This window comes from Bradyrhizobium sp. 155, from assembly GCF_023101105.1.
Taxonomy (GTDB): domain Bacteria; phylum Pseudomonadota; class Alphaproteobacteria; order Rhizobiales; family Xanthobacteraceae; genus Bradyrhizobium; species Bradyrhizobium canariense_D.
Map to the genome: position 1 here is coordinate 5,047,394 of NZ_CP064704.1, position 55,920 is coordinate 5,103,313.

Annotated in this window: 56 protein-coding genes (2 of these 56 only partly in view); 30 read left to right on the forward strand and 26 right to left on the reverse strand. The window is 63.8% G+C overall.

Going from position 1 to position 55,920, the window contains the following annotated elements; translation table 11 throughout:
* From ytfQ to IVA93_RS24635, 6 genes are all read right to left on the reverse strand, one after another.
* Positions 1–776: the 5' portion of a galactofuranose ABC transporter, galactofuranose-binding protein YtfQ gene (ytfQ, locus tag IVA93_RS24610; protein ID WP_247370847.1), read on the reverse strand. It extends 190 nt beyond the left edge of the window; only the first 776 of its 966 coding nucleotides appear in the window; the start codon lies at positions 774–776; its stop codon lies off the left edge, out of view.
* A gap of 420 nt (positions 777–1,196) precedes the next feature.
* Positions 1,197–2,369 (reverse strand): fumarylacetoacetate hydrolase family protein, encoded by a 1,173-nt coding sequence (locus IVA93_RS24615; protein WP_085362409.1) that lies wholly within the window; start codon positions 2,367–2,369, stop codon positions 1,197–1,199.
* 111 nt (positions 2,370–2,480) lie between these two features.
* On the reverse strand, positions 2,481–3,458 hold the full coding sequence (locus IVA93_RS24620) for a HEAT repeat domain-containing protein (protein WP_247541192.1): 978 nt from the start codon (positions 3,456–3,458) through the stop codon (positions 2,481–2,483).
* 2 nt (positions 3,459–3,460) lie between these two features.
* A complete protein-coding gene (locus IVA93_RS24625; protein ID WP_007593252.1) occupies positions 3,461–3,694 on the reverse strand; it encodes a 4Fe-4S dicluster domain-containing protein in 234 nt (77 codons plus the stop codon).
* Between the two features lie 28 nt (positions 3,695–3,722).
* On the reverse strand, positions 3,723–5,465 hold the full coding sequence (locus IVA93_RS24630) for a fumarate reductase/succinate dehydrogenase flavoprotein subunit (protein WP_026233620.1): 1,743 nt from the start codon (positions 5,463–5,465) through the stop codon (positions 3,723–3,725).
* A 104-nt stretch (positions 5,466–5,569) separates the two neighbouring features.
* Positions 5,570–6,343: a ferredoxin--NADP reductase gene (locus IVA93_RS24635; protein WP_085352335.1), complete on the reverse strand. Its 774-nt coding sequence runs from the start codon at positions 6,341–6,343 to the stop codon at positions 5,570–5,572.
* Between the two features lie 209 nt (positions 6,344–6,552).
* On the opposite strand from IVA93_RS24635, the gene IVA93_RS24640 reads away from it, so the two are divergent.
* From IVA93_RS24640 to IVA93_RS24660, 5 genes are all read left to right on the forward strand, one after another.
* Complete coding sequence (locus IVA93_RS24640) at positions 6,553–6,849, forward strand: gamma-butyrobetaine hydroxylase-like domain-containing protein (protein WP_018458611.1); 297 nt, start codon at positions 6,553–6,555, stop codon at positions 6,847–6,849.
* A gap of 192 nt (positions 6,850–7,041) precedes the next feature.
* Positions 7,042–7,821, forward strand: a complete 780-nt coding sequence (locus IVA93_RS24645) for a Crp/Fnr family transcriptional regulator (RefSeq protein ID WP_018458610.1) — start codon at positions 7,042–7,044, stop codon at positions 7,819–7,821.
* A gap of 180 nt (positions 7,822–8,001) precedes the next feature.
* Complete coding sequence (locus tag IVA93_RS24650) at positions 8,002–9,423, forward strand: ABC transporter substrate-binding protein (protein WP_018458609.1); 1,422 nt, start codon at positions 8,002–8,004, stop codon at positions 9,421–9,423.
* Positions 9,420–10,328, forward strand: coding sequence for an ABC transporter permease (locus tag IVA93_RS24655; RefSeq protein ID WP_026233619.1), 909 nt, complete (start codon positions 9,420–9,422; stop codon positions 10,326–10,328). Before IVA93_RS24650 ends, IVA93_RS24655 begins: the two co-directional genes overlap by 4 nt.
* Positions 10,325–11,197, forward strand: a complete 873-nt coding sequence (locus IVA93_RS24660; RefSeq protein ID WP_026233618.1) for an ABC transporter ATP-binding protein — start codon at positions 10,325–10,327, stop codon at positions 11,195–11,197. Before IVA93_RS24655 ends, IVA93_RS24660 begins: the two co-directional genes overlap by 4 nt.
* A gap of 74 nt (positions 11,198–11,271) precedes the next feature.
* Here the strand turns inward: IVA93_RS24660 and IVA93_RS24665 are convergent, their stop codons facing one another.
* Together IVA93_RS24665 and IVA93_RS24670 are read right to left on the reverse strand one after the other, a co-directional pair.
* Positions 11,272–12,330 carry a YeiH family protein gene (locus IVA93_RS24665; protein WP_018458606.1) on the reverse strand — a complete coding sequence of 353 codons (1,059 nt, stop codon included), beginning with the start codon at positions 12,328–12,330 and terminating at the stop codon, positions 11,272–11,274.
* 149 nt (positions 12,331–12,479) lie between these two features.
* Positions 12,480–12,698, reverse strand: a complete 219-nt coding sequence (locus IVA93_RS24670) for a hypothetical protein (RefSeq protein WP_007593267.1) — start codon at positions 12,696–12,698, stop codon at positions 12,480–12,482.
* Between the two features lie 201 nt (positions 12,699–12,899).
* Between IVA93_RS24670 and IVA93_RS24675 the strand changes: the two genes are divergently transcribed.
* Entirely contained in the window at positions 12,900–13,535 is a 636-nt protein-coding gene (locus IVA93_RS24675) for a 2-hydroxychromene-2-carboxylate isomerase (protein ID WP_247455125.1), read from the forward strand.
* Between the two features lie 9 nt (positions 13,536–13,544).
* On the opposite strand, the gene ald is transcribed toward IVA93_RS24675, so the two are convergent.
* Entirely contained in the window at positions 13,545–14,660 is a 1,116-nt protein-coding gene (gene ald, locus IVA93_RS24680; RefSeq protein WP_085362406.1) for an alanine dehydrogenase, read from the reverse strand.
* 134 nt (positions 14,661–14,794) lie between these two features.
* On the opposite strand from ald, the gene IVA93_RS24685 reads away from it, so the two are divergent.
* From IVA93_RS24685 to IVA93_RS24700, 4 genes are all read left to right on the forward strand, one after another.
* A complete protein-coding gene (locus tag IVA93_RS24685; protein ID WP_018458603.1) occupies positions 14,795–15,274 on the forward strand; it encodes an Lrp/AsnC family transcriptional regulator in 480 nt (159 codons plus the stop codon).
* Positions 15,275–15,413: 139 nt separating this feature from the next.
* Positions 15,414–15,905, forward strand: coding sequence for a (2Fe-2S)-binding protein (locus IVA93_RS24690; protein ID WP_018458602.1), 492 nt, complete (start codon positions 15,414–15,416; stop codon positions 15,903–15,905).
* Complete coding sequence (locus tag IVA93_RS24695) at positions 15,902–16,918, forward strand: FAD binding domain-containing protein (protein WP_018458601.1); 1,017 nt, start codon at positions 15,902–15,904, stop codon at positions 16,916–16,918. The genes IVA93_RS24690 and IVA93_RS24695 overlap by 4 nt, the downstream gene beginning before the upstream one ends.
* A gap of 7 nt (positions 16,919–16,925) precedes the next feature.
* A complete protein-coding gene (locus tag IVA93_RS24700; RefSeq protein WP_247370852.1) occupies positions 16,926–19,130 on the forward strand; it encodes a xanthine dehydrogenase family protein molybdopterin-binding subunit in 2,205 nt (734 codons plus the stop codon).
* Positions 19,131–19,188: 58 nt separating this feature from the next.
* Here the strand turns inward: IVA93_RS24700 and IVA93_RS24705 are convergent, their stop codons facing one another.
* Both IVA93_RS24705 and IVA93_RS24710 read right to left on the reverse strand, forming a co-directional pair.
* Positions 19,189–19,401: a hypothetical protein gene (locus IVA93_RS24705; protein WP_007608382.1), complete on the reverse strand. Its 213-nt coding sequence runs from the start codon at positions 19,399–19,401 to the stop codon at positions 19,189–19,191.
* Positions 19,402–19,583: 182 nt separating this feature from the next.
* Positions 19,584–20,633 carry a hydroxyacid dehydrogenase gene (locus IVA93_RS24710; RefSeq protein WP_247789255.1) on the reverse strand — a complete coding sequence of 350 codons (1,050 nt, stop codon included), beginning with the start codon at positions 20,631–20,633 and terminating at the stop codon, positions 19,584–19,586.
* A gap of 264 nt (positions 20,634–20,897) precedes the next feature.
* Between IVA93_RS24710 and IVA93_RS24715 the strand changes: the two genes are divergently transcribed.
* The 3 genes from IVA93_RS24715 (at position 20,898) to IVA93_RS24725 (ending at position 22,532) form a co-directional block, all read left to right on the forward strand.
* On the forward strand, positions 20,898–21,464 hold the full coding sequence (locus tag IVA93_RS24715) for a thiamine pyrophosphate-binding protein (protein ID WP_026233617.1): 567 nt from the start codon (positions 20,898–20,900) through the stop codon (positions 21,462–21,464).
* 11 nt (positions 21,465–21,475) lie between these two features.
* Positions 21,476–22,078, forward strand: a complete 603-nt coding sequence (locus IVA93_RS24720) for a thiamine pyrophosphate-dependent enzyme (RefSeq protein WP_085352325.1) — start codon at positions 21,476–21,478, stop codon at positions 22,076–22,078.
* 76 nt (positions 22,079–22,154) lie between these two features.
* A complete protein-coding gene (locus IVA93_RS24725; protein ID WP_018458595.1) occupies positions 22,155–22,532 on the forward strand; it encodes a VanZ family protein in 378 nt (125 codons plus the stop codon).
* 43 nt (positions 22,533–22,575) lie between these two features.
* On the opposite strand, the gene IVA93_RS24730 is transcribed toward IVA93_RS24725, so the two are convergent.
* The 11 genes from IVA93_RS24730 to IVA93_RS24780 all read right to left on the reverse strand — a co-directional run bounded on the left by IVA93_RS24730 (position 22,576) and on the right by IVA93_RS24780 (position 35,544).
* A complete protein-coding gene (locus IVA93_RS24730; protein ID WP_085352324.1) occupies positions 22,576–22,959 on the reverse strand; it encodes a DUF1236 domain-containing protein in 384 nt (127 codons plus the stop codon).
* Positions 22,960–23,074: 115 nt separating this feature from the next.
* Complete coding sequence (locus IVA93_RS24735) at positions 23,075–23,962, reverse strand: 2-hydroxy-3-oxopropionate reductase (protein WP_085352323.1); 888 nt, start codon at positions 23,960–23,962, stop codon at positions 23,075–23,077.
* A gap of 12 nt (positions 23,963–23,974) precedes the next feature.
* Positions 23,975–24,760 (reverse strand): hydroxypyruvate isomerase, encoded by a 786-nt coding sequence (gene hyi / locus IVA93_RS24740; protein WP_085352322.1) that lies wholly within the window; start codon positions 24,758–24,760, stop codon positions 23,975–23,977.
* A 12-nt stretch (positions 24,761–24,772) separates the two neighbouring features.
* Positions 24,773–26,563: a glyoxylate carboligase gene (gcl, locus tag IVA93_RS24745; RefSeq protein WP_247789256.1), complete on the reverse strand. Its 1,791-nt coding sequence runs from the start codon at positions 26,561–26,563 to the stop codon at positions 24,773–24,775.
* A 153-nt stretch (positions 26,564–26,716) separates the two neighbouring features.
* On the reverse strand, positions 26,717–28,519 hold the full coding sequence (locus tag IVA93_RS24750; RefSeq protein ID WP_247789257.1) for an adenine deaminase C-terminal domain-containing protein: 1,803 nt from the start codon (positions 28,517–28,519) through the stop codon (positions 26,717–26,719).
* Positions 28,520–28,604: 85 nt separating this feature from the next.
* On the reverse strand, positions 28,605–29,405 hold the full coding sequence (locus tag IVA93_RS24755) for an NYN domain-containing protein (protein WP_247370860.1): 801 nt from the start codon (positions 29,403–29,405) through the stop codon (positions 28,605–28,607).
* A 52-nt stretch (positions 29,406–29,457) separates the two neighbouring features.
* Positions 29,458–30,957 (reverse strand): tripartite tricarboxylate transporter permease, encoded by a 1,500-nt coding sequence (locus tag IVA93_RS24760; protein WP_018458588.1) that lies wholly within the window; start codon positions 30,955–30,957, stop codon positions 29,458–29,460.
* Positions 30,957–31,442 (reverse strand): tripartite tricarboxylate transporter TctB family protein, encoded by a 486-nt coding sequence (locus IVA93_RS24765; protein ID WP_247370863.1) that lies wholly within the window; start codon positions 31,440–31,442, stop codon positions 30,957–30,959. The genes IVA93_RS24760 and IVA93_RS24765 overlap by 1 nt, the downstream gene beginning before the upstream one ends.
* Positions 31,439–32,407 (reverse strand): Bug family tripartite tricarboxylate transporter substrate binding protein, encoded by a 969-nt coding sequence (locus tag IVA93_RS24770; protein WP_247789258.1) that lies wholly within the window; start codon positions 32,405–32,407, stop codon positions 31,439–31,441. The genes IVA93_RS24765 and IVA93_RS24770 overlap by 4 nt, the downstream gene beginning before the upstream one ends.
* A gap of 103 nt (positions 32,408–32,510) precedes the next feature.
* The gene (locus IVA93_RS24775; protein WP_247371105.1) at positions 32,511–33,353 is read right to left on the reverse strand and encodes an IclR family transcriptional regulator; all 843 of its coding nucleotides are present in this window, start codon (positions 33,351–33,353) and stop codon (positions 32,511–32,513) included.
* A 61-nt stretch (positions 33,354–33,414) separates the two neighbouring features.
* Positions 33,415–35,544: an acetate--CoA ligase family protein gene (locus IVA93_RS24780; RefSeq protein ID WP_204510723.1), complete on the reverse strand. Its 2,130-nt coding sequence runs from the start codon at positions 35,542–35,544 to the stop codon at positions 33,415–33,417.
* A gap of 345 nt (positions 35,545–35,889) precedes the next feature.
* Between IVA93_RS24780 and IVA93_RS24785 the strand changes: the two genes are divergently transcribed.
* The 4 genes from IVA93_RS24785 to IVA93_RS24800 all read left to right on the forward strand — a co-directional run bounded on the left by IVA93_RS24785 (position 35,890) and on the right by IVA93_RS24800 (position 40,292).
* Positions 35,890–36,582: a GntR family transcriptional regulator gene (locus IVA93_RS24785; protein WP_162496371.1), complete on the forward strand. Its 693-nt coding sequence runs from the start codon at positions 35,890–35,892 to the stop codon at positions 36,580–36,582.
* Positions 36,583–36,660: 78 nt separating this feature from the next.
* Entirely contained in the window at positions 36,661–38,394 is a 1,734-nt protein-coding gene (gene oxc, locus IVA93_RS24790) for an oxalyl-CoA decarboxylase (protein ID WP_247370866.1), read from the forward strand.
* Positions 38,395–38,458: 64 nt separating this feature from the next.
* Positions 38,459–39,736 carry a formyl-CoA transferase gene (gene frc / locus IVA93_RS24795; protein ID WP_018458582.1) on the forward strand — a complete coding sequence of 426 codons (1,278 nt, stop codon included), beginning with the start codon at positions 38,459–38,461 and terminating at the stop codon, positions 39,734–39,736.
* Positions 39,737–40,109: 373 nt separating this feature from the next.
* The gene (locus IVA93_RS24800; RefSeq protein ID WP_007608360.1) at positions 40,110–40,292 is read left to right on the forward strand and encodes a hypothetical protein; all 183 of its coding nucleotides are present in this window, start codon (positions 40,110–40,112) and stop codon (positions 40,290–40,292) included.
* 64 nt (positions 40,293–40,356) lie between these two features.
* Here the strand turns inward: IVA93_RS24800 and IVA93_RS24805 are convergent, their stop codons facing one another.
* The 3 genes from IVA93_RS24805 to IVA93_RS24815 form a co-directional block, all read right to left on the reverse strand.
* Positions 40,357–40,581, reverse strand: coding sequence for a hypothetical protein (locus tag IVA93_RS24805; RefSeq protein WP_026233616.1), 225 nt, complete (start codon positions 40,579–40,581; stop codon positions 40,357–40,359).
* 54 nt (positions 40,582–40,635) lie between these two features.
* Positions 40,636–40,878, reverse strand: coding sequence for a hypothetical protein (locus IVA93_RS24810; protein WP_026233615.1), 243 nt, complete (start codon positions 40,876–40,878; stop codon positions 40,636–40,638).
* Between the two features lie 97 nt (positions 40,879–40,975).
* On the reverse strand, positions 40,976–41,185 hold the full coding sequence (locus tag IVA93_RS24815) for a cold-shock protein (RefSeq protein WP_007593324.1): 210 nt from the start codon (positions 41,183–41,185) through the stop codon (positions 40,976–40,978).
* A gap of 397 nt (positions 41,186–41,582) precedes the next feature.
* Between IVA93_RS24815 and IVA93_RS24820 the strand changes: the two genes are divergently transcribed.
* Positions 41,583–42,026: an SRPBCC family protein gene (locus tag IVA93_RS24820; protein WP_026233614.1), complete on the forward strand. Its 444-nt coding sequence runs from the start codon at positions 41,583–41,585 to the stop codon at positions 42,024–42,026.
* Between the two features lie 39 nt (positions 42,027–42,065).
* Here the strand turns inward: IVA93_RS24820 and IVA93_RS24825 are convergent, their stop codons facing one another.
* Complete coding sequence (locus tag IVA93_RS24825; protein WP_018458577.1) at positions 42,066–43,397, reverse strand: Hsp70 family protein; 1,332 nt, start codon at positions 43,395–43,397, stop codon at positions 42,066–42,068.
* A gap of 278 nt (positions 43,398–43,675) precedes the next feature.
* On the opposite strand from IVA93_RS24825, the gene IVA93_RS24830 reads away from it, so the two are divergent.
* From IVA93_RS24830 to IVA93_RS24885, 12 genes are all read left to right on the forward strand, one after another.
* Positions 43,676–43,813 carry a hypothetical protein gene (locus IVA93_RS24830; RefSeq protein ID WP_018458576.1) on the forward strand — a complete coding sequence of 46 codons (138 nt, stop codon included), beginning with the start codon at positions 43,676–43,678 and terminating at the stop codon, positions 43,811–43,813.
* Positions 43,814–44,064: 251 nt separating this feature from the next.
* Positions 44,065–45,351, forward strand: coding sequence for an oxalate/formate MFS antiporter (gene oxlT / locus IVA93_RS24835; RefSeq protein WP_026233613.1), 1,287 nt, complete (start codon positions 44,065–44,067; stop codon positions 45,349–45,351).
* A gap of 255 nt (positions 45,352–45,606) precedes the next feature.
* A complete protein-coding gene (oxlT, locus tag IVA93_RS24840) occupies positions 45,607–46,929 on the forward strand; it encodes an oxalate/formate MFS antiporter (RefSeq protein WP_018458574.1) in 1,323 nt (440 codons plus the stop codon).
* Between the two features lie 174 nt (positions 46,930–47,103).
* On the forward strand, positions 47,104–47,529 hold the full coding sequence (locus tag IVA93_RS24845; RefSeq protein ID WP_247789259.1) for a CBS domain-containing protein: 426 nt from the start codon (positions 47,104–47,106) through the stop codon (positions 47,527–47,529).
* A 104-nt stretch (positions 47,530–47,633) separates the two neighbouring features.
* Positions 47,634–48,653, forward strand: coding sequence for a 2-dehydropantoate 2-reductase (locus IVA93_RS24850; RefSeq protein WP_247370869.1), 1,020 nt, complete (start codon positions 47,634–47,636; stop codon positions 48,651–48,653).
* Positions 48,653–49,438, forward strand: coding sequence for a fumarylacetoacetate hydrolase family protein (locus IVA93_RS24855; RefSeq protein WP_247789260.1), 786 nt, complete (start codon positions 48,653–48,655; stop codon positions 49,436–49,438). Before IVA93_RS24850 ends, IVA93_RS24855 begins: the two co-directional genes overlap by 1 nt.
* 274 nt (positions 49,439–49,712) lie before the next feature.
* Positions 49,713–51,119 carry a coiled-coil domain-containing protein gene (locus tag IVA93_RS24860; RefSeq protein WP_085385855.1) on the forward strand — a complete coding sequence of 469 codons (1,407 nt, stop codon included), beginning with the start codon at positions 49,713–49,715 and terminating at the stop codon, positions 51,117–51,119.
* A gap of 183 nt (positions 51,120–51,302) precedes the next feature.
* Positions 51,303–51,503, forward strand: coding sequence for a hypothetical protein (locus tag IVA93_RS24865; protein WP_007608336.1), 201 nt, complete (start codon positions 51,303–51,305; stop codon positions 51,501–51,503).
* Positions 51,504–51,573: 70 nt separating this feature from the next.
* Complete coding sequence (locus IVA93_RS24870; RefSeq protein ID WP_085352311.1) at positions 51,574–52,221, forward strand: hypothetical protein; 648 nt, start codon at positions 51,574–51,576, stop codon at positions 52,219–52,221.
* Between the two features lie 1,027 nt (positions 52,222–53,248).
* A complete protein-coding gene (locus tag IVA93_RS24875; protein ID WP_247370872.1) occupies positions 53,249–54,244 on the forward strand; it encodes an NAD(P)H-dependent flavin oxidoreductase in 996 nt (331 codons plus the stop codon).
* Positions 54,245–54,269: 25 nt separating this feature from the next.
* Positions 54,270–55,238 carry a zinc-binding dehydrogenase gene (locus IVA93_RS24880; RefSeq protein ID WP_247370875.1) on the forward strand — a complete coding sequence of 323 codons (969 nt, stop codon included), beginning with the start codon at positions 54,270–54,272 and terminating at the stop codon, positions 55,236–55,238.
* Positions 55,239–55,662: 424 nt separating this feature from the next.
* Positions 55,663–55,920, forward strand: partial view of an alpha/beta hydrolase family protein gene (locus tag IVA93_RS24885; RefSeq protein WP_240544104.1) — the start only. The gene runs 312 nt beyond the window's last position; 258 of the gene's 570 nt are visible here — the first part of the coding sequence; the start codon lies at positions 55,663–55,665; the stop codon falls past the right edge of the window.

Genomic DNA, 55,920 nt, shown 5'->3' on the forward strand with positions numbered 1-55,920 from the left:
ATCGCCTTGAAGATGTCGGGGACCGCATCGATCGAGACGGTGAGAATCTCCTTGCCCGGCTTGAGCCCGGCTTCCTTCATCGCCTGGATCGCGCCGACCATCATGTCGTCGTTGTGCGCATAGACCGCGCAGATCGACTTGCCGCCACCTTCGGCCTTGATGAAGCTTTCCATCACTTCCTTGCCCTTGGCGCGGGTGAAGTCGCCGGTCTGGCTGCGCACCACCTTCAGGTTGGCATGCTTGGCGATAGCAGTGTCAAAACCCTTCTTGCGGTTGGCGGCGACGCTCGCGCCGACCGTGCCCTGCAATTCGACGATGTTGCAGGCCTTGGCGCCGACGGTCTTCGCTAGCCAGTCGCCCGCGACCTCGCCTTCGTGAACGCTGTCGGAGGTCACGGCGGTGAGATAGAGCTCCTTGCCGGAGGGATCAATGTCGCGGTCGAGCAGCACGACCGGGATCTTGGCCTCCTTGGCTTCCTTCAGCACCGAGTCCCAGCCGGTCGAGACGACGGGCGCGAGGAAGATCGCATCGACGTTCTGCGCGATAAAGGAGCGGATCGCCTTGATCTGGTTCTCCTGCTTCTGCTGCGCGTCGGCGATCTTGAGATTGACCTTGCGCTTGGTGGCCTCCTGCTTGGAGACCGAGGTCTCGGCCGCGCGCCAGCCGGATTCCGATCCGATCTGCGAAAAACCGATGGTGAGTTCGGCGGCATGCGCCGGCAGCGCGAGTAGCAACGCGGCCGTGGCACTGGCCGCAAAGAGGGCTTTGAGGATCATCAGGCGTGTCTCCCAAAATGTTTTCCGGGGGCGCCGATTGGTAGCATCGCACCCGCAGGCCGACCTTTGAGGCGGCGGGAGGGACTATTTCACGGAAGTTTGGTTCCGACTAGTCATATTATTTGACTATTGCGGGCGAAAGCGCACGCGAACGGATGGACGACTTCTATGACACGCATAGCGCGATTTTGTTCCGGCGATGCAACGAAGAGATGAAGAAAATGATACGCCAGTTCGGACGAGGGCACTGAGGACGGTGACAGACAGACCCGCAACCTCTTCTCCCCGTCATTGTGGAGGAAACAGAGTTTTCGCGTCTATCGAGCAAAGCGACTTGTGAAGAGTCCCCTCACCCGGAATTCGCGCGTTGCGGGAATTCCGGCCACTCCCCGCCTGCGGGGAGAGGCGAAGGGCAGCGAGCTAGATCAGCTTCCGCTGCGCCAGATTCTTCATCAGCGCGCCGATGCCGAATGTCCAGGGCTCGCACTCGTCGCTGGTCCGCATGCGGTTGACGAGCTTGCCGAGCTGGGGCGCCGAGATCGTGACGATGTCGTCGCGCTTGTGGGTGAACCCCTGTCCCGGCGCGTCGCGATCCTTGACCGGCGCGAACATGGTCCCGAGGAACAGCACGAAGCCATCAGGATATTGGTGCACCTTGCCGATGGTCTGCTCGACCAGATCGGTCGGATCGCGGCTGATCATGCTGATCGAGGAATGGCCGTCGAGGACGAAACCGTCCTGCCCCTTGACGTTCAGGCTGATGTCGAGCTTGCGGGCGTCGTCGAGGGTAAAGCTGTCGTCGAACAGGCGCAGCAGCGGGCCGATGGAGCACGAGGCGTTGTTGTCTTTGGCCTTCGACAACAGCAGTGCCGAACGGCCCTCGAAGTCGCGCAGATTGACGTCGTTGCCGAGGGCGCCACCGACGATCGTGCCGCGGCTCGAGACGAACAGCACCAGCTCCGGCTCGGGGTTGTTCCAGGTCGACTTCGGATGCAGCCCCGCATCCATGCCGGTGCCGACCGACGACAAGGTCGGCGCCTTGGTGAAGACCTCGGCATCGGGGCCAATGCCGACCTCGAGATATTGGCTCCAGGCGTTCTGGTCGATCAGCACCTGCTTCAGGTGCATCGCCTTGTCCGAGCCCGGCTTGAGCTTCGACAGATCGTCGCCGATCAGCCGGGTCACTTCCTTCCGGATCGCTTCGGCCGAGGCCGGATTGCCCTTTGCCCGCTCCTCGATCACGCGCTCCAGCATCGAGATGGCAAAGGTGACGCCGGCCGCCTTCAGCGTCTGGAGATCGACGGGCGCAAGCAACCACGGCTTTTTCGGATCGCGCTGATCGGGAGGCGTGTTGGCGACGATGGCCTCGAGATCGCCGATGCGCTCGCCCTTGGTCGCGGCAAGCGCCTTCGCCGGATTGTCTTCCTCGCAGAGTGCGCTGACGGTCGGGAATTTTGCGGTGACGTCGAACACACCATCGCCGCGCACGGCGACCACGGCCGGGCCATTCGCCTGCGGCAGCCAGACGCGGCCGACGAGCGTTCCCCGCGTGCCGTCCTCGGGAAGAAGGTCCTTTACCGTCAATGTCGTCATGGGCGTATCCTCGCTCTTTTCGGATCGGCCTCGCTCGCGGAGGCCTATCACATTGGCGAAGACCAATAAACGTCTGGGACGGGAAGTCCAGCGCGGCAGCCCGCCGCGCTTCTATGCCCCCGCCCGCGCTTTTCGGGCCGCAATCTGCTGAAGCGCCCAGCGCGCGTTCTTGCGCACCTCGGGATCGGGATCGTCGGCGATGACGGCAAGGAACGCTTCGCCGTCGTGGTGGGCGATCTCGCCAAGCGCAGCCGCCGCCTCTTTCCGCAGATTAGCCTGCTCATGGTTCACGCAGTTGCCGATCGGGCGCACCGCGCGCTCGATCTTCATCCGGCCAAGGCTGCGGATTGCCTTCAGCCGCACCTGCCAGAACTCGTCACTGAGCGAAGCGATGAGCTGGTCGGCGGCAATCGATCCGTTGACGTTGAGGCCCAGCGTTTCCGCGGCCATCTCCCGCACCATCCAGTCCGAATCCTTCAACGCGCGCGTGATCATCTCGGCCGCGGGCTTCATCTGCGAGAAGGCGAGCGCGCTGACGGCGGCACGGCGCACATGCGCGTCGGGATCGTTGATCAGCGCGGTCAGCGCCGGAATTGATTCCTCCAGCTTGAGGAACCCGATCACGCCGATCGCCTGCACCCGCACGGCGGCATCGGAATCCTGGAGCGCTTCCAGCGCCGGTTTCAGTGTGTCCTTGCAGCGCAGCTCCTTCAGCGCACGCAACGCGCCCATGCGGACGAAGGCGTGGGCATGCTTGACCAGCGGCAGGATGATCTCGGCGCAAGCCGGATCCTTGAACTCCGCCATGCTGTCGGCCGCGGGGGACGCAACGATTCGTTCAGGATCGACGAGCAGCTTCACCAGCGCAGCCGCGGCCTCCGGCCCGTCGAACTCGCCGAGCGCCATCGCGACCTGCTGGCGGACGCCGGCATCAGGATCGGCGACCATTTTGGCGAGATGGCCGACGGCGGCGGGATCGCCGGAATGGCCGAGCGCGATGATCGCGACGCGGCGCTCCCCTGGATCGGCAGCCTGGAGCCGCTCGTCGGCGTCTTCGAGATCGTCGTAGGATTCGAACGGGCTCGACATGGCTACCTCAGGAGATAAGGAATGTTGACGGTGACGGCGCCGGTCGGGCAATCCGCCTCGCAGGGCATGCAGTACCAGCATTCGTCATAGGCCATGTAGGCCTTGTTGGTCATATCGCTGATACGCAGTACGTCGAGCGGACAGACGTCGACGCACACCGTGCAGCCCTTGTCCGCGATGCATTTGGCGTCATCGACGACCACCGGAACCGATGTCTGATAGGAAGCGAGAGGCATCGTATGTCTCCTGTATTTGTGCGGCGGGTCAGGCTGTCGCGCGGATGCGCTGCTTGTCGTAGAGATCCTTCTCATCGTCGGCGATCGGTACGATATAGGGCTCCACGGCACGCTTCTCGCTGGTCATCTTGCCGTCCTGCTTACTCAGCAGCGTGTGGCAGAACCAGTTTTCGTTGTCCTTCTCCGGGAAATCCGTCCGCCAGTGATAGAGGCCCCAACGGCTTTCTTCGCGGTAGAGCGAGGCATGCACAGCCATGTCCGCGCAATCCATGATCGACTGGACTTCGAGCGCGCGGAGCAGTTCGTGCGCATTGCGCGCGATCATGCGCTCCTGCATGTCTTCCCTCGCTTCAGCGAGCCGGCGCATGCCGAGCTCGTATTTGCGCGTGACTTTCGGCGGCTGGAGATAGTCATTGACGAGACGCCGCGTCTTGTACTCGATCTGGTTCGGCGGAATACCGTCCTCGCGTTTGGTCGGCGCCATGACGCGGTCACGTTCGCGGGCGACCTCAGCCGCGTCGAATTCCGCGAAGTCGTGATTGTCCGCAAACTCCATCGCGTCGACGCCGGCGACCGAACCGTTGGTGAAGGCCCCGAGCATGTAGTTGTGCGGCACGCTCGCCATGTCGCCGGCGGCATAGAGGCCCGGGACGGTGGTGCGCGCGTTGTCGTCGACGAACACGCCCGACGCGCTGTGACCGGAGCAGAAGCCGATCTCGGAGATGTGCATCTCGATCGACTCGCTGCGGTAGTCGACCCCGCGCCCCTGCTGGAACAGGCCGCGCGTGGGACGTTCGACCTTGTGCAGCGTCGATTCGATCTCCGAGATGGTGTCGGGGTGAAGATGCTTGAGCTGGAGAAACACCGGGCCCTTCCCGGACAACAGCTCGTTGTAGAACTCCAGCATCATCTGGCCGGACCAGTAATCGCATTCGATGAAGCGCGATCCCTCGTTGTTGGCGGTGAAGGCGCCGAAGGGACCGGCGACGTAGGCGCAGGCCGGGCCGTTATAGTCCTTGATTAGCGGATTGATCTGATAGCATTCGAGGTTCGCCAGTGCTGCACCGGCGTGATAGGCCATGGAATAGCCGTCGCCGGAATTGGCCGCGTTCTCGTAGGTGCCGAACATGTAGCCCGAGGTCGGCAGGCCGAGACGGCCGGCGGCGCCCATGCACAGGATGACGGCCTTGGCCTTGATCACCAGCATCTCGGCGGTGCGGGTATTGACGCTTATCGCGCCGGCAATGCGGCCGTCGGCGGATTTGAGCAGCCGCGTCGCCATGTAGCGGTTGGAGATCAGGATGCGGGCGCGGCGGAGCTGGCGATACAGCGCCTTCTTCACGGTCTCGCCGTTCGGCATCGGCAGTACGTAGGTGCCGATATGATGCACCTTCTTGACAGCGTAGTCGCCGTTCTCGTTCTTCAGGAAGCGGATGCCGAAACTGTCGAGCTCCTCGATGATCGAGTAGCAGTTCTGCGCGTATTTGTAGACCGCCTTCTGATCGACGATACCGTCATTGGCGATGGTGATTTCCTTGGTGTACTGCTCCGGCGTCGCGTAGCCGGGAATGACGGCGTTGTTCAAGCCGTCCATGCCCATCGAGATCGCTCCGGAGCGCTTGACGTTGGCCTTCTCGAGCAGCACGACATTGGCCTTCGGATTCTTCAGCTTCGCCTTTAACGCCGCCATCGGGCCCGCCGTGCCGCCGCCGATGACGAGCACGTCGCAGGAAACCTCCGAAAGTCCGTCGACGATCTGATCTAGTGACATCGCTTGCTCCTGGTTCGCCGGCAGGTCCGGCGCCTTTGCATCAGATTTGTTCAGCAGGCGTCCCGGCGATAGCAATTAGTTGTCGCGGGGCTGCGATTTGCGCCTCAGCGCTCGACAAAGGCCTTTTCGATCACGAAATGGCCGGGCCTGCTGTGATTGCCCTCGACAAACCCGCGCCCAGAGAGCATCGCGGGAAGTTCCTCCAGCATCGCCGGGCTGCCGCACAGCATGATGCGGTCGGTCTCGATATCGAGGCCTGACAGACCGATGTCTTCGAAGAGCTGGTTCGACGCGATCAGGTCGGTGATGCGTCCGCGGTTCCTGAACGGCTCGCGGGTGACTGTGGGATAGTAGACGAGCTTGTCGCCGATCAGCGGTCCAAAGAACTCGTGACTGCGCAGGCCTTCGACGAGGTGCTCACCATAGGAGAGTTCGGAGACCTGGCGGCAGCCATGGGCGAGCACGATGGTCTCGTAATTCTCGTAGACGTCGGGGTCCTTGATCAGGCTGGCGAACGGCGCGAGTCCCGTTCCGGTCGAGAGCAGCAACAGGCGTTTGCCGGGAATGAGATTGCCGGTGATCAGCGTGCCCGTGGCCTTGCGGCCGACCAGGATGACGTCGCCTTCCCTGATTTTCTGGAGGCGCGAGGTCAGCGGACCGTCCTGCACCTTGATCGAGAAGAACTCGAGCGCCTCCTCGTGATTGGCGCTCGCCATGCTGTAAGCTCGCAGCAACGGCTTGCCCTCGACTTCCAGCCCGATCATCGCGAACTGGCCGTTCTGGAAGCGGAAGCCCGGATCGCGCGTCGCGGTGAAGCTGAACAGGCTGTCGGTCCAGTGCCTGACCGACAAAACCGTTTCCTTCTGAAATGCGCTCATTGTCTCTCCTGATCTCGATTGCGCACAAGGTTTCGGAGAGACAGGAATCCGGCAACGCCGAACTGAAATTGCCGGTCGATTAGTTTCACATTTCGTGGGCGATGATCGAACAGCAGGCAGCGACGATCAGCGCCGCGCACCCTGCGCCTGGCAATTAGTTGCTATCGCGGCAGTGCTGCGGCAAGGTAGAGAAGGGTCGGAGACACGTCATGACCTTGGTGGGACCGACCGTGGCAGATTACGAAGCAAGCGCCGACCTCGCGACGCTCCGCGTCCGCACCGCTCAGGACGACACGCTGGACTTGGCGGCGGAAACGCTCCGCCTCTCCTGCAAATGCGCCCACTGCACCCGCGCCCGCTTCGACGGCCGCTTTCCCGAGCGGTTTCCAGGCATCGCGATCACCGAGATCGGCGATCTCGGTTACGGGCTGAACATCTCGTTTTCGGATGGGCACAATCGGGGGATTTACCCGAAGCCGTATTTGCTGAGCCTGGTGGGGCGGTAGACGCCACAGGTCGTCTTCCAAGCTTCGCTGTCATTCCCCGCGAAGGCGGGAATCCAGTACGCCGCGGCTTCTCGATAGCCCATTGACGTCTCTGGAATACTGGATCGCCCGGTCAAGCCGGGCGATGACAGCGGAGTGAATCTGGCACGGACATTGCTCCTCTTTAGAACGGTTTGAACGTTCCGGAGGCAGATGATGTTGCAGGCGGCGGCCAATGTGGTTCGCGGGACGGTTCCCGCAACGGTCCGGCCTACCGGCGGTTCCTCGCTGCTGCTCACCGAGAACCAGCAATGGATCGGCGGACCGCCGCCCTTGATGGACAAGCTCAGCCAGCGCGAGCGGGAGCTGGTGCTGAAGCAGGGCCGCCGAAAAGTGCTCAACCGTGGCCAGACGCTGTTCAGCCAGGGTGGCAAGCATGACGGTATCTGGCTGATCGAGAGCGGCCGGATCCGGGTGTTCTACACCTCTCCGCTCGGCCGCGAGATCACGCTGGCCTATTGGCATGTCGGCAATTTCGTCGGCGGGCCGGAAGTGTTCGAAGGCACCGTGCATCAATGGTCCGGCGTTGCATCCAGCAATTGCAGCGTGGTGCATCTGCCCGGAAAGGAGCTACGATCCCTTGCGGTCGAGATCCCGAACCTCGCGATCGGCCTGATCGAAGGCCTGACCTTCAAGGGCAAGTGCTATTCGGCGCTGGCCCAGATGTTGGGAACGCGCTCGATCACACAGCGCCTTGCGCATCTGTTGCTGCATCTCGTCGACCTCTATGGCGTCGATGACGCCGACGGCCGGGTGATCGCGGCCGCCTTCACCCATGCCGATATCGCCCACATGGTCGGTGCCACCAGGCAATGGGTCACGATCAGCCTGAAGCGCATGCAGGAAAAGGGAATCGTGCTGACCAAGCGCTCGCAGATCGTGGTCTGCCGGTCCGACGTGCTGGAAGAAATGCGAGGGCAGGCGGCCGACTGACCGAGCTTGCGACCAGGCCGGTGCCCATGCAAGCGGCTTAATAGTGCAGGACTGCCCAAGGAGTATGCAATCAACTTTTCCCGGCAACTAATCGACTGTGGCGCTCATTCCGGATTTGCCCTGCCCACGCCCTCACCCAATCATGGCAACCACAGCACATCCAACCGAATGAGGATGAGAATGGTCCGCCATCTTCCCACGCTCTCGATCGCGATGTCGGTGACGTCGCTGGCGCTTCTCCTCGCGCAGCCGGCCGCGGCGGAAACCGTCACGCTGGGCATCGGAACGCAGGACACCACGACCAACACGGTGACCGCCGGCGTCGTCATCCGCCAGCTCCATCTCCTCGAAAAATATCTGCCGAAGGACGGCAAATACGCCAACATCAAGTTCGAGCTGGAGTGGCAGAACTTCACCTCCGGCCCGCCCGTCACCAACGCGATGATGGCCAACAAGCTGCAGATCGGCATGATGGGCGACTATCCGCTGATCGTGAACGGCTTCACTTTCGACAGCAATCCCGAGAGCAAGAGCCGGCTGATCGGTATCGCCGCCTACAGCCTGTCGGGCTCCGGCAACGGCATCGTCGTTCACAAGGATTCGCCCTACTACGATCTCGCCGATCTCAAGGGCAAGCTCGTGAGCGTGCCGTTCGGCTCTGCCGCGCACGGCATGGTGTTGAAGGCGATGCAGGACCGCGGCTATGCATCTGATTTCTTCCAGCTGGTCAGCCAAAGCCCGGAGGTCGGCTCGACCAATCTCCAGGAGAAGAAGATCGACGCGCATGCCGACTTCGTTCCGTTCGCCGAGTTGCTGCCGTTCCGCGGTTTCGCGCGAAAGATCTTTGACGGCGTCGAGACCAATCTCCCGACTTTCCACGGCATCGTCGTGCGAACCGATTTCGCCGAGAAATACCCGGAAGTCGTCGTCGCCTACTTCAAGGCGGTGATCGCCGCCAATCAATGGCTGCGGGACGATCCCAAGCTCGCCGCCGAGAAGATCCAGGAATGGACCGGCATCAGCAAGGAGGTCGTCTACATCTTCCTCGGCCCCAGCGGCAACATGACCACCGATCCCTCGATCAAGCCGGCGCTGATCGACGCCGCCGCGGCTGACGTCAAGGTGCTGCAGAACCTCGGCCGGATGAAGGAGTTCGAGCCGAAGAAATGGGTCGACGACAGCTACATCCGTAAAGCTTATTCCGAGATGAAGCTCGACTACGACGCGCAGCTTGCGAGCACCAAGAATTACGAGATCTCCGGCGACGATTCCTTCTGCAAGAAGCCGATCGCCGATCCGCGCAAGGCCGGCGAGGTCTGGGTCGACGATTCAGGCATCGTGCCCTTCTCGTCAGCCAGCTGCACGCTCGGCGCCTATGCCGACTACAAGGCCAAGGGCAGGAAGATCAACGTCGCCTACGTCTTCGATACCACCCGCGGCATCAAGCTGTTCGCAGACCAGGCTTTCTTCGCGGTCGGCAATGGTGAGGTTGCGCCGTTCCTGCTGAAGAAGGACGCCGAAGCCTATGCCGCCAAGATCAGCGGCAAGGTGCTCGGCTTCGACGACGCGGTGAAGGCGGCGGTCGGCGGGGGCAAGACGTGAGCAGTCCCGCCCTCCTCAGACATTCCGAGGACAGCATGCCGGCAAGTGCAATCGCGGAGGCAAGCGCCATGCCCGCCTCCACGCCACCCGCGTCTCCACCCTCCTTCGGCACGCTCGCACTGCGCTGGTACCGGCTCAACCGGGGCGGGCTGCGCGCGACCGCGATCGGCATCATCTCGCTGCTCGCCTTCCTGCTGGTCTGGCATCTGCTGACAACCTATCGCGTCGTGTTTTTCGTGCGCTTCACCAACGTGCCCTCGCCGCTCGCGGTCTATGCGAGCTTCACCAAGGCGATCCACGATCCAAAATTCCTGCTGCACGTCCTCTTGAGCTGCCGCCGCATCTTCTTCGGTTTCTCGCTCGCGGCGATCGTCGCGGTGCCGCTCGGCCTGATCATGGGCCGCTTCAAGCCCGTCCACGAGATCATCTTTCCCGTGGCGGAGGTGCTGCGGCCGATCCCGGCGATCGCCTGGGTGCCGATGGCGATCATGCTGTGGCCGACCAACGAGCAGAGCATCGTCTACATCACGTTCCTCGGATCGTTCTTCCCGATCCTGGTCAACACGCTGCACGGCATGTCGCTGGTCGATCCCGTGCTGGTGCGTGCCGCGCAATGTCTCGGCGCGCGGGAGCGCTCGATCTTCCGCGATGTGTATTTTCCGGCCTCGCTCCCGCACATCTTCACCGGCCTCACCGTCGGCATGGGCGTGGCCTGGGTGTCGCTGATCGCTGCCGAGATGATCTCCGGACAGTACGGCATCGGCTATTTCACCTGGGAGGCCTATTCGCTGGTCCAGTATGCCGACATCGCGCTCGGCATGATCGCGATCGGCGTGCTTGGCCTCGGATCGAGCATGTTGATCCGAGGCGCCGGACAATTGGTGATGCCGTGGAGGTCAAGATGAGTGAGATCGTTGTCAAGGCACCGCAGGGCCATATCGAGGTCAAGAACTTCTCCCTCAGCTACGACAGCATCGAGGGGCCGGTCGAAGCCGTCGCCGATACGCAGATTCATGTGAAGCCTGGCGAGTTCGTCTCGATCGTCGGGCCCTCCGGCTGCGGAAAGTCGACGCTGCTCAACGCGGTTGCCGGCTTCCTCAAGCCGACCACGGGCATCGTCACCGTCGACGGCGAGAAGGTGAACGGCCCCAGCGCGGAGCGCGGCATGGTGTTTCAGCAATATTCGCTGTTTCCCTGGAAGACCGTGCGGGAGAACGTCGAGTTCGGCCTGAAGATGCGCGGCATGCCGCGCTCGCAGCGCGAGCGCGCCGCCCGCACGCTGCTGGGACTCGCGGGCCTCGAAGCCTTCGAAAAGCATTACCCCGAGAAACTCTCAGGTGGCATGAAGCAGCGCGTTGGCATCGTCCGCGCGCTCGCGACGGGACCCAAAGTGTTGCTGCTCGACGAACCCTTCGGCGCGCTCGACGCGCAGACCCGGGTCATCATGCAGCAGATCCTCACCAACATGTGGCAGCGGCTGAAGATCTCGGTGCTATTCGTCACCCACGACATCGACGAGGCGATCTTCCTGTCCGACCGTGTCTACTGCATGACCGCACGCCCCGGCTCGATCAAGGCGGAGATTCCGATCCCGCTGGAGCGGCCGCGGCAGCAGTCGATGATGATGTCGTCGGAATTCCTGGCATTGCGCCGCGGACTGATGTCGCTGATCCGCGAGGAGAGCATCAAGGCGATGGGCGGCGAGCTCAACGACATGGGCATGCAGGGGCTGAACATCGAGCTGCACGGGCATTCGCTCGCGGATGTGATTTAGGGATCTTCGACTTGCGCGCTGACTTCCTTCTCCCCTTGTGGGAGAAGGAAGTGGAGTATGCGCAGCAGCTTGCCTTACTTGAACCAGTGCACCAGCGCGATGCTAATGCCGAGCAGCAGCAGTAGCGACAAGGTCACGGCCGCCGTCACCCGTCCCCCGACATTGGCAAGCACCTTCACATCGACGCCGAGGCCAAGCGCGGCCATCGATACCACCGTGAGAAAACCCGTGATCCGCGTGATCGGGGCAATCACCGTGGACGGCACGATCTCGAGCGAGCGCAAGGTCGCCAGCGCAAGGAAGCCGAGGATGAACCACGGGACCAGGCGGAAGAAGCCGACATTGGTCTTCTTGGCATCGCTGTGCCAGCGCGACGCCGTCAGCGAGAGGCCGACGACCACCGGCCCGAGCATCAGCACGCGCATCAGCTTGACGAGCGTGCCGATCTGCGTCGAGACGAGTCCCGCCGGCACCGTCGCAGCCAGCACCTGCGGCACGGCATAGACAGTGAGGCCTGCAAGGATGCCGTATTGCGTAGCCGATAGCTGCAGCAGCGGAATCAGCAGCGGCAGCCCGAGCACCATCATCACGCCGAGGATCGCGGTGAAGGAGATGGAGGATGCGATCTCGTCATTGTTGGCGCCGATGATCGGCGCCACCGCTGCAATCGCCGAATTGCCGCAGATCGAGTTTCCGCAGGCGATCAGGATCGAGAGCCGCGTCGAGAGACCAAGCAGCCGGCTGATGCCGAAGGAAACGCAGAGCGCGACCACAACGACGGCCGCGATCGAGGCCAACAGCGCGACGCCGGACGCCGCGATAGCAGCGAAGCTGATCGAGGCCCCCAGCAGCATGACGGCGACTTCGAGCAGCTGCTTGGCGCTGAAGGCGATGCCGGACTGCCAGCGCGGCGCGGGCTTCCAAAAGCTGCGCACAGCCATGCCGAGCAAGATCGCCATCACCAGCGCCTCGACATAGGGATGTTGGAAGATGCCCAATTCCGCCCGTTCGAGCAGGGCCGAAACGCCGGCCACGGCGATGCAGAGGAGGATCCCGGGAATCAGCGCGACGATGCGGCTGATGGCCGTGGTCCGCTTGGCGTCGGCCGGGCTGGATGCTTGATTCTGCGACACAAATCTCTCCCCAAGGAGAAGGATTTATACGCAGCGCCATCCGATTGGGGAATAAGTTTTCGACATATCAGGGCCGAGGGAAGTTCTATCCTCAATCCGGAATAATCTGGCTCGGAAGATCAGGCGCCCGTTGGAAGATCAGGCGCGCCTTAGAAGATCAGGCTCTTGGCCAGCGAGGCGACTCGGCTGAAGCCGTCATAGACGCCGGGCTCGAAGAAGGCCGCGCGCGCCAGCACGATACCGGCGACCAGCGACCAGAACAGCCCGGTGCCGACCCGCAGCAGCAGCTTTGACCCGCGCGAGCGCGGCTGGGTGTCCGTTGCGGACACCAATTGCTCGCCGAAAGGTTCAAACCTGGTGCGTTCCATGGCAGTCAATCCATCAATTTCTCACGGAAATGTCGTCGTTTCGGCCCCAAACAGCAATGGAAGCGATTGGCTTTTTTGCCTGCCGGAGGGGAAACTCCTTTCGCCGGACGGTCCCGGAGCAATAGTTTTCTTCTTCCGGCCTATTTGGACACCGGCGCCACGGCGAGTAGGTAGCGCCGCGCGTATGAAAGGAATCTGCCAATGCCAAACCCCCGCGTGCGCGTCTACACCGACTACAAGAGCCCCTACGCGTTCGTGGCCAACAAGCGCCTATTCGAACTGCAGGAGACGCACGGCGTCGAGCTCGAATGGCTGCCCTATACGCTGCGCGTTGCCGAATTCATGGGGACCGTGGAACAGCGCACGCCGCATTTCTGGCGCAAGGTGCGCTACGCCTATATGGACGCCCGGCGCTATGCCAATGCGCAAGGGCTCATCATGAAAGGGCCCCGGCGGATCTACGACGCGTTCTATTCCAGCGTCGGCATGCTGTTCGCCCAACAGCACCGCTTCTTCCGTCCGTATCACGACACGGTGTTTCGTCGGTTCTGGAGCCATGAGTTCGAGATCGACGATCTCGCCGCAATCACGGACGTCATCACGTCCTGCGGTGGCTCGGCCAGTGAGTTCGAAGCCTACGTCCATGGCCCCGCCCGCGCCGAGCATGACCGTATCATCGACGAGGCCGAAGCGCTCGGCGTGTTCGGCGTGCCGACCATGGTGTTCAACGGCGAGTTGTTCTGGGGCGGCGACCGTATCGACATGCTGATCGAACGCATCGAGAAGCCTGAGACGATCGAAGCCGCGCTCGGCAGACGCCATCGCAAGCCAGCATGAGCAGCAACGCTACGCCGCCAGTCCGCTCCCCAGCGGAGCAAACTCCAGCCCGAGGCTCTCCGCCACCGCCTTGTTGGTGATACGGCCGCGATGCACATTCAGTCCGTTGCGCAGATGTGGATTTTCCAGCACAGCAGCAAACCCCTTGTTCGCGAGCATCAAGCCGAACGGCAGCGTCGCGTTGTTCAGCGCCTGGCTCGACGTCACCGGCACCGCGCCGGGCATATTGGCCACGCAATAATGCACGATGCCGTCGACAAGATAGGTCGGATCGGCATGCGTGGTCGGGTGCGAGGTCTCGAAGCAGCCGCCCTGATCGATCGCGACGTCGACCAGCACGGCGCCTGGGCGCATCGATGTCAGCATCGCACGCGTGACGAGCTTGGGCGCACTCGCGCCCGGCACCAGTACCGCGCCGATCACGACGTCGGCGGCGAACACCTCCTCCTCGACCGACTCGATGGTGGAGAAGCGGGTGCGCACGCGTCCGACAAAGAGATCATCAAGCTCCCGCAACCTTGGAATGGAGCGGTCGATCACGGTGACTTCGGCGCCAAGGCCCGCGGCCATGCGCGCGGCTTGCGTTCCCACCACGCCGCCGCCGAGCACGACGACCCGCGCCGGCTGCACGCCAGGGACACCGCCCAGCAGCAGCCCGCGACCGCCAGCGGAGCGCTTGAGCGCGGCGCCGGCGGCCTCGATAGCGAGGCGGCCGGCGACTTCGCTCATCGGCGCAAGCAGGGGGAGGTGACCGGCCGCGTCGGTGACGGTTTCATAGGCGATCGCAGTACAGCCGGAGGCGAGCAAACCCCTGGCCTGTTCGGGATCCGGCGCAAGATGAAGGTAAGTAAACAGGATCTGGCCTTCGCGGAGCTGGGGCCACTCGCTTGTCTGCGGCTCCTTCACCTTCACGATCATGTCGGACTTCGCGAAGATGTCGCGCGCGCTCTCGGCAATGGTGGCCCCTGCCCGCCGGTAGTCTTCGTCGGAGGCGCCGATGCCGCCGCCCGCACCGGTCTCGACCGTCACCTCGTGCCCCGCGGCGACATATTCGCGGACCGCACCCGGGGTGAGCCCGACGCGATATTCCTGCACTTTGATTTCCTTGGGCACACCGACGCGCATCCCGGGCCTCCTTGTGATTCACCTCATGATCGTAGCGACGTGCCCTGTTTGGTTTCGTGCAAATATCCGCTAGCTTTGGCCTCCCTGCGCCGGTTTCCGGCGCGCAAACGCCCTTTCACGCTGGAAACGAAACCTTGGCCCTCGACAGGAAAGATCTCGCCATCCTCGCGGAGCTCACGACCAACGCGCGGGCCAGTCACACCGAGCTCGCGCACAAGGTCGGGCTATCAAGCACCGCGCTCGCGCGGCGGCAGAAGGCGCTGCAAGACGACGGCTATATCCAGGGCTATCAGGCCACGCTCGACCTCGCGCAGTTCGGCCTCACCACCACGGTGCTGGTCCGTATCGCGCTGGAAAGCCAGAGCGATGAGGCGCTGAAGGCGTTCGAGGCGGAGGTGGTGAAATGCCCGTCCGTCGTGCGCTGCTTCCTGATGTCGGGGACCGACGACTACATCCTGATCGTGCTCGCCCGCGATATCCAGGATTTCGAGCGCATCCACCGCATGGAGCTGTCGCGCCTGCCGCGCGTCGCGAGGGTACAATCGAGCTTCGCGCTGCGCGAAGTTGTCGACCGCGCCGTGCCGAATGTGGTGTTCGGCGAAGCAAAGCGCTGACCGCAACCTCTCGGAAAGGCGAACTGCTGGCAAGGAACCAACCGGTCGGTGGTCCGTTGGGCGCTATTGGCCGGCGGAGGCGTGCCCCCGCGTCAACACGGCTGACGTCCGGCACGGTCGCCGTCGCAGGGAGCAGGACATGGGCGATGTCACGCATCAGATTTCCGAACGCATTCCGATCCATCTTGTCGTCAACGGCGTCAGTCACACGCTCGATCTCGTGCCATGGACCACGTTGCTCGATGCCTTGCGGGACCATCTTGCACTGAGCGGCACCAAGAAGGGCTGCGACCATGGTCAGTGCGGCGCCTGCACGGTGCTGGTGGACGGCCGGCGCGTCAATTCCTGTCTCACGCTCGCCGTCATGAAGGACGGCGCGGAGATCACGACTGTCGAAGGTCTTGCCAAGGATGGCGCGCTGCATCCCCTGCAACAGGCGTTCATCGACCATGACGCCTTCCAGTGCGGCTATTGCACGCCGGGACAGATATGCTCGGCGGCCGGACTGCTCGCCGAAGGCCGTGCCAAAGATACCGACGAGATCCGGGAGCTGATGAGCGGAAACCTTTGCCGCTGCGGCGCCTATCCAAACATCGTCGCCGCCATCCAGCAGGCAATGGGCCAGCCATGAACAACTTCCAGTACGCTCGAGCCACTGATGTCGCCGACGCCATCCGCTTGCTCGCCGCCGGTCCCGGCGCCAAACTGATTGCCGGCGGCACCAATCTGATCGACCTGATGAAAGAGAATGTCGAGCGCCCCTCCCGGCTGATCGACATTTCCCGCCTGCCGCTCCGCAAGGTCGAAGAGACGCCCGACGGGTCCTTGCGCATCGGCGCCTTGGTGCCGAACTCGGACCTCGCCTATCATCCATTGATCGAGCAGCGCTATCCCCTGCTCGCCAGCGCCATCCTGGCCGGCGCCTCGGCGCAACTGCGCAACATGGCATCGGTCGGCGGCAATCTGATGCAACGAACGCGCTGCGCTTATTTCTATGACACGGCCACGCCGTGCAACAAGCGACATCCCGGCAGCGGCTGCTCGGCAATGGACGGGCTGAACCGCAACCATGGGATCCTGGGCACGAGCGCCGCCTGCATCGCGACCAATCCATCCGACATGAGCGTGGCGCTCGCCGCGCTCGATGCGCTCGTGCACATCGCGGGTCCCTCCGGCGAACGCACCATCGCGCTGACCGATCTCCATCGGCTGCCCGGCGACAAGCCTCATGTCGATACCAATCTCGGCACCGGCGAGATCATCACCGGGATTGAGCTTCCGCCGCGCGGCTTTGCTCAAAACTACAGCTATCTAAAAATTCGCGACCGGATGTCTTATGCTTTTGCTTTGGTCTCGGTTGCCGCCGCGCTCGAATTGGAGGGCAACGCGATCAGCGGGGCACGCGTGGCGGTCGGCGGCGTGGCTCACAAGCCTTGGCGCAGCCTCGAGGCCGAAGCTACGTTGCGCGGCCAGGCCGCAACGCCCGATCACTTCTCGCACGCCGCGGATCTCTTGCTCCAGGGAGCAACGGCCCGCTCACATAACGGCTTCAAGGTCGAGCTCGCACGCCGCGCCATCGTGCGGACGCTGACACAGGCGGCGAACGCCACGCCGCAATCTCAGGCGCACAAGAAGATCGCGTGAGGACCCCATGAACGCTTATGTCGGAACGCCAACGTCGCGTGTCGACGGCCGGGCCAAGGTCACCGGCGCCGCCAAATACGCCGGCGAATTTCCAGCCGACAAGCTCCTCCATGGCTTCGTGGTCGAGGCCATCATTCCATGCGGGCGCATTGCCCGCCTCGACGCGAGCGAGGCGTTGAAGGTCGACGGCGTACTCAACGTGCTCACGCATGCGAACCGTCCGCCGCTGGCCGACAAGGACGAGGCGTGGAAGGACGAGGTGGCGCCCGAGGGAGGCTCGCCTTTCCGTCCGCTTTATGATGACAAGATCAAGTTCAATGGCCAGCCGATCGCACTTGTCGTCGCAGAGGACTGGGAAACCGCGAAATTCGCCGCGACGCTCGTGCGGGTCGAATATGAGCAGCATGGTTTTGCAACCGACCTCGAAGGCGAACGCAGCAACGCCGCCGAGAAGAACGAGCCGCATAAACCGCGGGGCGACGCCGCAGCCGCCCTTGCGGGAGCTGATGTGCGCCACGAGGCGGACTACGTGATACCGACCGAGCATCACAACCCGATGGAGCTCTATGCGACCACGGCGGTCTGGGACAGCAATGGCAAGCTCACGATCTACGACAAGACCCAAGGCGTCCAGAACGTCCACAAATTTCTCTGCAGCGTGTTCGACAAGAAGCCGGACGACATTCGCGTGGTCTCGCCGTACGTCGGCGGCGCCTTCGGCTCCGGCTTGCGGCCGCAATATCAGGTGGTGTTGGCAACACTCGGCGCGCTCGCGCTGAAGCGGTCCGTTCGCGTCGTACTGACGCGGCAGCAGATGTACGGGCTCGGCTACCGGCCGATGACCATCGAGCGCGTCGGGCTCGGCGCAAGATCCGACGGTACGCTCGATGCGGTCACGCACGAGGCCATTGCCGTCACCTCGCGCTACGAGGATTTTGCCCGCAACGATACCGGCTGGGCCGAACAGCTCTACAAGAGCCCGAACAGCCGCTTCTCCCACAAGCTGGTGCACCTTGACGTCTCCACCCCCTGCGACATGCGCGCACCGGGCGCTGCGTCGGGCGTCTGCGCGCTGGAATGCGCGATGGACGAGCTCGCCGTCGCACTCAAGCTCGACCCGATCGAATTGCGGCTGAAGTGCTACTCGGATCGCGACCAGAGCGAAAACCTGCCCTACACCAGCAAGCAGTTGCGCGAATGCTACGCGCGCGGCGCGGACGCCTTCGGCTGGAGCAGACGCAATCCTGCGCCGCGCTCGATGCGCGACGGCAAGGATCTGATCGGCTGGGGCATGGCGACGGGTGTGTGGGAAGCACTGCAGATGCCGGTCGCCGTCCGTATCGTGCTGACGTCGAACGGACATGCCGAGGTGTCCTGCGCCGCATCCGACATCGGCACCGGCACCTACACCATTGTGGCTCAGGTCGCAGCCGATGCGCTCGGCCTGCCGATTGAGAACATCAGCGTCCGGCTCGCAGATTCCAGTCTGCCGCAGGCGCCTGTGGAGGGCGGCTCCTGGATGGCCGCTTCGAGCGCGCATGCGGTGCTCGCAGCCGCCGAGGAAGTGCGCAAGGAACTGTTACGCCTGGCCGGGAAGATGCCAGGCTCGCCGCTCGCCGGCGCCGAGCTAGCCGATACGGTGCTGACCGACGGCAGCATTGCCAGCGCCAGCAACAACAGCCGCGCGGTCTCGATCGCCGACGCGATGCGTCACGGCGGCGTCGAACGCATCGAGAAGGAAAAGCTCAATCAATTCGGCGAGGACAAGAAGCACGCGCGTAACACCCACTCGGCCGTCTTCGCCGAGGTCAAGGTGGACGAAGAGCTAAACGTCATTCGCGTGACGCGGGTCGTGAGCGCCGTCGCGGCCGGGCGGATTCTCAACACCAAGACAGGCCGCAGCCAGATCATGGGCGGCGTGGTCTGGGGGATTGGGATGGCCCTGCACGAGGAGACGGTGATGGATCACCGCTTCGGGCGGATCATGAACGCGAACATCGCCGAGTACCACATTCCCGTGAATGCCGATGTTCACGACATCGACGTAATCTTCGTCGACGAGCCGGACGCGCACATCAACGCGCTCGGCATCAAGGGGCTGGGCGAGATCGGCATCGTCGGCGTTCCCGCCGCGATCGCGAACGCCGTCTATCACGCCACCGGCAAACGCATCCGTCGATTTCCGATCACACTGGACAAGCTGCTCGACTGACGGTGCAGCAGTCCCCTCTCGGCGCCGGCGTCACCTCACGGCGCCCGGCCGCCAGGCCTCACGAGGGAAAGTCAGCCGGTCTGACTTGGATGCGGTCGGCATGCAGCGACCAGTGGTGCAACGCCTGATCCTCGCAAAACCTCGCCTTCGCCCGCTCTCTGGCTTCGTCCTCGTCGGAAGCGTCGATCTCGAGCGTGCCCTGGCACACCTCGATCTGCCGGCCGTACTGGCCGAGCACGTCCTTCATGAACCTGACCACATAAGTTGACATGGGACCTCCTGCCTGCCCCGGCGGCGCTCACTCTTATCCCATTTAGGCGGAATCCGGGAGGGAGATTTTGACACGGATCAAAGTCGGGCGCGGTTCCCCCCGCCGATCGTTCCGTGGCGCGTAGCTCTAACCGGGACATTGGGCAGCAGCATCGCACCCCGGAAGGACAGAGCGACTGTCAACTACGCCGGCGTCACACCAAACGCCTGCTTGAATCGCTCCACATAGCGTGGCCAGACCTCCGGATTGATGATGCGCGGCGGCCGCTTGCCATCGAGCGTATCCAGCACCTGCTTGGCCGCGATGCGGCCCATGTTCTGCCGCGCCTCGATCGTGACGCCCGCGGTATGCGGGCTCGCCAGCACGTTGTCGAGCTGGAGCAGCGGATGCTCCGGCGGCGGCGGCTCCTTGGACCAGACGTCGAGACCGGCGCCCGCAATGCGCTTCTCGCGCAAGGCCTGGAGCAGCGCATCCTCATCGTGGATGAAGCCGCGCGCCGTGGTGATAAAGTACGCATGCGGCTGCATCAACGCAAATTCGCGCACGCTGATCATGTTGCGGCTGCCCCTGTCGAGCGGGCAGGAGATGGAGACGAAATCGGCGCGGCGCAGCAGCTCGTCGAGCTCGACCTTCTCGCCGCCCCGCTCGGCCATCACCTCGGCCGTCAGGTACGGATCGTATGCCAGCACCTTCATGCCGAACAGGCCCTTGCACAGCGCGGCGATGCGGCGACCGACATTGCCGAGGCCGATGATGCCGACGGTCTTGTGCTCGATCTCGTTGCCGACGAGTTCGTTGCGGTTGACGTTGGACTCCCTGCGGAGCTTGCGGTCGGACTGGATGATGCGCTTGGACAGCGTCAGCATCATCGCCAGCGCATGCTCGGCTACCGAGTGGGCATTGCCGCCGGACTGGTTGACGACCAGCACGCCGGCGTCGGTGCAAGCCTCGACATCGACAGGATCGAATCCCGCGCCGTTGCTGGAGACGAGCAGCAGGTTCGGCGCGCGCTTCAGGAAGGCAGCATCGACATGGAAGTGCGGGGCCAGTTCGTCACGGGCGGCGCCGATCTGGTAGACATGAGCCGCCTCGATGATCGACGCGAAATATTCCTCGGGGCTCTCGTTCTCGATGCGATCGAGCCGGACGTCGGGCCGCGCCTTCAGGATGTCGATATAGATCGGATTGGCCAGATATTTGACGTAGAAGACGCGCTTGCTGTTGACGGACATCAGGACCCTTCCGGCTTTCTCCAGGAGATCCGCAGGGCCAGCGCTTCGCGCGCTCCTGTCATGCGTTCCTCCGTTCTCTTGTTGTTGCCGCTTATGACACGGCGGCACCGGCTGCGGCAGGCCGTCTGGCGCAGATCACGGTGCAGTCCGGACATGTTGACAATCCCGCTGCCTGCGTCAAGTTCGGCAGACCGCCGCGACGGAAGACGACGGCCAAGACAATGGCAAAGACCAAGAAGCATGCGCGGCCGAAGGGAGAACGCAATGCCGATTGCGGAGCAACAAACCTCGTCCGAGGCGGCGCAGACCTCCAGTGACAAGAGCTGGCACGGCATCATCCTGCAAACCCTAAAGCGGAATGAGATCAGCCTCGTCCCTTACGTGCCCGACCGCGTGCTGACGCCGCTGATCAAGAACCTGCACGCCGATCAGTTCTTCACCACCTTTGCCACCGCCCGCGAGGAGGAGGCCGTCGGCATCGTGTCGGGCGCCTGGATGGGCGGACGGCGCGGTGCGGTGCTGATGCAGACCTCAGGCTTTGCGACGCTCGCCAACGTGCTGGCCTCGCTCGCGGTGCCCTACCAGATTCCGCTTATCATGTTCGTGTCCGAGCGCGGCACGCTCGGCGAGTTCAACTACGGCCAGTCACTGGTCTGCCGCACCATGCGTCCGGTGCTGGATTCGCTGGCGCTGGAGCATCACACCATCACCCGGCTCGACGAGCTCGAATTCATTGCCGATCGTTCGATCAAGCAGGCCGTCACGACGCAGGCGCCAGTCGCGCTGATCCTCAACCCGCTGCTCACGGGCGGCAAGGTGTTCGACAAGTGAGTCCGGCCCAAATGAATACAGACGTGCGCAACACCAAAGTGATGAACCGCTTCGACGTCACCTCGCGCCTGATCGCGAAGCTCGAGCACGAGGAAGCCGTGATCGGCGGCATCGGCAACACCAATTTCGACCTCTGGGCCGCCGGCCACCGTCCGCAAAATTTCTACATGCTCGGCAGCATGGGGCTCGCCTTCCCGATCGCGCTGGGCGTGGCGCTGGCGCAGCCGGACCGGCGCGTCTTTGCGCTCGAAGGCGACGGCTCGCTGCTGATGCAGCTCGGCGCACTCTCGACGATCGCGGCGTTGAAGCCGAAGAACCTCATCATGATCGTGATGGACAACGGCATCTACCAGATCACGGGCGCGCAGCCGACACCGGCCGCGAACGTGGCTGACATCGTCGCCATCGCAACCGGCTCCGGGCTTGCCAACAGCGCCTGGGCCGCGGACGAGGCGGATTTCGACCGTCTGGTCGAGGAAGCCATGTCGGCCGGCGAGCCCAGCCTGATCGCCGTCCGCATCGATGACAAGCCCGGCGTCGGCGCCACCCGACGCGATCCCGTACAAATCCGGGAACGCTTCATGCACGGCCTTGGCGTGCGCGAGCCACTTTAACGGTTTGTCATTAACTACACAGCGATCTGATCCTGGCGCCTCGGCAGGCTGCTGCAATCCGTGCTAAGCGGTGCGGATGTCCATTTTGCTTCGCTCCTCTGCCTGGCTGCTTGCCGCCGCCGTCGCCTTTGCAACCCTCGGCCCGCCAGGCCTACGGCCCCATTCCGACCTTGGCCAGGACGGCGAACATGCCCTTGCCTTCGTCCTGGTGGGACTAGCCTTCGGCCTCGCCTATCCGCGCCGCCGCCTGTCGGCCACAGCGATCGCCGTGGTGCTGATCGGCCTGCTCGAACTGATGCAATTCTGGGCACCGGGACGGCATGCGCGGCTGGAGGACTTTCTGGTCGATGCCGGCACCACCTGCATCGGTTTCGCGCTGGCGGCCATCGCCGATTGGGCCATGACGCGGTTTCGCGCAAATCCGGCCCTGACGAGTCAAGGCCCCGCGGAGTGACGTTCCGCAGGGCCCGTCTCTTCAAAGCTCACGCTCCGGTCGATCAGTCGATGATCTTAACGACGCGGCGCGTGCGCGGCTCCACGATCACGCGGCGATCGTTCACGACCGCATAGCGATATTCGGTGTAGTTCGGCACGGGCCGCAGCACCACGGTCGGCGGCAGTGGCTCGCCGACCACGACGCGCTCGTGGACCACGACGGAATCATCGCGCGGAATTCCGCCGAGGATCGCATTCGGGATTTCCAGACCAGCGCCGACCGCCGCACCGACGGTACCACCGACCATCGCTCCGACCGGGCCGCCGACGTCGCCGCCCGCGCGAGCGCCGTCCCTGGCGCCCTGTTCGGTCGTCGACTGGGCAAAGGCTGCACTCGACGCCAGCAGCGACGCGGCAGCGAACGTAATCGCAAGACGGGTCTTCATGTGCTTATGTCTCCAGTGATTGTTGTGCGCCTTCAACCGCGGGGCCGGATCATTGTTCCGGTTCCCCGCCGGATCTAGGCAGAACTACAAGTGGAGACTGTTACCTAGTAACAGTTCAGGCTGCGGCGATCTCGTGCCGCGCCATCAGTTCCAGCGCACGCACCATTGCCGAGTGATCCCAACCCTTGCCGCCATGTGCGGTGCAAGACGAGAACAATTGCTGCGCCACTGCCGTGCTTGGCAGTGACAGGCCGAGCGCGCGGGCGCCTTCAAGCGCGAGGTTGAGATCCTTCTGATGCAGCTCGATGCGGAAGCCGGGATCGAAATTGCGCTTCACCATGCGCTCGCCATGCACTTCGAGAATCCGGGACGACGCAAAGCCGCCCATCAGGGCCTGCCGCACCAGCGCCGGATCCGCACCGGCTTTCGACGCGAACAGCAGCGCTTCGCTGACCGCCTCGATCGTCAACGCGACGATGATCTGGTTGGCGACCTTCGTCGTCTGGCCGTCGCCATTGGCGCCGACCCGGGTGACGTTCTTCCCCATCCGGTCGAAGATCGGCTTCATGGTGTTGAAAGCGCGCTCGGGGCCACCCACCATGATGGTGAGGCTTGCCGCCTTGGCACCGACCTCCCCGCCTGACACCGGTGCGTCGAGATAATCCGCGCCGAGCGCCTCGATCTTCTTCGCAAACTCCTTGGTCGCCAGCGGCGAGATTGAGCTCATGTCGACCACGATCTTCCCCTTGGAAATGCCGCCCGCGACGCCGTCCTTGCCGAACAGCACGGCCTCCACATGCGGCGTATCCGGCACCATGATGATGACCGCATCCGCCTCCTCCGCGACCTCCTTGCTTGACTTGCAGCCAACGCCGCCGGCCGCGATCAGCTCGGGCGCGACCGGCCCGACATCGTGCAGGAGAACGCGATGGCCTGCGGTCAGAAGATGGCCGGCCATCGGCCGTCCCATGGTGCCAAGTCCGATAAAGCCGATGTCGATCATGTCAACGTTTCCTCAGGTCTCGAACGTCTGCGCCGCGTGCCAGGACAGGCCTTCCAGCGTCGTGGTGCGCGGCTTGTATTCGCAGCCGACCCAGCCGCGGTAACCGATCGCGTCGAGATGGCGGAACAGGAAGGGATAGTTGATCTCGCCGGTGCCAGGCTCGTGACGGCCGGGGTTGTCGGCGAGCTGGATGTGCGCGATCTGCGGCAGGTATTCCTGCATAGTACGGGCGAGGTCGCCCTCCATGATCTGCATGTGGTAGATGTCGTACTGGACGAACAGATTGTTCGAGCGCACCTCGGAGATCAGCTGCACGGCCTGCTCGGTGCCGTTCAGAAAGAAGCCGGGCATGTCGAGCGTGTTGATCGGCTCGATCAGCAGCTTGATGTTTTCCCGCGCCAGCGTCGACGCCGCAAAGCGCAGATTCCCAACCAGCGTTTCGTTGAGCTCACGCGGATCGGCATCCGCAGGCGCGATGCCGACGAGACAGTTGAGCTGCTCGCAATCGAGCGCCTTGGCATAGTCGATGGCGCGAAACACACCGTCCCTGAACTCGCTGATACGATCAGGCAGGATCGCGATGCCGCGCTCGCCCGCCGCCCAATTGCCGGCCGGCAGATTGTGCAGCACCTGCGTCAGCCCATGGCCGTCGAGTTGCTCGCGCAGCTGCGCCTTGTCGAATTCGTAGGGGAAGAGGTACTCGACCCCGCCGAAGCCCGCTGCTTTGGCCGCTGCGAAGCGGTCCACGAACGGCATTTCGTTGAAGAGCATGGTGAGGTTGGCGGCGAATTTCGGCATGATGCTATCTCCCTATTCCGCCGGCTGCAGCACGCCGGGCCGCGCGGTCGCGACCTCGTCGAGCGGCAGATCCAGCACCTCCTCGAATTCGACGATGTTGTCGATTTCCGTGCCCATCGCGATGTTGGTGACGCGTTCGAGGATGAACTCGACCATCACGGGCACGCGATGCTTGGCCATCCATTCGCGCGCGGTCGCGAACGCCGCCTGCGAGTCCTTCGGGTCGGTGACGCGGATCGCCTTGCAGCCGAGCCCTTCGGCGACAGCGACGTGATCGACACCGTAGCCGCCGAGCTCAGGCGCGTTGATGTTCTCGAACGAGAGCTGGACGTGATAGTCCATGTCGAAGCCGCGCTGGGCTTGGCGGATCAGGCCGAGATAGGAATTGTTCACGACGACGTGGATGTAGGGCAGATTGAATTGCGCCCCAACTGCGAGCTCCTCGATCAGGAATTGGAAATCGTAGTCGCCTGAGAGCGCGACGATATCACGATCCGGACACGCCGCGCGCACGCCGAGCGCCGCGGGTAGCGTCCAGCCGAGCGGGCCCGCCTGCCCGGCATTGATCCAGTTGCGCGGCTTGTAGACGCCCAGGAACTGCGCGCCGGCGATCTGCGACAGGCCGATCACGGAGACGTAGCAGGTGTCACGGCCAAACGCCTTGGTCATCTCCTCGTAGACGCGCTGGGGCTTGATCGGGACGTTATCGAAATGGCTCTTGCGCAACATTGTCTTCTTCCGGTCGCGGCAGGCAGCGGGCCACGCCTGGCGCTCGCGCAACCTGCCGGACCGGCGCCACTCCCTGGCGACGGTGACGAAGAGTTCGAGAGCGGCCTTCGCGTCCGAGACGATGCCGAGATCGGGATTGAACACGCGCCCGATCTGCGTCGGCTCGATGTCGACATGCACGAAGGTGCGCCCCTTGGTGTAGGTCTCGACCGAGCCGGTGTGGCGGTTGGCCCAGCGATTGCCGATGCCGAGCACGAAATCGGATTCGAGCATGGTGGCATTGCCGTAACGGTGACTGGTCTGAAGACCGACCATGCCGGCCATCAGCACGTGGTCGTCGGGGATGGCCCCCCAGCCCATCAGCGTCGGCACGACCGGCACGTTGGCAATCTCGGCGAATTCCACCAGCAGATCCGAGGCGTCGGCATTGATCACGCCGCCGCCCGCGACGATCAGCGGCCGTTCGGCCGCATTGAGCATCTCCAGCGCCTTCTCGACCTGCTTGCGGGTCGCGGTCGGCTTGTAGACCGGCAATGGCTCATAGGTCTCGTCGTCGAACTCGATCTCGGCGAGCTGCACGTCGAGCGGCATGTCGATCAGCACCGGGCCGGGCCTTCCCGAGCGCGTCACGTGAAACGCCTGGCTGAACACGCGGGGCACCAGCGCCGGCTCGCGCACCGTCACCGCCCATTTGGTCACGGGCTTTGCGATCGACTCGATGTCGACGGCCTGGAAATCCTCCTTGTAGAGCCGCGCGCGCGGCGCCTGCCCGGTGATGCAGAGGATCGGGATGGAATCAGCGATCGCGGAATAGAGCCCGGTGATCATGTCGGTCCCGGCCGGCCCCGAGGTGCCGATGCAGACGCCGATATTGCCGGCCTTGGCCCGCGTATAGCCCTCGGCCATGTGCGAGGCACCCTCGACATGGCGCGCCAGGATATGGCGGATCGAGCCGCGCTTCTTCAGCGCCGAGTAAAGCGGATTGATCGCGGCCCCGGGAACGCCGAAGGCAGTCGAGATGCCCTCCTTCTCCAGAATTCGCACGGCAGCATCGATGGCTCGCATCTTCGCCATATCGGACCTCGCTTGAGTTGCATTGGCTCGAGCGAGATCATCGGGCCCGCGAGGGCTTCACTCAACGAGATCGATTTTATTTTCCACGATGCGGCAGCCGCGGAAAAAACGTGGCGGTCTCAATCGGTTAGATCGAGATATCCGTGAAAGCGATCACTCGAACAGCGGCGCCAGCTGCATCTGCGGCACGAGCACGAGGCCCTTGTCGGTGATACGAATTTCCGGAATGACCGATAGCGGAATCAGATTGAAACCCATGTAGGGGATGGTGCAGCCGGCCTCCGCCCATTCCTTCTTCAGCGCCTTGACCTCTTCCGCCACCTCCGTGACGCGCTTGTCGGACAAGAGCCCAGCGATCGGCAGCGGCACCAGCGCCTTCACCTTGCCGTCAGCGACGACGCAGACGGCGCCCTGATGCTCCTTGATGGCCGAGATCGCTACCTGCATGTCGGCCTCGTTGGTGCCGGCAACGATGATGTTGTGGCTATCGTGCCCGACGCTGGAGGCGACCGCGCCCCGCTTCAGGCCAAAGTCCTTCAGAAGGCCGTAGGCGACGTTGCCGGCGGATTTACCGTGACGCTCGACCACCGTGACAAAGCACAGGCCGTAGCGCGCAAACAGCGTCGGCCAGTCCTTTGCGGGCTCGATCGCGATCTTCTCATGGATCAGCGTGATGCCGGGCAACGCGGTCTTGATGGCGTTGACGGTGCAGGCCTTCACCGGCAGTTCCGGTATTAGCTTGACCTTCTCGGGCAGCTTCACGGTCGCATAGGCCGCCTGCGGGTATTGATATCGCTGCGACAATGCCTGATCGAGCTTCGGCGTGATCTTGCGGTTCTCGACCACCAGCTCGCCGCCGTACCAAGTGCATTGCGGCTTCAGATTGTCGTCCATCAGCACCAGATCGGCGCGGCGCCCGCCGCCGAGCCCGCCGATATCGCTGTCCATGTTGAAGCGCGTCGCGCGATGCAGCGAGCCCATCGACCAGGCCTGCTCCGGCGACATCCCTGCTTTCACGGCTTCGCGCACCACCCAGTCGAGACCGAACAGCAGGAGATCGTCGGCGTCGCGATCGTCGGTGCACACGGCCGTGCGCTTGTGCGAGGCGCCGAGCTCGGTGATGGTCCGGATCGCCTGCGGCAGCGAGTGCCGGGGCGTGGTCGGCGGTCCCCCGCGCAGGAACACCCAGACCCCGGCATCGAGCAGATCGTCGGCGATGTCGCGGTCGATCGCCTCATGGGTGTCGGTGATGCCGCTCGCCGCATAGGCCGCAACGAAGTCGCGGCCATAGATATGGCCGGACACCGGCCGGCCGCGCTTCAGGGCGGCAGCGAGGATGGCGTGGCTTCGCTCATCGCCCATGGTGACAGGCACGAAATCCATCTTCTCGCCGAGCCCGACGGCTTCCGGCCAACGGTCGAACAGGCCGGCGATCTTGTCGGGCGTCAGATCGCCGCCCGCAGTCTCCAGTGCGGCCGAAGTCGCAGGAACCGTCGAGGGCACCGTCAGGAAGATCGAGAGCGGAGCCTCGCGTGCGTCCTCCAGCATCGCCTCGACGCCGACGACGTCCATGACGTTGCCGATCTCGTCGCTGTCGCAGAAGATTGTGGTGGTGCCGTTGAGCAGGGCGGCCTCGGCATAGGCGCAGGCCGTCACCATCGAGGATTCGATGTGGATGTGCGGATCGACCAGCCCCGGCGCGATGATGCCGCCCGCCGCGTCGTAAACCGGCACGTCGCCGAAGACATTCTTCGCAGCGCCGGCCGGCTTCATCGCAGCAATGCGGCCGCCGGTGATCCAGATTTCGCGGTTCGCATGGATGCGCTCCGAATAGGTCGAGAGCACCCGCGCGCCGGTGACGACGAGATCCGGCGCGACACGCGCCGAGGCCACATCGGCGAGACGCCGGGTCATCGAATGCAGCGGTGCGACGGCGAAGCGGGTAAGTCTGGTCATCAGAACCCTCGCGTGGCGTTATGGCCCTGCGATGGTTACGCCCTGCGCCCGACCGGGCAAGCGCAAATATAACGGCAGGCTCTGCTTACGCTTTAGGCGGAGAAGCGCCTGCCGCCGCTGGCCTCGCAGGTCTGCGCGAGTTCCGTCGTCGCGGGGCCGGTGCGGCAGCGGGCTTGACCCGAATCCGCATCGACCTCCCGTTCTGCTCGTCAATCTCGAACGCATTCGTCTTGCGCACGAGGTCACTCAGCTTGCGGAAGCCGAACGTTCGCGGATCGAAATCGGACGCGAGATTGGCGAGCTGGCGGCCAACTTCCCCGAGCGTCACCCAGCCGTCCTCGCTCTCCATCTGGGTGATGACCTTCTTGATGATGGGGGTTGCGGCATCGAGCGGCTGAAGCGACGTCGATCTCGAGGCGGCGTCCTGGGTGTTCGCTGGGGCGGCAAGCAAGTTCTCCGTGTAGACGAACCTTCGACAGGCCTGCCGGAAGCTCTCCGGCGTCTTCTGTTCGCCGAACCCAAAGACGTCGATGCCCTGCTCCCGGATGCGGGCGGCCAGACGGGTGAAATCGCTGTCCGACGACACCAGACAAAAGCTATCGAACCGGCCGCTGTGAAGCAGGTCCATTGCGTCGATGACCAGCGTGATGTCGGAGGCATTCTTCCCCGTCGTATAGGCGAACTGCTGCTGCGGGATGATGGCGTGTTTGGACAGGATGTCGGCCCAGCCCCTCGACCTGGCATTGGAGAAGTCGCCGTAGATGCGGCGAACGCTGGCCTCGCCGATCTTGGCAATCTCCTCGAACAGCCCATCGGCGATCTTTGCCGAAGCATTGTCTGCATCGATCAAGACAGCGAGACGGGGCGAACGGAGCTCTGACGGCATGACTTTTCCTACGAGATGAACGTAACATTAGAAGACGCTCGCGGCGGAATGGCTAGTCCTCGTTCGCCTTGAAGCGTCCCATCCCTTTCAGCACGAAGGGTGCCAGCAGGGCGATGAACGCCAGCGCAAGCAGCGTCGCCGAGATCGGGCTCTGGAGCAACGTCATGGGATCGCCGAGACTGATCGCGAGCGCGCGACGCAGCTGGCTCTCGGCGATCGGGCCGAGAATCAGGCCGACCACGACGGGCGCGATCGGAAAATCGAACCGCCGCATCAGAAAGCCGAGCACGCCGAAGCCGGCCAGCATCGACAGTTCGACCACCGACGGCTTTGCGGCGATGGTGCCCATGGTCGCGAACACGAGGATGCCGGCATAGAGCCACGGCTGCGGGATCGCCAGCAGCCGCACCCATAGGCCAACCAGCGGCAGATTGAGCACCAGCAGCATGCAATTGGCGATGAACAGGCTCGCGATCAGGCCCCACACGAGGTCGGGCCGCTCAGCGAACAGCAGCGGCCCCGGGTTGAGGCCGTATTGCTGGAAGCCCGCCAGCATCATCGCGGCCGTCGCCGAGGTCGGCAATCCCAACGTCAAGAGCGGCACCAGCGTGCCGGCAGCCGAAGCGTTGTTGGCGGCCTCCGGTCCTGCGACACCTTCGATCGCGCCCTTGCCGAATTCTTCGGGGTATTTGGTCAGTCGCTTCTCGCAGGAATAGGACAGGAAAGTCGGGATCTCCGCGCCGCCGGCAGGCAGCGCACCGATTGGGAAGCCGAACATGGTGCCGCGCAGCCACGGCTTCCACGATCGCTTCCAGTCTTCCTTGGTCATCCACAGCGAGCCGCGCACCGGCTCGAGCTTCTCTTCGGTGTGGTGGCGGCGCGATGCGACGTAGAGCGCCTCGCCCACCGCGAACAGGCCGACCGCGAGCGTCGTCACCTCGACGCCGTCGAGCAGCTCGGGCACCCCGAACGCAAGCCGCGCCTGACCGGTCAGCTTGTCTATACCGACGAGACCTAATGTCAGACCAATAAACAGGCTGGTCAGGCCGCGGATCGGGGAATCGCCGAACGTCGCCGACACCGTGACGAAGGCGACGCACATCAGCGCGAAATAATCCTCCGGGCCAAAGCGCACGGCGAAATCGACCAACCACGGCGCGAGAAAGGCAAGCCCGATGGTTGCGATGGTGCCGGCGACGAAGGAGCCGATCGCGGAGGTCGCGAGCGCCGGCCCGCCGCGGCCGGCCTTGGCCATCTTGTTGCCTTCGAGCGCCGTCGCCATCGAGGCGCTCTCGCCGGGCGTGTTGATCAAGATGGCCGTAGTCGATCCGCCATACATGCCGCCGTAATAGATGCCGGCAAACATGATCAGCGAACCGCCGGGATCGAGCTTGTACGTCACCGGCAGCAGCAGCGCGACCGTCAACGCCGGGCCGATGCCGGGCAGCACGCCCACGGCCGTGCCAAGGAACACGCCGATCAGGGCGTAGAGGAGATTCATCGGCTGGACGGCGACCGCCATGCCGTGGGCCAGCGCCGCGAAAGTTTCCATCACAGCAGTCGCTCCAGGGGGCCGGCCGGAAGGCTCAACGTCAACAGGCGGTCGAACGCGAGGTAAATGAGGGTCGACATCACGAGGGCGATGGCGGAATCGACGAGGACAGCCCGGCGCCCAAATGCCGCCGAGGTCGTGACGAACAGCGCCGACGTCGCCAGGATGAACCCGCCGCCGAAGCCGATGATGCCAATCAGCAGCGCAAGGCCGGCGAGGATCAAGACCACAGGCACGGGATCTGCGCTCTCGCGCGCTGGCAGACCGCCGCGCAGCGCGTCAACGAGATTGCCGATCGCGAGCAGCGCGAGGCCGGAGGCGATCACGACCGGCATGGCTTCCGGCCCCATCCCGTACATCGCGGTCGATTGCAGGCCGTGCGCATCCCAGACCAGCACCGCGGCAAGACCTGCGAGCAGCGCGGCGATGACGACGCTGGCGCGATCGATGCGCCGCGGTGGCTGGACGGGATCGCCTGTGGTCATGACTTGACCAGGCCGACTGATCTCAGCACGTCCGTCACAGGCACCGTTTCTTTCTTCAGGAAATCGGCGAAGGCGTCACCGCCGAGATAGGCATCCTCCCAGCCCTTCTGCTTGAGGATGTCTTTCCAGGCGTCCGACTTCACCATCTTCTCGACCGCGTCGCTCAGCGTCTTGCGCTGCTCCGGCGTGATTCCGGGAGGCGCGACCACCGAGCGCCAGTTGGCGATCACGAGGTCGATGCCCTGCTCCTTGAAGGTCGGGATGTCGCTGCCTGGAATGCGCTTCTCCGAGGTCACGCCGATCGCGCGCAGCTTGCCCGACTTGATCTGCCCATCATATTCGCTGAGGCCGGAAATGCCGGCAGTGACCTTCGCGCCGAGAATGGCGGCGAGCGACTCGCCGCCGCCCGAGAACGGGATGTAGTTGATCTTCTTCGCGTCGGCGCCGACGGCACCAGCGAACAATGCCGCCATCACGTGATCGACGCCGCCGGCCGAGCCGCCGGCGAAGGTCACCTTGGCGATGTCGGCCTTCACCGCGGCGGCCAGATCCTGCGCGGTCTTGATCGGCGAATTGGCCGGCACCACGATCACCTGGATTTCCTCGGTGAGGCGCGCGATCGGCGTCACCTGCTCGAGCGTGACGGGTGATTTGTTCATGGCGAGCGCGCCCACCATGACGAAGCCGTTGACCATCAGCTGGTTGCCGTCGCCCTTGGCGCCGTTGACGAACTGCGCGATGCCGACACTGCCGCCTGCGCCGGGAACGTTGGTGACCTGCACGCTGCGTGCGACGCCGGCAGCGACCAGCGCCTGCTGCATCGAGCGCGCGGTCTGGTCCCAACCACCGCCCGGCGCCGCAGGTGCCATCAGCTTGAGCTCGAGCTGCTGGGCAAAGGCCGGCGTGGCTGCCGCAAGGGTCAGCGCGACGGCTGCGCCGACGAGGCGCGCGGGAAGTTGAAACATGGGACGTCTCCGGGCTCATGCGGACGTTTGCCGCATCGTGTCGTTTGGTCGCATATCAGCCAAAACGGCCGACACTGTCCAGTGACATACCCCCGGTTTCCGATTAGCGGGGCGTCGGAACTGCCCCGCCGAGCGCGGCCGTCAGTTCGGCAGCAACATTACGGACGATTTGCCCGATTTCCGGTAACCGCTGATCGGTCAGCCGGCTGGTCATGCCGGACACCGAAATCGCCGCGAGCGGCTCGGCGCAGGCGTTGTAGACCACCGCGGCAACGCAGCGCAGGCCCATGCAGGCCTCTTCATCATCCAGCGCGTAGCCTTGCTTGCGGATCTTTTCGAGCTCCTTGAACAGGTCGCTCGGCCGCACGATCGACTTCTCGGTCAGGCGTGGCATGCCGTGATGGCGGATGACGGCGCCGACGTCCTCGTCGGAATAGGTCGCGAGCACTGCCTTGCCGACGCCGGAGGTCACCATCGGAACGCGGCCGCCGACTTGGGTCAGCGAGCGCATGATCTCGCGGCTCTCCATCCGGGTCAGCACGATGATGAACTCGTCGTCGACCACGGCGAGATTGGCGGTCTCGCGGGTAAGATCACGCAGCTTGCGCAAGTAAGGAATGGCCTGGGCACTGAAATTGCGCCGCCGCGCAAAGCTCGCGCCCACCGTGAAGCTGCGCACGCCGACATGCCATTTGGATTCGGCGCGGTCGAACTGCACGAAGCGGCGGCTTTCCAGCGTCGCCAGCAGGCGATGCACGGTCGAGGCCGAGAGCCCGGTGCGGACGGCGAGATCGCTGAGGCGATAGCCTTCGTCGTCTTCGGACAATGTCTCGAGGATCGACAGCGCGCGATCGACGGACTGCACGCCGCCGTCGCGCGCGTCGTGATCGGCCGCCGATGGCGATCGGGGCTCGATCGATTTGCGCCGGATCACGTTCCTGCCCATCGCGACCTGACTGTTCTCACCTCTCCCCGCGCGCGGGGAGAGGTGAAGCGGCATCGTCGGCTCAGAGCAGCCCTGCTCCGCGCGCCCATTTGTACTTGGCACCGAGGACCTCGACCGGCAGTTCGGTCGAGTAGGCATAGGCCGGAATGCCGTTCTGGTAGAGATATTCGGCGGCTTCCTCAACCTCGACGTCGCCGGCGAGCGAGGCGACGATCGGCTTCACGAAGCCCTTGGCCTCCATCTCCTTCTTCACCTCGACCATGTTGCGGGCGAACACCATCGGCGGCGTGACGATGGTGTGCCAGTAGCCGAGGATCAGCGAGTGGATGCGCTCGTCCGTCAGGCCGAGCTTTACGGTGTTGACGTAGGTGATCGGCGGCTCACCGCCAGTGATGTCCACCGGATTTCCGGCCGCGCCAAACGGCGGGATGAACTTGCGGAAGGCCGCATCCAGATCCGGCGGCATCGACATCAGCGACAAGCCGTTGTCGACGCAGGAGTCCGACAACAGCACGCCCGAACCGCCTGCACCGGTAATGATCAGCACGTTCTCGCCCTTCGGCGTCGGCAGCACCGGCACGCCCCGCGCGAATTCGAGCAGCTGCCGCAAGCTACGGGCGCGGATCACGCCGGACTGGGCCAGGACATCCTCGTAGATCTTGTCGTTCCCGGCGAGCGCGCCGGTGTGCGACGAGGCCGCCTTGGCACCGGCGGAGGTGCGGCCGGCCTTGAGCACGATGACCGGTTTTTTCTTGGAGACGCGTTTTGCGGCTTCCGCAAAGGCGCGGCCGTCCTTGAGGTCTTCGCAGTGCTGCGCGATCAGGTTCGTGTTCGGATCCTGCTCGAAGAAGGCGAGCAGATCGTCCTCGTCGATGTCGGACTTGTTGCCGAGGCCGACGATCGCCGACACGCCCATCTTGGCCGAACGGGAGAAGCCGATGATGGCCATGCCGATGCCGCCCGATTGCGAAGACAGTGCCGCGTGGCCCTTGACATCATAGGCGGTGCAGAAGGTCGCGCAGAGATTGGCAGGCGTATAATAGAAGCCGTAGATGTTCGGTCCCATCAGGCGGATGTCGTACTTCTTGCCGACTTCGACGATCTCGGCCTGGAGTTCCGGCGCGCCGGCTTCCGCGAAGCCCGACGGGATCAGAACCGCGCCGGGAATTTTCTTCTCGCCGCATTCGGTGAGCGCCGCGGCCACGAACTTCGCGGGGATCGCGAACACCGCCGTGTCGATCACGCCCGGCACGTCCTTGACGCTCTTATAGGCTTTGTAGCCGAGGATCTCGGCGGCCTTGGGATGGATCGGGTAGATGTCGCCCTTGTAGCCGCCGTTGATGAGGTTTTTCATCACGGAATTGCCGATCTTGCCGTCTTCGGCCGAAGCGCCGACCACGGCAACCGCCTTCGGCTGCATGATGCGGCTCATGGCCGCGACGATCTCTTCGGTCGGGCGCGGCTTCGGCTTGGGCACGTAAGCGAAGTCGACGACGATGCGGACGTCGGCCGCGATCGCGTCCTTGGCCGTCGCGAACACCGGGTTGAGATCGAGCTCGACGATCTCGGGGAAATCGGTGACGAGCTGCGAGACCTTGACGATGACATCGGCGAGCGCCGTGCGGTTCACCGGCTCGCCGCCGCGAACGCCCTTCAAAATTTCATGCGCCTGGATGCCGTCGAGCATCGACAGCGCATCTTGCTTGGTCGCGGGCGCGAGGCGGAAGGTTATGTCCTTCAGAACTTCGACCAGCACGCCGCCGAGACCGAAGGCAACCAGCTTGCCGAACGAGGCGTCGGTGATCGACCCGACGATCACTTCGGTGCCGCCGGCCAGCATCTGCTGCACCTGGACACCCTCGATCTTGGCATCAGACTTGTACTTCCTGGCGTTGCCGAGAATGGTCTCGTAGGCCTTCTCGGCGTCTTCTGCCGATTTGAGGCCAACGATGACGCCGCCGGCTTCGGTCTTGTGAAGAATGTCCGGCGAGACGATCTTCATCACCACCGGGAAGCCCATCGAGGCGGCCATCTTGCCGGCCTCGCCGGCCGACTTCGCCACCCCCTCCTTCGGCACCGCAATGCCGTAGGCGTCGCAGACCAGCTTGCCTTCCGGCGCGGTCAGGCTGGTGCGCTTGTCCGCCTTGACCTGGTCAAGCACCTTGCGGACGGCATCTTTGGAATTGGACATGTGGCTCTCCCTTGACCTTGGTTCTTGCGTTCTCTAAGCGCGCGCGTTGCGGCTGCCCGTGATGCTTTCCATTCGCGCGCTCTGTTCCATGTCGCGGAACGGAGTGGCATAAAGCCGAGATTACTCCGCCGGCTTGGATCAAAAATGGCTGGCGATGGCATTTGGTATGCCAGAAGCCAACTTGTCAAGCTGCAGCGCACCCTAGAACGCTGCAAAAAATAGGCAGCTTGACATTCTGGTATTTGGTATGCCAAAAACTTTCCCGTTAATAATCCTGTAAAAGACGACTCCCACTGGAGGAGATTCGTCGTGTCACTGCGGAAACCAACCAAGGCGTTGCCGAACATGGCCGAGGCAGATATCGCAATCGTTCGTATTGCCCCGGAGTCGAGCTTCAAGAACAAGGCGTATGACGCCTTGAAGGAAGCCATCCTCAAGATGGACATCTACTCGACGCCCGAACCCGTCATGCTCGACGAGCGCGCGTTGTCCGAGCGCCTCGGCGTGAGCCGCACGCCGATCCGCGAAGCCATCGCGATGCTAGAGCAAGACGGTTTCGTGAAGACGGTTCCTCGCCGCGGCATCATGGTGGTCCGAAGGACCAAGAGCGAGATCGTCGACATGATCCGCGCCTGGGCGGCGCTGGAGAGCATGGCGGCTCGCCTCATCACCGCCACAGCGCGCAAGAAAGACATCACGGCGCTGCGCGACTACTTCAAGGAATTTGGCAAGGATCGCCTGCCCGAGGATCACGTCGAGGAATATTCGCGCGCCAACATCGCCTTCCACCAGGCGCTGATCTCGCTGTCGGAATCACCGGTGCTGGTCGATCTCACCAACGACTTGCTGCTGCATGTGCGTGGCTATCGGCAATTGACCATCGGACGCAAGGACCGCACCGCGACGTCGCTTCCCGAGCATCTCGGCATGATCGAAGCCCTGGAGGCGCGCGATACCGAGCTCGCCGAGAAGCGCGCCCGCGATCACACCCTTGGCCTTGCCGCTTACGTCGAAGCGCATGGTCAGGAACTCTTCTAGCCGGCAACGTTCACCAAAGGGCGAGGCATCGCCCCCAAAAGCCTGAAACGGCATCTTGAGATCAGGGAGACAAGGCCCATGCTGAATACCGCGACCAAGTCCGAAGCACCGGGCACCGAGCAGGAATTGACGGATGGTTTTCATCTCGTCATTGACGCGCTCAAGCTGAACGGCATCAACACCATCTATAATGTGCCGGGCATCCCGATCACGGATTTGGGCCGCATGGCGCAGGCGGCCGGTATTCGCATGATTTCGTTCCGCCACGAGCAGAACGCCGGTTATGCGGCGGGCATCGCCGGCTACCTCACCAAGAAGCCCGGCATCTGCCTCACCGTCTCCGCGCCCGGCTTCCTCAACGGTCTCACCGCGCTCGCCCACGCCACCACCAACTGCTACCCGATGATCCTGATCTCGGGCTCCTCCGAGCGCGAGATCGTCGACCTCCAGCAGGGCGACTATGAAGAGATGGACCAGCTCGCGATCGCCAAGCCGCTGTGCAAGGCAGCCTACCGTGTGCTGCACGCCCAGGACATCGGCATTGGTCTTGCCCGTGCCATCCGTGCCGCCGTCTCCGGCCGTCCGGGCGGCGTCTATCTCGACCTGCCGGCAAAGCTGTTCGGCCAGGTGATGAACGCCGATGCCGGCCAGAAGTCGCTGGTCAAGGTAATCGACGCGGCTCCCGCGCAGATCCCCTCGCCCGCTTCGATCAAGCGCGCGCTTGATGTTTTGAAGAGCGCAAAGCGCCCTCTCATCATCCTCGGCAAGGGCGCGGCCTACGCGCAGGCCGACGAGGAGATCAAAACCTTCGTCGAGAAGAGCGGTATCCCCTTCCTGCCGATGAGCATGGCCAAGGGTCTCCTCTCAGACACCCATCCGCAGTGCGCAGGCGCTGCCCGCTCGACGGTGCTGAAGGAATCCGACGTCGTCCTGCTGATCGGCGCCCGGCTGAACTGGCTGCTCTCGCACGGCAAGGGCAAGAACTGGGGCGAAGCGCCCAAGAAGTTCATCCAGGTCGACATCGAACCGCGCGAGATGGACTCCAACGTCGAGATCGTCGCGCCCGTCGTCGGCGACATCGGCTCGGTCGTCTCCGCCTTCAACCAGGCGATGGCTTCGGGCTGGACCGCCCCGCCTGCCGAATGGACCAAGGCGATTTCGACCAAGCGCGAAGAGAACGTCGCCAAGATGGCGCCGAAGCTCATGAACAACAAATCGCCGATGGACTATCACGGCGCGCTCGGCGTGCTGAAGAACGTCATCAAGGATCATCCCGAGGCGATCCTCGTCAACGAGGGCGCCAACACGCTCGACCTCGCCCGCGGCGTCATCGACATGTACAAGCCGCGCAAGCGTCTCGACGTCGGCACCTGGGGCGTGATGGGCATTGGCATGGGCCAGGCGATCGCGGCTGCTCTCGAGACCGGCCATCCCGTGCTCGCGGTCGAAGGCGACTCGGCCTTCGGCTTCTCCGGCATGGAGGTCGAGACCATCTGCCGCTACAATTTGCCGATCTGCGTCGTCATCTTCAACAATGACGGCATCTATCGCGGCACCGACGTCAACGGCGCCAACGCCGATCCGGCGACGACGGTGTTCGTCAAGGGCGCCCGCTACGACAAGATGATGGAAGCCTTCGGCGGCGTCGGCGTCAATGCCACCTCACCGGACGAGCTCAAGCGCGCCGTCAACGAGGCCATGGCTTCGGGCAAGCCGACGCTCATCAACGCCGTGATCGATCCGGCCGCCGGTTCCGAGAGCGGCCGCATCGGCAACCTCAATCCGCAGAGCGTTCTGCAGAAGAAGAAGTAAGCATCCCCGTCAACCCACAAGGTCCCTGCGGGTGCAGGGGTAGATCAGAGTACGGAGCAACACGATGACAAAAGCGCTCGAGGGCGTTCGCATTCTCGACTTCACCCACGTCCAGTCCGGGCCGACCTGCACGCAGTTGCTCGCATGGTTCGGCGCCGACGTGATCAAGGTGGAGCGCCCGGGCGTGGGTGACATCACCCGCGGCCAGCTGCAGGACATCCCGAATGTGGACAGCCTGTATTTCACCATGCTCAACCACAACAAGCGCTCGATCACGCTCGACACCAAGAACCCCAAGGGCAAGGAAGTCCTCACCGAGCTCATCAAGAAGTGCGACGTGTTGGTCGAGAATTTCGGCCCCGGCGTGCTCGACCGCATGGGCTTCCCCTGGGAGAAGATCCAGGCGATCAACCCGAAGATGATCGTCGCCTCTATTAAGGGCTTTGGTCCCGGACCATACGAGGACTGCAAGGTTTATGAGAACGTCGCCCAGTGCACCGGCGGCGCCGCCTCCACCACCGGCTTCCGCGACGGCTTGCCCCTCGTGACCGGCGCGCAGATCGGCGACAGCGGCACCGGTCTGCATCTGGCGCTCGGCATCGTCACCGCACTCTATCAGCGCACCCATTCCGGCAAGGGCCAGCGCGTCACCGCCGCGATGCAGGACGGCGTGCTCAATCTCGCGCGCGTCAAGCTGCGCGACCAGCAGCGCCTCGCCCATGGTCCGCTCAAGGAATACAGCCAGTTCGGCGAAGGCATTCCGTTCGGCGATGCCGTGCCGCGTGCCGGCAACGATTCCGGCGGCGGCCAGCCCGGCCGCATCCTGAAGTGCAAGGGCTGGGAGACCGATCCCAACGCCTATATCTACTTCATCACCCAGGCCCCGGTCTGGGAGAAGATCTGCGACGTGATCGGTGAGCCCTCCTGGAAGACCGATCCGAACTACGCCAAGCCGGCCGTCCGCCTGCCGCGCCTGAATGAGATCTTCGGCCGCATCGAACAATGGACGATGACGAAGACGAAGTTCGAGGCGATGGAAATCCTCAACAAGGACGACATTCCCTGCGGCCCGATCCTGTCGATGAAGGAGATCGCCGAGGACCAGTCGCTGCGCGCGACCGGCACCGTGGTCGAGGTCGACCACCCCACCCGCGGCAAGTACATCTCCGTCGGCAACCCGATCAAGCTGTCGGACTCCCCGAGCGAGGTGGAGCGATCCCCGCTGCTCGGCGAGCACACCGACGAGATCCTGCGCACCGTGCTGGGCTTCTCGGACCATCAGGTCGCCGATATCCACAAGTCCGGCGCGCTCGATCCGCCGCAGAAGCAGGCCGCCGAATAAGCGGGCTTATCTCACGACGCGAAAGGCCGCCGGCTTCGGCGGCCTTTTTGTTGGCGCGCAAAGGCTGCATCGCACGATCGGCGCGCTTGCCGCGCCGCCAAGGCTGGATTAAAGATTGGTTCGCGAGGAACAGATGCGGTGGCCGGCCGTTGCTCCCTCGACCGGTGTGCTCCCGGAAATGCGAGCATGCCGGAAATGCCAGCATGCCATCTCCACGGCGAGTGCAGCACGCCTCGCAAAGACCCTGCCCCACGCTGAAGAACTGGTCGCCTTCGCTTCCGAGGATGGCACGTCGGCCTTTCAGTTCGGGCACGGGTGGCGTCGCGTCCGGCACTCGCCAGGACCACGCTCGTTGATCAAATTGAGGGCTTAAATGTCGAAAGATCAATCCTCTGATCGCGCCAAGCGTGAAGCCAACAAGGCGTTCAAGCCTGCGACAACGCAGAAGCCGATCAATGACTATGCGAAGGACCAGAACTCCTTCAACGAGAATCGCGAACGGCTGAAAGCGGAGCGATTGGCCCGGGAGGCGAAGCCGGGAAGCGGCTCCGAATAGGCACGACGATCCCAGACTCCGACCGCGAATTCCGCTAAAGGCGGGGCGCCGAGATCCGCCTGGTCTACAGCATCGAGAGCACGACGATTCCGTCTTCGACTGCACCAGAAGCGAGCTGCGCCCGCGCCATGCGCTCGAACTCGGTCCGGTTCTTGCGAAGATAACTGAAAGCCTGCTTCTGCGTCAGGAACGTCGTCGCAAGACGGCACATCTGTCGTCCCGCGCCAAGCGCGAGAAAGAAGGTGATGGTGCCACCGCCATCCGACTTTATTCTAGGCACGACCCGCACTCTTTGGCATGTGATCGGCCCTCTCCAAATTGTCCTCGGCGCAATGGAAGCCAGTTATGGCGTCACCTTCTTCTTGCGCTTCGTCGGGACGGGCGGCGGCAGCGACGCCTGAAGGGCGGCGTCTGCCGCTTCCTTGGCCTGGCGCAGCTCTCGAAGCCGCGCCATGTTCTTGCGAACATCGACGGCTTGCTTTCCAACGTCCACCATCGCCCGCGCGCCTTCCTCAGCGGCCAAACGCTGACGGTTAGAACGCGCGATGCTTTCGGGTGACGGTTCGGCCGGTCTCTTGGCGCTCATTATTCACCCTGCTCTGCAACGGACAAAAACCCGCTCAATCCTGGGATCGAGCGGGTGGCATGGCCGTTTCAGTACATCCGTGAAACGGCACCAAGGCTTAGGCCAGCGAGAGATTCTCAGCGCTGACCTTGCCCCGCATCTTGTCGGTCTTGAGTTCGAAGTTGACCTTTTGGCCTTCAGCGAGACCTGCAAGACCAGCCCGCTCGACCGCGCTGATGTGAACGAACACATCGTTGCCGCCGTCGTTCGGCTGAATGAATCCAAAGCCCTTCTGGCCGTTAAACCACTTTACAGTACCTGTCGTCATTTTCTTCTCCAAAGCGCATACGCGCAGGTTCCGCGTGATCGTCACGCAGAACAAATTCTATTCGTCGATGTCTATGGAAAAGGAGCCCGCGGGCGCATTCAACAAGGCACAGCGGCTGAACGAACAGCCTCAACGTATACCTCATCCTCGCCATTTGCAAGGCTTGACGGAATTTAACGGCTCGGGAGCCCGGCGGTAGGTGCAGGACGCGCGCTATTCAGCGCTCATCTTTCGCCCCCGGCGAGCTGCTCTCGAAGGCTGCCGAGCGCCCCATGCGTGGATCCATCAAAAAAAATCGAGACGCCGCGTCGGATCGGCAGCATCTCCTTCGTCATCTGGACATGAACGGGCAGTAGACGCCCACGTCGAGCCCGGCGATTCATGAGGAAGAATGATCATGCCCAGCACTGTCCGCCTGCACCGCGTTCTCACGACCAGCCCGGAGAAAGTCTATCGCGCCTTCCTGGAGGCGGATGCGTTGGCAAAATGGCTTCCGCCGAATGGCTTCACCTGCACCGTCCATCATTTCGAGCCGAAGGTCAGGGGCACGTTCAAGATGTCGTTCCGTAACTTCACGACGGGCAACAGCCACGCCTTCGGCGGCGAATATCTCGAGCTCGTCCCCGGCGAACGTCTCCGTTACACCGACAGGTTCGACGACCCCAATCTGCCGGGAGAGATCCAGGTCACCGTGATCCTGAAGAAAGTATCCGTAGGCACCGAGCTGGATATCACGCAGGCCGGCATCCCCGACGTCATCCCGCCGGAGGCTTGTTATCTCGGCTGGCAGGAATCGCTGCGCAATCTGGCGAAGCTCGTCGAGCCTGAGATCAAGCAATAGCGATCGGACGCGAGTTAGGGGCGGCCGCGTGACCGTAGGCTACGCGCCCGCCCTCGACTGGAGCCCGCCGCTTGCGGTCCAGCGGTCCGGGTCCGGGCTGTGTCCGATCAAAGCAAGGCCGTACGCAATCGACTCGAACTGATCGCCCGACATCAGCCGTTCGTTGCCGAACCGCTCGGCGAACAGTTTTCGAACGGCCGGCACGAAAGACGTGCCGCCGGTCAAAAACACCTTCTCGACCTCGCGCGCGGTGATGCCGGCTTCGCCCAGCACCTTGTCGACGGTGGCCCCGAGCCTCGCGATGTCGTCGGCAATCCAGGCTTCGAAATTCTTCCGCGTGATAGTCGAGCCGATATCGACCCCGCCTCCTTTGAAGCGGAACTCCACCTGATCCTGGGCCGACAGCGCGACCTTGGCGTCGGACACCGCGCGGTACAGCGCAAAGCCGAGGTCGAGATCGACGATGGTGATGAAATCCTCGAGCAGAGCCGGCTTCACCGCGGTGCGCGCAAGCTCCCGGAGTTCGCGCAGGTCGCCGTTGCTCTTCATCATCGCGAGCTGATGCCAGCGCGCGAGATTAGTGTAGTGGCCGGTGGGGATCGGCAGCACCTTGTCGAACGAGCGGAAGCTCGAGCCCTTGCCCAGCCGCGGCGAGACGACGTGATCGACGATACGGTAGTCGAAGGTGTCGCCCGCAATCCCGATGCCGGCATGGCCGAGCGGCTCGGCGCGCAAGGCGCCGCCGGCACGCGAGAACCGCATCACCGAGAAATCGCTGGTGCCGCCACCGAAATCCGCGACCAGCACGGTCGCATCGCGCTCCAGCCGGCGGGCGAAGGAGAACGCCGCGCCCACGGGTTCGTAGACATAGCGGGCGTGGCCGGCGCCGAGGCGCTCGAACGCGGCCCGGTAGCGCTGCATCGCCAGCGCTTCGTCGGGATTGCCCCCGGCGAAGCGGACGGGGCGACCGACTGTAATGGTGGACGTCTCGAAGCCGAATTTATCGCCGCCATGCCGCGCCAGCGTCCGCAGGAACGCCGCCAAAATATCCTCGAACTTGTAGCGCTGCCGGAACACCTGGGTGGTGTTGAAGCTGGAGCTTGCGGCAAAGGTCTTGAACGACTGGAGGAAGCGGTAGACATGGCGTCCTTCCAGGAACTGCTCGATCGCCCACGGGCCGCCTTCAGCCTGGGCGCCGGCTCCCGGCCGGTCCTCCCAGAAGCACAGCGCTGACACGAAGACGCTGTGGCGCTGCTCACCATGGTCGAAGCGGATGGCCTCGACCCGGCGATCGTCCGCCGCAAGGGCCACGACCGTGTTGCTGGTCCCAAAATCGATGCCGATCGAGACGGCGGGCGAGGCGCTCGACATGAACCACTCTGACAGATGATTGGAGGGGGCAGACCACTAACGGCTTCATGTGCCGCTGCCAAGGCTCCGTTTTTGGATATCGACGGTCAAATGGTTCAGTTTCGGCCGGCTTTGGGCATATCCCGCTCAAATCGGCCCATTTAACTGATTATTATGCTGCAATGCGAAGAGCTAAATGCTGCTATGCAATGGCATGCATAGACATTGGCATCTGGTATACATAAATTCCCTTTCGAAATGAGACAGCACTACTGACCGTCTCGAGAAAGGGATTTCCGATGTCCAAGACCGCTTCCGTCGCTCTCGCGCCCTCCTCCACGCTGTTCGCCCGCCTGATGGCAACGATCGACCGCCTCCTGATGGCGAGCGCCGAGATCTCGAATCACAACGGCGACCTGCCGCGCTTTGGCCTGTAGGCCGGACAGCCGCCCGCGCCTGCGCGCGCAGCGGGAGACGGTTTTAGATCAGTCCGCATACTACTTTTGATGAATGGCCCCGGATCACGGGGCCATTTCTACTTGTGCTGTCCTGAGTCACAGCCGCAACCGGGCAAGGTCCTGCGGCATTTGCGCACGGTGACCGGACCAGCGCTTGAAGCTTGGCATAATGCATACAAGAATGCCGTTCCAGCGCTCGCAGAAAAATGAGAGGCGCCACGGGAGGCTTTATGACGGACATGGTGCAAGCAACCGCCCCGACAGCCGCGCGCGTTAGCGACACGTATCGCTGGACGCAATTGGCAGTTGGCGTCGCGGCGATGGTAATGATCGCCAATTATCAATACGGCTGGACGTTCTTCGTCCCCGACATCCAGAAGAAGTTCGGCTGGGATCGTGCGTCGATCCAATGGGCCTTTACGCTGTTCGTGCTGTTCGAGACCTGGCTCGTGCCGATCGAAGGATGGTTCGTCGACAAATACGGTCCGCGCATCGTGGTGCTGGTCGGCGGCGTGCTCTGTGCCGCCGGCTGGGCGATCAACGCGGAGGCGACCACGCTCAACGGCTACTATCTCGGCATGATCATCGCAGGCATCGGCGCCGGCGGCGTCTACGGCACCTGCGTCGGTAACGCGCTGAAGTGGTTTCCGGACAAGCGCGGTCTTGCCGCGGGCATCACGGCCGCTGGTTTCGGTGCGGGCTCCGCGCTGACCGTCGCGCCGATCCAGGCCATGATCAAGGACAGCGGTTTCCAGACCACCTTCCTTTATTTCGGCCTCGGACAAGGCATTATCATCTGCATCCTCGCCTTCTTCCTGCTCGCGCCGAAAGCAGGTCAGGTGCCGAACGCGGTCGTGAACGCCAATCTGCAGCAGACCCGGCGCAACTACCAGCCGACCGAGGTGCTGCGTCAGCCGATCTTCTGGCTGATGTACTTCATGTTCGTGATTGTCGGCGCTGGCGGCCTGATGGTGACGGCGAACCTGAAGCCGATCGCGGCGGACTGGAAGATCGACAACGTGCCGGTCACGCTGATGGCGGTGACGATGACCGCGGTGACCTTCGCGGCCACGATCGACCGCGTGCTCAACGGCCTGACGCGTCCGTTCTTCGGCTGGATCTCCGACATGATCGGCCGCGAGAACACGATGTTCATCGCCTTCGGCATGGAAGGTATCGGCATCTGGATGCTCTACCTCTGGGGCCACGATCCGCTCTGGTTCGTGCTGCTCTCGGGCTTCGTGTTCTTCGCTTGGGGTGAGATCTACTCGCTGTTCCCCTCGACCTGCACCGACACGTTCGGCGCCAAGTTCGCGACCACCAATGCCGGCCTGCTCTACACCGCGAAGGGTACGGCCGCGCTGCTGGTCCCGATCGGCAACTACATGCAGCAGTCGTCGGGCAGTTGGGACAACGTGTTTATCATCGCAGCCGGCGCCAACATCCTGGCCTCGGCGCTGGCGATCGCGGTGCTCAAGCCCTGGCGCAAGGTCGTGGTCGCGCAATCGACCGTCTGACGCGCTCCAAAAGCGCTTCTCGCGCAAAACGCCCGGCCTCGCGGCCGGGCGTTTTCGTTGTGCGCGACGTTTTCGTGAACCCGCCGTCCCTAAAGGAACTCCGCAAATTTTCAGGCGCGCGCCAAGATAGGGCTTGCAATCTGGAATATGGTATACCAAGGTCGCCACCGCGCTTGCGACGATAAGCCACAATATTGCGACATCAGGTCATCTTGCGACCGGTGTCGAACCAGACAGGCGCTTGGGAGGTTCTTGATGATTTCCAGCACCGATGGCGCTGTCACGGCCGCGCCTCTCCGCACAGGTTTCCGCTGGCTCCAGCTGGTCATGGGCATCGTCTGCATGGCGATGATCGCCAACCTGCAATATGGCTGGACCCTGTTCGTCGATCCGATCGATCACGCGCACCATTGGGGACGCGCCGCGATCCAGCTCGCCTTCACCATCTTCGTCGTCACCGAAACCTGGCTGGTGCCGATCGAGGCCTGGTTCGTCGACAAATACGGCCCGCGCATCGTCATCATGTTCGGCGGCGTCATGATCGCGCTGTCGTGGATTCTCAACTCCTATGCCGATAGCCTCACCTTGCTCTACGCGGCCGCGATCATCGGCGGCATGGGCGCGGGCGCCGTGTACGGCACCTGCGTCGGCAACGCGCTGAAATGGTTTCCCGATCGCCGGGGCCTTGCCGCCGGTGCGACTGCCGCCGGCTTCGGCGCAGGCGCTGCACTCACCGTCGTGCCGATCGCAGCCATGATCGCAACGAGCGGCTATCAGCACGCGTTCCTCACCTTCGGCATCGGCCAGGGCGTGATCGTCTTCGTGCTCGCCTTCTTCATTCAGCCGCCGCGGATCTCGATCCCGCCGAAGAAGAAGCAGCTCAATCTGCCGCAGACCAAGATCGACTTCACCCCGCCCCAGGTGCTGCGCACCCCTATTTTCTGGGTCATGTATCTCGTGTTCGTCATGGTCGCCTCCGGCGGCCTGATGACCGCGGCGCAGATCGCCCCGATCGCACACGACTTCAAGATCGCCGACACGCCGGTCACGCTCGCCGGATTCCAGATGGCGGCATTGACGTTCGCGATCTCGCTCGACCGCATCTTCGACGGTTTCGGACGGCCGTTCTTCGGCTTCGTCTCCGACACGATCGGCCGCGAGCACACCATGTTCATCGCCTTCGGCACCGCCGCGCTGATGCTGCTGACGCTGTCGGCCTATGGCCACGTCCCTGTCGTCTTCGTGCTCGCCACCGCGGTCTATTTCGGCGTGTTCGGCGAGATCTACTCGCTGTTCCCAGCGACCTGCGGCGACACCTTCGGCTCGAAGTTCGCAACCACCAACAACGGCATGCTCTACACGGCGAAGGGGACCGCGTCCCTGCTCGTTCCGCTCGCCAGCGTGATCTCGGCCACGTATGGCTGGAAGGCCGTGTTCGTGGTCGCAGTCGCGCTGAACGCGACGGCGGCCCTGACGGCGCTGTTCGTGATCAAGCCGATGCGCCGCTCCTTCATCCTCGGCAAGGAAGCCGAGAGCGCCAACGCCGCGACGGGGAACGCCAAGACCGAGACGGCATAACGAACACTCCTTGCACGGTGAGACAGGGGGCGCAGCGATGCGCCTCTTTCTTTTTGGCTCACGGCAAACGTCAGCATTGTTGCCTCAAGATTTTTCGGAACAGCCAAATCGAGTGCTTGACGATTGGCATTATGTATACCACACTTGCCGCATCATTCACCCAGGGAGGTTGCAATGCTGGTCGGAGACATTCTGCGCAAGAAGACACCGCGCGTTGTCACGGTGCGAATGAACGAAACGGTGGGTATCGGCGCCAAGCTGATGCGCGCCAACAATATCAGCGCACTTGTGGTGAAGGACGTGGTCCGCTCCGAGGGTAACACCGCGGTCGGCATGTTCACCGAGCGCGACGTCGTGCGCGCCGTCGCCGAGCACGGCGCCAATGCCGTCAACGTCAAGGTTTCGCAGCTCGTCTCGGTGCAGCAGCTCGTATCCTGCACCTCAAACGACACGATCGAGCACGTCCGCCATCTGATGAACCGGAATCACATCCGGCACCTGCCCGTCATCGACGATTACAGCCTCGTCTCGGTTATCAGCATGCGTGACATCGCCTCCTTCGTGGACGAAGCGATCAACGGCACGCCGCAAGCAGCTTAAAGCGTCTCACTTCCCCCTGCGACTACCGTCCCCGGCTCGGACCTTCCGAGCCGGACCGGATCTTTCGTCCCGAAATCCGGCTTCCGCTGCTTCGCGAGGATTCCATGAAGATCTGCATCTACGGCGCCGGCGCAATCGGCGGATATCTCGGGGTTCAGCTCGCGCACGCGGGCGCCGACGTCAGCCTGGTCGCACGCGGCGCGCACCTTGCCGCGATGCGCGAGCGCGGCCTGACGCTGCTCGCGGGCGAGGAGAAGCACACCGTGCATCCGCGCTGCACCGACGATCCCGCCGAGCTCGGTGTGCAGGACTACATCATCATCACGCTGAAGGCGCACTCGATCACCGGCGTGATCGGGACAATGCAGCCGCTGCTCGGACCCCACACCCGCATCGTCACCGCCGTCAACGGCATCCCCTATTGGTACTTCTACAAGCACGGCGGCCAATACGAGAATTCGACGCTGGAGAGCATCGACCCCGGCGGACGGCAGTGGCGCGAAATCGGCCCCGAGCGCGCCATCGGCTGCATCGTCTATCCCGCCACCGAGATCGAGGCGCCCGGCGTGATCCGTCACGTCTACGGCAACAACTTTCCGCTCGGCGAGCCCTCCGGCGAGATCACCCCGGACGTGCAACGCCTCGCCGATCTCTTCGTCGCAGCCGGGCTGAAGGCGCCGGTGCTCGACCGCATCCGCGACGAGATCTGGCTCAAGCTGTGGGGCAATGTCTGCTTCAACCCGATCAGCGCACTCACCCATGCAACGCTCGACGTGATCTGCACCGATCCGGCCACCCGCGCGCTGTCGCGCGCGATCATGATGGAGACGCAAGGGATCGCCGAAACGTTCGGCGTCAAATTCCGCGTCGACGTCGAGCGCCGCATCGAAGGTGCGCGCAAGGTCGGCGCGCACAAGACCTCGATGCTCCAGGATCTCGAGCGCGGCCGCCCGATGGAGATCGACCCGCTCGTCACCGTCGTGCAGGAGATGGGTCGCCTCACCGGCGTCGCCACCCCCGCGCTCGATTCAGTGCTGGCGATGGTGACCCAGCGCGCCCGCATTGCCGGTCTCTACGACGGCATCTCGGCCCCATCAGATCCGCGCGCACTGGCGGTGGCGTGATGGCTGGCGAGATCAAACAATGGCTCCGCTTCCGGAATAGCGGTGCGACCGGCTTCGGCACGCTAACGTCGTCGGGTATCAGCGTCCATGAGGGCGAGATGTTTGGCCGCCATGCAGCCACCGGCAAGACGCTGGCGCTGTCGGAGGTCGAACTGCTCGCGCCCTGCGTGCCCAGCAAGATCGTCGCGCTCTGGAACAATTTTCATGCACTCGCGGCCAAGCTCAACCAGCCCGAGCCACCGGAGCCGCTCTACCTCCTGAAGGCCACCACCAGCATTACGACGCCAGGCGCGGTGATCCGCCGTCCCTCTTATTACGACGGCAAGACCACGTATGAAGGCGAGCTCGGCATCGTCATCGGCAAGACCTGTGCCCGGGTGTCGCCGGCGGAAGCGGACAGCTTCATCTTCGGCTACACCTGCGTCAACGACATCACCGCCAACGACATCCTGACCAGCGACACGACCTTCCCGCAATGGGCACGGGCCAAAGGCATCGACGATTACGGCCCGTTCGGCCCCGTCATCGCGACCGGTCTCGATCCGGTCAGGCTGGTGGTCCGCACCATCCTCAACGGTGCGGAGCGACAGAACTATCCGATATCGGACATGATCTTCACCGCGCAGGAGCTGGTCAGCAGGATCTCCCACGACATGACCCTGCTCCCCGGCGACCTCATTGCCGTCGGCACCTCGGTCGGCGTCGGCGTGATGAAAGAGCCGGTGAACATTGTGACCGTCGCGATCGACGGCATCGGCGAGCTGACCAACGAGTTTCGTCTGTAGCTTCTCTCTCCGTCATGGCCGGGCTTGTCCCGGCCATCCACGTTCTGTTGGCGCGGAGGCGCGTGGATGCCTGGGACAAGCCCGGGCATGACCAGCGCGCTGAACGTCTGCCCCCAACACGGGAAACGCGCCTCTCCCCCTCCACCGATCGGCTGACGCATTCAGCCGTGGATCGTGAGGCCGGACCTATCCAGCAAGCTCCCGCCGCCCTTGATCTCGGTTCCGCTCTCCAATAGCAATTATGGCGATAATGTGCCGGCGTGAGGAAGTCACGATGTGGCTGTTTTTCCTGGTTGCCTGGTTTGTTCTGCTCACTGCCATCGCGATCTTCGCCCAGCAGGCGCTCGGTTACGATGTCGGCCACCTGCCTGCCTGGTTCGGAGGCCTGCCCGTCCCGCAGCGTGTTGCGACCGGCGCGATCCTGGCCTTGGCGTTGGCACTGATCGGCGCCTCCGCCTGGCGGCTCTCGCGCCAGGACCGGCGCCTCGACACATTGCGCGACCGCCTCAAGAAGACCCGCGAGGACGTGGTCGTCGCCCACGCCCTGCAGAACCACCTCGACGCCACCGTCCAGCACCTGATCGAGAGCGATCCCCGGGAGGCCGTTTCCGCCCTGCACGACAAGCTGGGCGAGACCGAGCAGCGCGCCCTGCTGCAGCGGGGCCGCAACGAATCCACCGACATGCACGACCAGCTCGCCGAAATCCGCCGCCGCCAGCAGGAATTGCGCGATATGGTCGGCAAGATCGCCGAGCAGCGCCGCGCGGTCGAGCCGGTTTTCACTGAGATCCGCGACCGCCAGAACCAGCTCGAACGCTCGCTGCACGACCTCGAGACCGACGACCGCAAGAACAACCTCGCCGACCGGCTCAAGGACATCGCGGGCGACGTATCGACGCTGCTGTCCCGGGTCGGCGCGGTCCAGGACACCTTTGCGACCCTGAACCAGTACAAGGACGATCTAGCGAAGTCCCACGCTGAGCTGGTGCCGCTGCGCGCGTCGGACGCTGGCCTCAATGCGTTGATCGGCGAGCTGAGCCTCAGCCATGAGCGCCTCGCCAAGAGCGTCGACGAGCTCGAAACCGGCGGCGAAGCACCGCTCGGCGCCCGCGTCGAGACGCTGTCGAAGAACAAGATCGAGATCGAGCAGCGCCTGGCCCGCATCGACGACAGCTTCCACATCCTGAAAGGCATCGGGCTCGACTTCGAAGAGCTCGGCGAGCGCCGGGCCCAGCTCGAACGCTCGCTCGCCCGTGTCGAGATCGACGCCGAGGGCAAGACGCTTGCCGACCGCCAGAATGCGTTGAACGATTTTGTTCTCCAGTCGCGCCAGCGCCTCGGTGCGTTACAGGAAACGCTGGCGACGCTGAACGCCTTCAAGACAGAGCTGTCGAAGTCGCAGGCTGACCTCGTCCCGCTGAAGGCGCCCGTGTTCGGAATCGAGGCCATGATCGCGGACGTCGGCACGACGCACGACCTCCTCGCCAAAACCGTCGGCGAGATCGAGGCAAACGGCGACGTCACCCTCGCCTCGCGCGTCGACGCGCTGACCAAGAGCAAACGCGAGGTCGAAGACCGCCTCGCCCGCATCTTCGACAGTTTCAACGCGCTCGACGGTTTGCGAAAAGACATCGGCGGCATCTTCTCGACGATCAGGAACAGCCTGAACCGGATCGGGTGAGGCCGAGTCGCGTAGGCTGGGCAGAGCGCGCCGAAACATTCAGACACATCACATCTCCGCGCGGCCGGCAGATGCCGCCAACATGTCGCGCCGATGCCGCACTGTGGACGCATTCGGCCGCCCTTCTGTGAGGCGTGTCTGGGGGCACGGCGGTGCCGTGTTTGGACCAAACCTTCTAGGGGTATGACTGTGAAGAAGATTGTATTTGTCGTGGGTGCTACGCTTGCTCTGGTAACGGTCGCGAATGCCGCGGATCTGCCGCGCCGCCAGCCCGTTCCCGTCTATTCGGAGCAGGCGCCGATCGGCAAGATGCCGATTGGCAAGAGCCCGGTTGGAAAGGCTCCGATCGGCAAGGCGCCCGGCCCCGTCGCAGCGCGCTACTGACGCGTTAGCGAAATACCCGCAGAAGCAAGCGTAGACTCTGCGTGAGTGGCCGACAGTCGAGGGGCACAGCGTGACGAACAAACCTGATCGATCGGGACCCTGCATCCTTGCGGGATTCGCGCTCGCGGCCATGCTCGCGTGTACGACACCTTCGGCCTCGGCCCACGAAGCGAACAAGCGCGTTGCTGACGCAAACGCGCTTGCCACGACCGACACCGTATCACGGCCGGCGCCATCGACCCGGCGCCCGGTCGCGCGCGCGGAAAAAGGTCCGTACTACGTCGATTTCCGCGCCCGCACGGCGGCGAGCTGGGGCCACGCCTTCGTCTGGTACGGCAAGACCAGCGAGCGCGCCGTCGAAGTGGCAGGGCTCACGCCCGCCGGCGACACCTGGGCCTATGTGCTTGGTCACCTCACCTGGGTGCCGGCGGAGACCGGCGCGAGCTACGGCGATCTCGACCCGGAGTATCTGACCGCGAACTACCGCGTATATCTGAACGAAGCCGACGCCAAGCGCGTGTTTGCCTATATCAAGAAATTGCAGGCGAGCTCGCCGGTCTGGAACGCCGAGACCACCAATTGCACCGGCTTCATCGGCGACATCGCCGAGTACATGGGATTGAAGGTCCCCTACCGCTGGCAGCGCCCCGAAAACTTCGTCAACAGCCTCAAGGAAATGAACGGCGGCCGCCAGATGGTGCGGCTGTCGACGGAATAGCCCGGCAGGGTTCGCCCGTCGGGCAAAACAGCCGCACAAATTTCGCGCGCCGCCTGTCAATCCCCGTCTGCCAAAATATTCCATTTTACCGAAATTCGGATTTGACGTACCTACGACACACCCTGACCCGGGACAAGGGGCGGATCGCGATCGTCACGGACCGCGGGTTGGGCAGCGATGGACGCGACGGCGTCGGGCGCGGCGAGCCTTGCAGGGCGGGAAACCGTGAGCACAGGCTTTTGCGCCTACGACACGGCGCCGACAGCGTCTTCGCATGGCTTCGGGTGCGAGCACACGCCAGCTCCCGAAGACCCAGCGAGGACGTGCGCGGACGGCGAAGTCGTGTGGTCCTGACGCCCGGGGTCTGTGCGTCAAGTCCTGTGGTGATGCGTGCTGCCCGACCGGGCGCTTGCATCAGCCATCTGCGGGGCGACGGGGGCAATAGTGCATCGCTCCCCGGGGAGAGCACGAAGTAAGCCGTAAACCACCGCGCAGGGAAGGCCGGGCGATTGGCTGACCTGTGGTCCACCCCGTGTGCATTCTTCTGGCGCACGGACTTGCGGGTGCCAGCCGGCGCCCGGCCTTCCCTGCGCCCTTGTCATGACGAGGGCGATGCGATCAGGCAAAGCTCGGGCGAAATGCGCCGCGAGGATGCGAAGATGCGTCTGCTGTTTGCAAGTCGGATCGAGATTGATCGGAAGATTGTGCGTCCGTGCCCCGGACGCAGCGCAGCATCCCCCGGCAGAGCGAAGCATCGTCCGGTTCGACGGTGCGCTGCAGAGCCGGCGCCCATCTTTCAGAGCGCTCGCTGGGCATGGGTCGCGGCTCTGCGCGGCAACGCGAAGAGGCGTTGCAGCGCGTCCGGGACACGAGCCCGCGTCAATTATCCGCCTCACGGAATCCCCCCACTCCCCGCATGATCGCCCCGCCTCCACCGCACGCCCTCGCAATAGACTTTTCCCGACCCGGGCGGCATCCTGCCGGCATCGACCGATAAAAGAGCGCCACGCAAGCGGGGAAACAGATCATGCTGCAGACACGGTTCACCAAGCTCGTCGGAGTCGAGCACCCGATCGTCCAGGGCGGCATGCAGTGGGTCGGGCGCGCCGAGCTGGTCGCCGCCGTCGCCAATGCCGGCGCGCTCGGCTTCATCACGGCGCTGACCCAGCCGACACCGGAGGACCTCAGGAAGGAGATCGCCCGCTGCCGCGATCTCACCGACAAGCCGTTTGGCGTCAACCTCACCATCCTGCCCGCAATCAAGCCGCCGCCTTATGCCGAATATCGCGCCGCCATCATCGAGAGCGGCATCAAGGTGGTCGAAACCGCCGGCAACAAGCCGCAGGAGCATGTCGACGAGTTCAAGAAGCACGGCGTCAAGGTCGTGCACAAATGCACCAGCGTCCGTCACGGGCTCTCGGCCGAGCGCATGGGCGTCGACGCCATCTCGATCGACGGGTTCGAATGCGCCGGCCATCCCGGCGAGGACGACACCCCCGGCCTGATCCTGATCCCAGCCGCCGCCAACAAGATCAAGATCCCGATGATCGCCTCCGGCGGCTTTGCCGACGCCCGCGGCCTCGTCGCCGCACTGGCGCTCGGCGCCGAAGGCATCAACATGGGCACCCGCTTCATGGCTACCAAAGAGAGCCCCATTCATCAGCTCATCAAGGAGAAGATCGTGGCCAATGACGAGCGCGAGACCGAGCTGATCTTCCGCACCATGCGCAACACCTCCCGCGTCGCCAGGAACGAGATCTCGACCAAGGTCGTCGCGATGGAGAAGGAAGGCGCCAAGTTCGAGGACATCCGCGAACTCGTCGCGGGCGCCCGCGGCAAGATGGTCTACGCGACCGGCAACTCGGACGAAGGCATCTGGTCGGCGGGCCAGGTCCAGGGCCTGATCCAGGACATCCCGACCTGCGTCGAACTGATCTCCCGCATCGTGCGCGAAGCGGAGGCCATCATCCGCAGCCGGCTCGAAGGCATGATCGTTCATCCGACAGCGCAGGCTGCGGAATAATCACTGCAAGAAGTGAGAGCAATTCATGAAGGCTTATGTCTACGGCCCTGGTGGCGCTACGATTTCCGACGTCGCTCAACCAAAGCCTGAAGGCACGCAGGTGCTGGTCCGGGTCCGCGCCTGTGGCCTCAATCGCGCCGACACCGGCATGCGCAAGGGCCACGCCCATGGCGCGGCCGGCGGCGCCGGCACCGTGCTCGGCATGGAATGGGCCGGCGAGGTCGCCGCGCTCGGACCGGATGCCAAGGGCCTCAAGGTCGGCGACCGCATCATGGGCTCGGGCGGCGCGGCGTTTGCCGAATACACGCTGGCCGATCACGGCCGGCTTTTCCACACGCCCTCGAACATGAACTTCGAGGAAGCCGCCACCCTGCCCGTGGCACTCGCGACCATGCACAACGCCGTCGTCACCATCGGCGGCGTGCAGCCCGGGCAAGCCGTGCTGATCCAGGGCGCCAGCTCCGGCGTCGGCCTGATGGCGATGCAGATTGCGAAGCTCAAGGGCGCCAGGCTCGTGATCGGCTCCTCGACCGATGCTTACCGCCGCGGCCGGCTGAAGGAGTATGGCGCCGACTTCGCGGTCAATTCCTCCGACCCCACATGGGTCGACGAGGTGCTGAAGGCGACGAACGGCGAAGGTGTCGACCTCATCGTCGACCAGGTCTCGGGCAAGGTCGCGAGCCAGAACCTCGCGGCGACCAGGGTCAAGGGTCGCATCGTCAATGTCGGCCGGCTCGGCGGCACCCATGCCGATTTCAATTTCGACCTGCACGCGGCCCGCCGCATCGACTATGTCGGCGTCACCTTCCGCACCCGCACCATCGAGGAGATCCGTGAGATCTTCGACGAGGTCAAGAAGGACATTTGGGGCGCGGTCGAGTCGCGAAGACTGCAGCTGCCGATCGACAAGGTGTTTGCCTTCGACGACATCGACAAGGCGTTCGAGCACATGGAGGCCAACAAGCACCTCGGCAAGATCGTCGTGACGGTCTAGCGGTGAATTGCATGGGGGTGCTCAGGCTCGCGATCGCGATGCTGCTGCTCGTTGCCGCCTGCGAGACGCAGGCGGCCGGCATCAGACGGATCAGGATCGAGGCGAACGCAGCCGGACCGTTTATCGCCGGTGCGGTTTGGTACCCCTGCGTTACAGCCGTGCAAGACGCAGGCGAGGGCAGCGTCGCGCTGTCGGGCGTGAAGGACTGTCCCATCGCCGGCGACAGGCTCCCTCTCATCGTGGTCTCGCACGGCCGGACCGGATGGTTCGGCGGCCATCACAATGTCGCAGCAGCCCTGGCTGATGCCGGCTTCGTGGTCGCCGCCATCGATCATCCCAACGACAATGAACGTTATCACACCGGAACAGACAGCCTCGAGGTATTCGCAGGTCGTTCCGGGATATCAAACGGCTCGTCGATTTCATGCTGGCGGACTGGCCGGACGCCGGCCGGATCGACAGCGGGCGCATCGGCCTATTCGGCTTTTCGGTCGGCGGCTATACCGGCCTCGTCGTCATTGGTGGCAATCCCGATTTCCGCAAAGGCCATCCTCGCTGCGCGCGAACCGATCTGCGTGCCCTGCCCGTCTGCTCGCAGCTCGAGAACGGCGAGCTTCCGCGCGAAGCCCCCGCACATGATCCACGCATCAAGGCAGCAGTCATCATCGATCCCTGGCCGGCA

What these genes read in the sequence shown, in the direction of transcription:
- IVA93_RS24615 (WP_085362409.1), bottom strand. Translation starts at nt 2,369, where the DNA reads ATGACGACATTGACGGTAAAGGACCTTCTTCCCGAGGACGGCACGCGG.
- IVA93_RS24620 (WP_247541192.1), bottom strand. Translation starts at nt 3,458, where the DNA reads ATGTCGAGCCCGTTCGAATCCTACGACGATCTCGAAGACGCCGACGAG.
- IVA93_RS24625 (WP_007593252.1), bottom strand. Translation starts at nt 3,694, where the DNA reads ATGCCTCTCGCTTCCTATCAGACATCGGTTCCGGTGGTCGTCGATGAC.
- IVA93_RS24630 (WP_026233620.1), bottom strand. Translation starts at nt 5,465, where the DNA reads ATGTCACTAGATCAGATCGTCGACGGACTTTCGGAGGTTTCCTGCGAC.
- IVA93_RS24635 (WP_085352335.1), bottom strand. Translation starts at nt 6,343, where the DNA reads ATGAGCGCATTTCAGAAGGAAACGGTTTTGTCGGTCAGGCACTGGACC.
- IVA93_RS24640 (WP_018458611.1), top strand. Translation starts at nt 6,553, where the DNA reads ATGACCTTGGTGGGACCGACCGTGGCAGATTACGAAGCAAGCGCCGAC.
- IVA93_RS24645 (WP_018458610.1), top strand. Translation starts at nt 7,042, where the DNA reads ATGATGTTGCAGGCGGCGGCCAATGTGGTTCGCGGGACGGTTCCCGCA.
- IVA93_RS24650 (WP_018458609.1), top strand. Translation starts at nt 8,002, where the DNA reads ATGGTCCGCCATCTTCCCACGCTCTCGATCGCGATGTCGGTGACGTCG.
- IVA93_RS24660 (WP_026233618.1), top strand. Translation starts at nt 10,325, where the DNA reads ATGAGTGAGATCGTTGTCAAGGCACCGCAGGGCCATATCGAGGTCAAG.
- IVA93_RS24670 (WP_007593267.1), bottom strand. Translation starts at nt 12,698, where the DNA reads ATGGAACGCACCAGGTTTGAACCTTTCGGCGAGCAATTGGTGTCCGCA.
- IVA93_RS24675 (WP_247455125.1), top strand. Translation starts at nt 12,900, where the DNA reads ATGCCAAACCCCCGCGTGCGCGTCTACACCGACTACAAGAGCCCCTAC.
- ald (WP_085362406.1), bottom strand. Translation starts at nt 14,660, where the DNA reads ATGCGCGTCGGTGTGCCCAAGGAAATCAAAGTGCAGGAATATCGCGTC.
- IVA93_RS24690 (WP_018458602.1), top strand. Translation starts at nt 15,414, where the DNA reads ATGGGCGATGTCACGCATCAGATTTCCGAACGCATTCCGATCCATCTT.
- IVA93_RS24695 (WP_018458601.1), top strand. Translation starts at nt 15,902, where the DNA reads ATGAACAACTTCCAGTACGCTCGAGCCACTGATGTCGCCGACGCCATC.
- IVA93_RS24700 (WP_247370852.1), top strand. Translation starts at nt 16,926, where the DNA reads ATGAACGCTTATGTCGGAACGCCAACGTCGCGTGTCGACGGCCGGGCC.
- IVA93_RS24705 (WP_007608382.1), bottom strand. Translation starts at nt 19,401, where the DNA reads ATGTCAACTTATGTGGTCAGGTTCATGAAGGACGTGCTCGGCCAGTAC.
- IVA93_RS24710 (WP_247789255.1), bottom strand. Translation starts at nt 20,633, where the DNA reads ATGTCCGTCAACAGCAAGCGCGTCTTCTACGTCAAATATCTGGCCAAT.
- IVA93_RS24715 (WP_026233617.1), top strand. Translation starts at nt 20,898, where the DNA reads ATGCCGATTGCGGAGCAACAAACCTCGTCCGAGGCGGCGCAGACCTCC.
- IVA93_RS24720 (WP_085352325.1), top strand. Translation starts at nt 21,476, where the DNA reads ATGAATACAGACGTGCGCAACACCAAAGTGATGAACCGCTTCGACGTC.
- IVA93_RS24725 (WP_018458595.1), top strand. Translation starts at nt 22,155, where the DNA reads ATGTCCATTTTGCTTCGCTCCTCTGCCTGGCTGCTTGCCGCCGCCGTC.
- IVA93_RS24730 (WP_085352324.1), bottom strand. Translation starts at nt 22,959, where the DNA reads ATGAAGACCCGTCTTGCGATTACGTTCGCTGCCGCGTCGCTGCTGGCG.
- IVA93_RS24735 (WP_085352323.1), bottom strand. Translation starts at nt 23,962, where the DNA reads ATGATCGACATCGGCTTTATCGGACTTGGCACCATGGGACGGCCGATG.
- hyi (WP_085352322.1), bottom strand. Translation starts at nt 24,760, where the DNA reads ATGCCGAAATTCGCCGCCAACCTCACCATGCTCTTCAACGAAATGCCG.
- gcl (WP_247789256.1), bottom strand. Translation starts at nt 26,563, where the DNA reads ATGGCGAAGATGCGAGCCATCGATGCTGCCGTGCGAATTCTGGAGAAG.
- IVA93_RS24750 (WP_247789257.1), bottom strand. Translation starts at nt 28,519, where the DNA reads ATGACCAGACTTACCCGCTTCGCCGTCGCACCGCTGCATTCGATGACC.
- IVA93_RS24755 (WP_247370860.1), bottom strand. Translation starts at nt 29,405, where the DNA reads ATGCCGTCAGAGCTCCGTTCGCCCCGTCTCGCTGTCTTGATCGATGCA.
- IVA93_RS24760 (WP_018458588.1), bottom strand. Translation starts at nt 30,957, where the DNA reads ATGGAAACTTTCGCGGCGCTGGCCCACGGCATGGCGGTCGCCGTCCAG.
- IVA93_RS24765 (WP_247370863.1), bottom strand. Translation starts at nt 31,442, where the DNA reads ATGACCACAGGCGATCCCGTCCAGCCACCGCGGCGCATCGATCGCGCC.
- IVA93_RS24770 (WP_247789258.1), bottom strand. Translation starts at nt 32,407, where the DNA reads ATGTTTCAACTTCCCGCGCGCCTCGTCGGCGCAGCCGTCGCGCTGACC.
- IVA93_RS24775 (WP_247371105.1), bottom strand. Translation starts at nt 33,353, where the DNA reads ATGGGCAGGAACGTGATCCGGCGCAAATCGATCGAGCCCCGATCGCCA.
- IVA93_RS24780 (WP_204510723.1), bottom strand. Translation starts at nt 35,544, where the DNA reads ATGTCCAATTCCAAAGATGCCGTCCGCAAGGTGCTTGACCAGGTCAAG.
- IVA93_RS24785 (WP_162496371.1), top strand. Translation starts at nt 35,890, where the DNA reads ATGGCCGAGGCAGATATCGCAATCGTTCGTATTGCCCCGGAGTCGAGC.
- oxc (WP_247370866.1), top strand. Translation starts at nt 36,661, where the DNA reads ATGCTGAATACCGCGACCAAGTCCGAAGCACCGGGCACCGAGCAGGAA.
- frc (WP_018458582.1), top strand. Translation starts at nt 38,459, where the DNA reads ATGACAAAAGCGCTCGAGGGCGTTCGCATTCTCGACTTCACCCACGTC.
- IVA93_RS24800 (WP_007608360.1), top strand. Translation starts at nt 40,110, where the DNA reads ATGTCGAAAGATCAATCCTCTGATCGCGCCAAGCGTGAAGCCAACAAG.
- IVA93_RS24810 (WP_026233615.1), bottom strand. Translation starts at nt 40,878, where the DNA reads ATGAGCGCCAAGAGACCGGCCGAACCGTCACCCGAAAGCATCGCGCGT.
- IVA93_RS24815 (WP_007593324.1), bottom strand. Translation starts at nt 41,185, where the DNA reads ATGACGACAGGTACTGTAAAGTGGTTTAACGGCCAGAAGGGCTTTGGA.
- IVA93_RS24820 (WP_026233614.1), top strand. Translation starts at nt 41,583, where the DNA reads ATGCCCAGCACTGTCCGCCTGCACCGCGTTCTCACGACCAGCCCGGAG.
- IVA93_RS24825 (WP_018458577.1), bottom strand. Translation starts at nt 43,397, where the DNA reads ATGTCGAGCGCCTCGCCCGCCGTCTCGATCGGCATCGATTTTGGGACC.
- IVA93_RS24830 (WP_018458576.1), top strand. Translation starts at nt 43,676, where the DNA reads ATGTCCAAGACCGCTTCCGTCGCTCTCGCGCCCTCCTCCACGCTGTTC.
- oxlT (WP_026233613.1), top strand. Translation starts at nt 44,065, where the DNA reads ATGACGGACATGGTGCAAGCAACCGCCCCGACAGCCGCGCGCGTTAGC.
- oxlT (WP_018458574.1), top strand. Translation starts at nt 45,607, where the DNA reads ATGATTTCCAGCACCGATGGCGCTGTCACGGCCGCGCCTCTCCGCACA.
- IVA93_RS24845 (WP_247789259.1), top strand. Translation starts at nt 47,104, where the DNA reads ATGCTGGTCGGAGACATTCTGCGCAAGAAGACACCGCGCGTTGTCACG.
- IVA93_RS24850 (WP_247370869.1), top strand. Translation starts at nt 47,634, where the DNA reads ATGAAGATCTGCATCTACGGCGCCGGCGCAATCGGCGGATATCTCGGG.
- IVA93_RS24855 (WP_247789260.1), top strand. Translation starts at nt 48,653, where the DNA reads ATGGCTGGCGAGATCAAACAATGGCTCCGCTTCCGGAATAGCGGTGCG.
- IVA93_RS24860 (WP_085385855.1), top strand. Translation starts at nt 49,713, where the DNA reads ATGTGGCTGTTTTTCCTGGTTGCCTGGTTTGTTCTGCTCACTGCCATC.
- IVA93_RS24865 (WP_007608336.1), top strand. Translation starts at nt 51,303, where the DNA reads ATGACTGTGAAGAAGATTGTATTTGTCGTGGGTGCTACGCTTGCTCTG.
- IVA93_RS24875 (WP_247370872.1), top strand. Translation starts at nt 53,249, where the DNA reads ATGCTGCAGACACGGTTCACCAAGCTCGTCGGAGTCGAGCACCCGATC.
- IVA93_RS24880 (WP_247370875.1), top strand. Translation starts at nt 54,270, where the DNA reads ATGAAGGCTTATGTCTACGGCCCTGGTGGCGCTACGATTTCCGACGTC.